We start from the raw sequence: 57671 nt of genomic DNA, 5'->3' as shown, positions 1-57671 counted from the left end.
GAGATAAGCTTTTTTACCTTAAAATAACGAAAAGTCCAGGTACAACAACCTGGACTTTTTTATATTTTTAGCCCATGACAGTAGACCAGTTATACCCCTATTTTTTGGCCCATCCCCAAATCTGTACCGACACGAGAAAAATCACTGAAGACTGTATCTTTTTTGCGCTGAAAGGTGAAAATTTTAACGGAAACGAATATGCTTCAGAAGCATTGGAAAAAGGGGCCGCCTACGCAATTGTGGACGAGCAGGAGTATGCCTCCTCAAATCGGCACTTTCTGGTCAAAAACGTATTGAAATGTCTTCAAGATCTAGCCACCTTTCATAGAAATAATTCAAAAGCTAAGGTAATTGCCCTGACAGGTAGTAATGGTAAAACCACCACCAAAGAGTTGATATATGCCGTACTTTCCAAAAAATACAATACCACTGCGACCGCAGGAAACCTCAATAACCATATCGGGGTTCCGCTGACCTTACTTTCAATCAAGGAAAATGACGAAATGGCCATCATCGAAATGGGGGCCAATCACAAAAAGGAAATCGAGTTTTTAAGCGCACTGGCCAGACCTGATTTTGGTTATATAACAAATTTTGGAAAGGCCCATCTCGAAGGTTTTGGAGGAGTGCAGGGGGTTATTAAGGGTAAAAGCGAACTCTACGATTACCTAATGGCCAATGACAAGGTTATCTTTATGAATGCCGATGATGAAATACAACAAATGAAGCTAGGCCTTTATGTCAAGAAATTTGGGTTCAGTGTAAAGAAAGATCAATATTATAAAATCAACCTTTTGGACGCCGACCCTTTTGTGAAAATTGAAGTTGAAAACCAAACCATACAGACCAAGTTGATAGGACGCTATAACTTTACCAATTGTGCGGCTGCCATACTTATTGGAAAGTATTTCAACGTCTCAGCGGATGCAATAAAAGATGCTATAGAGGCGTATACCCCTGCAAACAATCGTTCTCAAATTTTATCCAAAAACGGTCATCATATTATTCTGGACGCCTATAACGCCAATCCCACCAGTATGAAAGCGGCTCTTGAAAACTTTCAACAGCTAAAAGCTCATCAAAAAATTGTCTTTTTAGGAGATATGTTCGAGTTAGGGGAAACTGCCGCCGAGGAGCATCAGCAAATAGCCGATATGGTAACTAAAATGGAGTTGGACAAGGCTTTTTTGATCGGTAACAACTTTAATAGAACCTCAACTAAAACAGCCTCCTTTGATTCATTCGAACGGATGAAGGATTATCTATCGCAAAATCCTATAGCGAAAAAAGCGACTATTCTTATCAAGGGTTCCAGAGGTATGGCCATGGAAAGACTTATCGATTTGCTTTGAAAGAGAATTCAGAGAAAGGTCATGGAAGTGTTTTAACCGTACTTCCACAATTTAACATTTTAGTTCCAAAATAAGGGTTTAATATTTCAGAATCATAACTAAGCCAATGGGCACCTTTGTTCTCATCGGCCATAGGGCAGAACTGTATATAGATGGTTTGATTGATATTTTTGAAAGCAGAAACTATGTGTACCATTTTTTCAGAAAGCGATGTAAAGATTGTTCTTTGCTGTTCAATATTACGGATTTCCGATATAGTTCGGGCACCCGTCTTTATTGATTTTATAAGTTCACCAATCACATTGCCCTGTATTTCTATCTCCATGTTATTTATAGACTCCAATAACTCATTTGCTGCTTGAGAAGCGCTGGTGGCCTCAGAAGCTACCAAAGCATCTTTTAGTTCTATGTATTTTCGAATTACAGCCGCGAAGGCGAATTCGAAATCTTGATTAAAATCAATTACTTTTCGGGCACCTTCAAGCGGTTCTATGGCTACTTCCTTCGGTTTATGGGTGTTCATCATCGATTTTTTACCCTGTAATTGAGCTGCAGCATCGACAGTAAATGTACCGTTGGTAACCACCTCATCGCCCGGGTTTAGACCTTCCAACACTACATAAGACTTTCCAACGACACTACCTAATATTACCTCGACCATTTCAAAGTCAGGTCGATCATCATCAGGCTTCAGATACACCAGAGAACGCTTACCCGTCCACATCACGGCAGATTTTGGAACCGTGAGCACCCTATCGTCACCAGCAACCCCAACTGTTCCGTCAACGAACATACCCGGTTTCAATAGTCCGTTTTCGTTTATCAAGGTGGCCCTAACTGAAACCGTTCGTTTACTAAGACTCAAGATAGGTTCTATAAAAGATATTTTGGACTTATATTTCTTATTGGGCTGTGCTATGGAGGTAATTGTGATCTCTTGCCCTACTTTTAACATAGGTAGCTGGTTTTCATAAGCTTCAAAAGCCGCCCATACGGTATAAAAATTTGAAACCTTGAACAGGGGGTCGCCCTCTTTATACCACTTGCCCTCAGAGGCTAGTACTTCGGTCACCGTTCCTGAAACATCTGCCACTATAGGAAATATTTTAATTGGTTTTTGTGTTTTGATAAGTTCTTCGATTTGGTCATCGCTCATTTTCCATAAACCATAGGTGTTTCTTGCTGCATCATATAGTTTCTGATGGGTATTCTTATAGGTAGCTGAAGTCAATAGCTTATCTTGAGCAGCATACATTTCAGGTGAATATATCTGCCCTACCTGCGTACCCTTCTTTATATAATCCCCTACCGAATGAATGTTTAAGTTTTCGATACGCCCCTCAAAAGTTGTGGTTTGAACAGCGTTTGTTTTTTCATTGGCCATAATTATACCCGAAAGTTTCAAGGTACTTCCTCCTAAGTCTTGTAAACCGATCTTTGAGGTTTCAACATTCGCCAGTGCAAGCGCATTTTCCGTCATCTGAAAGGTATTCCCATCCATTTCCCTCTTCTGTGTTTCATGAGAAGTTAACTCCATGCCACATAAGGGACAATTACCCCCATTTTCACGGCGAATCTCGGGATGCATGGCACAGGAAAAATAGGAGGATGATTGATCTACAAAATTCTCCGGACTCTTCGATTGCGTTGATTCACGGCTTCCTGAAAAAAGGTATCCGATGACCAGCCCAACTACTAAAATAACTACATAAGAACTTGATTTTTTAAGCATTATCACTGACTTTTATTTGTCCGTCGCACTCCTCAGGGCAAGTTCCTTATTCCAACTGAACAATACTGGAACCACGAACAAAGATGTCAAGGCCACAAACATACCCCCAAAACAGGGGATTGCAATAGGTATCATTATATCACTACCACGGCCCTTCGACATTAAAATAGGAAGAAGTGCCAAAATTGTGGTTGCAGTTGTCATTAAACAAGGTCTTATCCTTCTTCGACCGGCTTCTAAAACTGCCGCATGGATACCTTTAATATCTTGCGGTCGATTCTGATTGAAACGTTGTTTTAAATAGGTAGCCATAATAACGCCATCATCGGTTGCAATTCCAAAAAGTGCGATGAAGCCTACCCAAACCGCAACACTTAAATTCACGGTCTCTATGTTGAAAAGCTCCCTTAAATTTATGTCGCCCAAGTTAAAATCCAAAAACCAAGACTGGCCATAAAGCCAAAGCAAAATAAATCCACCTGCAAAGGCAACGGCAACGGCACTGAAAATCATCAACGAAACAATCACCGATCGAAATTGAAAAAATAAAATCAACACTATGATCAATAGCACTAAAGGTACTACAAATGACAAGGTTTTTTTGGCATGCTGATGATTTTCAAAAGTGCCGGTAAAAGAATACGAAACGCCCTGGGGTATTGCAAGCTCTCCACTATCCATATGGTGTTGAAGCATTTTTTCAGCATTTTCGACAACATCTACTTCCGCAAAACCATGTTCTTTATCGAATAACACATAACCCACCAAAAAACCATCTTCGCTTTTTATTACTTGGGCGCCCGGCTCATATTTAATTGATATAAGTTCCATTAGGGGTATAGTAGCACCTTCTTTTGACCGAATAAATATTTTTTCAAAATCTTCTGGGGCTTCGCGTAGCTCCCTAGGATACTGAACCTTAATACCGTACCTTTCTCGTCCTTCAACCGTCTCTGAAAGGATTTTACCTCCTGTAGCAACTTCAAGGGTCTCTAGCAATTCGGCAACGGAAATGCCATAGCGTGAAATTCGGTCACGCCGAATATCGATGAGCAAATATGGTTTTGCAATAATCCGTTCCGCAAAAACAGTTTCCGCGCTAATTCCCTCAAGTTTTTTCAAAACTGACTCAAGTTTAACTCCGAAAGCCTCAATTGATTTTAAATCGATCCCCTTAATCTTGATACCCATAGGCGATCGCATGCCTGTTTGGAGCATTATAAGACGTGTCTCGATAGGTTGTAACTTTGGAGCCCCGGTTACTCCTGGAAATTGAGTCGCCCGGGAAATGGCCTCCCAAATATCATTTTCGTTCTTAATTTCCGACCGCCAATTTCTATAGAAAGATCCATCTTCATCTTTTACAAGATCTTCCCTATTATACCCACTCCCTGAAGTCACAAAAGTTCCCTCTTTAGTTTCGAAAAGTCCGTCCCTATTTGTTTTAAATTCCACGGGTTTTCCATTCCCGTCTAGAATATACTCGGGTTTATAACGAATATGACTCTCAAACATGGATAGTGGAGCGGGATCCAATGCAGAATTTACCCTGCCCGCTTTACCGACTACGGTTTCAACTTCCGGAAGCTGTGCCACGGCCATATCAATTTGAGTCAGCACCCGTTTATTTTCACTTATCCCTGAATGAGGCATTGAGGTAGGCATCAACAAGAAAGAACCTTCATTTAAAGATGGCATAAATTCCCTGCCTGAACCGGCCATAATCAAAATACCGATTATTATCAAAATCAAAGGGATGCTCAAAAAAACTAATTTGTTCTTTAGGGCCCAGTATAAAATGTTTTCATACGACCTTTTAAAAAATAAAATAGCTCCCAAAACAAGCGTACATAATACCCCTACCAATACCAGACTATAAAAAATGGGAACACCATATCCTAGAGGTCTCCAGTAATAACCCAATAGTACAACTATAGATAATGCGATCCAACCCAAACGAAACTGCCTTTGTCGTTCTTTTGACATCTTTTTTCCGCTTCGAAAAGCACCGATACTGCCGTAGCATACTAAAAGAAGACCCAACCATTGCCCTAAAATCACAAAGACCAAACCTAGAATTCCAACAATTAAATCAACAAAGCCCCTAATTTTCAACTTTGACCAAAATGGCCTGAAAATTAATGCGGCAAAAGGTGGAATAATAAAAAGGGCGACTGCCATTGAGGCAAGCAGAGCAAATGTCTTTGTAAAAGCGAGCGGCGTGAAAAGTTTACCCTCCGGCCCGGAAAGGATGAAGACCGGGATAAAACTGACGATCGTTGTGAAACCCGCAGTCAAGATGGCCCCTGAGACTTCCGTTGTTGCCCTATACACGACCTCATCTATTTTTTCCGACTCCAACCGCCTATCTAAATGTGCAACTATATTCTCGGTTAAAATAATACCAATATCAACCATGGTTCCAATAGCTATAGCTATACCCGATAAGGCCACAATATTAGCATCTACATGCAACGTTTTCATCGCAATAAATACGATTAATACAGCAACTGGCATCAGACCAGATATCAAGAAGGAAGCCCTTAGGTCGAAAAGCATTATTACAATTACCAAGATGGTAATAAGCACTTCGAAACTCAAAGCACTGCTCAAAGTTTCTAGCGTTTCTTCGATTAATTGTGATCGATCATAAAAGGGAACTATAGTAAGCTGTGACCTACGGCCGTCTTTAAGCACTTTTGAAGGCAGCCCCGTACTAATTTCACGGACTCTTTCCTTTAAATTTTTAATGGTATTCATCGGGTTCGCCCCAAAACGGGAAACCACGACTCCTCCAACAACCTCAGCTCCCTCTTTATCTAAAATGCCCCTCCTCTCAGCGGGGCCTAATGAAACCTTTGCTATATCCTTAATTTTTATTGGAGTATAATCTGCAACCTTAACCGACGTATTTTCTATGTCTTCGATGTGTTCAATATATCCTAAACCGCGAACAAAGTACTCAGCATTATTAATTTCCAGCGTTTTGGCTCCTACGCTCTGATTACTTTCACGAACTGCTCTTACAACTTCGGAAAGTGATACATCGTATCGGCGCATTATTTCAGGATTCACATCTATCTGGTATTCCTTCACATATCCACCGATGGAGGAAACCTCAGAGACTCCACTAACAGATGAAAGAGAATTTTTGACATAGAAATCCTGGATGGCTCGAATCTCATGTAGGTCCCATCCCCCCGTAACTTTCCCTTCCTCATCCCTTCCCTCGATAGTATACCAAAAAATTTGACCTAACGCAGTAGCATCAGGACCTAATTTGGTTGTGGCTCCTATGGGCAAGAAGTTCTTCGGAAGTGTATTGAGCTTTTCCATTAATCTGCTTCTTGCCCAATAGAATTCTATATCATCCTCAAAAATCACATAAATGTTGGAAAGGCCGAACATCGAAGAGCTTCTGATACTCTTTACCCCTGGAACTCCTAAAAGATTAGAAGTTAATGGATATGTAATTTGATCTTCAACATCTTGAGGAGATTGTCCAGGCCATTCTACAAAGACGATTTGCTGGTTTTCCCCTAAGTCAGGTATGGCGTCTACCGTCACTGGATTATTGGGCAAATAATTGAGATTCAAGTCAAAAGGAACAAGAATAATTCCCCAAGCAAAAAAGAACACCAGAACTACCAGCGCAATTAGCTTGTTCTCAATTAAATATTTAATGCTCCTATTAAGCATTTGGCTGTTGTAAAAATTTTACCGTTGGTCGAGAAACTCCCGTATCACCTAACGCTCAAAAGTAACAAATGATTGTAGACAAAGTAAGAATGTTTGAAACCCTGAACAAAATAAATTTAAAATAGTACATCAAAGAACAAAATCGAAGAGGCGAAAAAAGAAATTCAAAATTATAGTAAAAGGCTGGTCATAAATTGACGTAAAAACCTTGCCTAATGCTCTATCCACTTTGTAGTCAAGTAACATCTGGTTTATTTAGAAGTACTTAATGGTCTAACTCTCGCCATTTTCTATACTTCTTATTACGAAAAGTATTCCCATAAAAAGTCACCAACAAAATAAAGGCCACTGCAATGAAAGAAAATACAATACTCAATACGGAAAAAATGTGCACATAATCGTTCATAAATCTGTACTTTAAAAAAGACTGTACTATAAGTTTAGACCCATATTTACAGTAAAAGTCACATATTATTTTAACGGAACTTGTATGGCTAAGGCTGAATAAAAACCTATTTTGTTGACAAGGGAAAAAATTGTAGTGGAGGGCGAACCTGAAAAATACGGGCAGTAATAAAAGCCCGCTCTATTTTTACAATTCACCGTTTTAATTCGGCTAAAATATCACGTTCTACTTTTAAAAAGCCTCGGATGGAATACCAATAAATTGAAGTGTGGGTTATACTGGATTCGAACCAGTGACCTCTGCCCTGTCAAGGCAGCGCTCTAAACCAACTGAGCTAATAACCCATAAAGTTGGGCAAAGGTAAAACTTATTTTGAATTCATAAAACATAATTGTATTGGATTGAAAAACCTTTTGCACTAGTAAATTATTTAAAAAAACGTATTTTTAGAAAAGGCTAGAGACCAAAAATGCAATTGACGAAAATTTTCTTTTTTTTTACAGCACTATTGATGCTATCATGCGCTTTAGAGGTGCCTGCAGACATCGAAGCCGCTTATCAGGAACTTCCCGAGAACATTGATTTCAACTTTCATGTAAAACCGATTCTATCGGACCGTTGCTTTTCCTGTCACGGACCCGATGCCAATACTCGAAAAGCAAATTTGCGATTGGATAGAGAAGAGGAAGCTTTCGCCAAGTTAAGCAATGGAAAACATGCGTTTGTATCCGGAAATCCAAAGGAAAGTGAAGGGGTATTACGTATTCTAAGCGATGATCCGGAAATCATGATGCCACCTTTAGAAAGCAACCTTAAGCTGACCGCCATTGAAAAAGCAACAGTACTCAAGTGGATCGAACAGGGTGCCCCGTGGAAAAAACACTGGGCTTTTGCTAGTCCAGAAAAAACAAAAGTACCTGACCCATCGGATACAAATTGGGTTTCAAATAACGAAATTGACCATTTTATTCAATACGCGCTTAAACGCAAAGATCTCTCACCCTCTCCCTTGACAAATAAGGCACTGCTATTGCGCCGTGTAACTATGGATTTGACAGGCCTTCCCCCTACTATAGATGAATTAAATTCATTTTTAAAAGATGATAGTCCGAATGCTTATGAAAAAGTGGTCGACAGACTTTTGGCGACGGACGCTAACGCGGAACGCTTGGCACTCGATTGGATGGACTTATCGCGATATGCCGATTCACATGGCCTTCATGCAGATGGCTGGCGATCGATGTGGCCATGGCGAGATTGGGTCATTGAGTCCTTTAAAGAAAATATGCCCTACGACCAGTTCGTCAAATGGCAATTGGCCGGTGATCTTATGCCCGATGCGACTAAAGAGCAAAAACTAGCCACTGCATTTAATCGAAATCACCCCATGACGGCTGAGGGAGGGGCCATAGAAGAAGAATTTCGTTTGAACTATGTATGGGACCGGGCCGAAACGGTCGGCACTGCCTTTATGGGCCTGACCGTCGCCTGTGCGCGATGCCATGATCATAAATTTGACCCCATTTCGCAAAAAGACTATTTTCAGCTCACCGCATTTTTCAATAATGTAAAAGAGCTTGGCATGACCGGAGACGATGGAAATTATGGTCCGATGCTTGCCTTGCCCGATGCCCTAACAGAATCAAAACTAAAAACTGTCAAAGCAAATATTGAGCGAAAGGAAAAAGAGTTGCAGCTGACCATAAAAGAACTTGAAGACCTGAATACTTATATTGACCGACTGCCATCAGGTTTCGCCAAGAAAGGATTGTTGGGCCACTATGCCTTGGACCATATCAGCAAAAAAGGGGATGTATACATAGCCGACCAAGTAGAGAATGCTACTGCCTCAAGGGCTCCAAAAATCGTGAAAGGCAAAATAGGAAATGCTTTCGAATTCACGGGTGAATATGATGACCTCAACTTGAAAGGCATTCCTAATTTCGAACTGACCGATGAGTTTTCCGCTGCGCTTTGGATAAATACTTCAAAACGCGAAAAAGATAAAACCCAACAACTCTTGGGCACTTCAGGACTAAAAAACAATTTTTGGAGCGGGTGGGATTTTTATCTGGATAGCCAGAACCACCTTAATGCGCGTTTAATACATTCCCTTCCCCACAATTATATCCATGTGCGTACACAAGATTCCCTAAAAACCAATATTTGGAAACATGTCGCTTTTACCTATGATGGTTCAGGAAAGGCAGAGGGGCTGCAACTGTTCATAGATGGGAGAAAAGAAAAGATAGAAATACCCTACGACCGACTCTATAAATCAATCAAAACGGTACGTTCTTCTGTACACACAGTACAGGATAGACCTGTAAAAGTTGCTAAAAGCTATAGGGCTTTCACGGGGGAAGATGGTATTTTCAAGGGCTATATCGATGATATTTACCTGTATTCAAAACAATTGACCCCTTTGGAAATACTCGGAATTTACGGGCAGGAAGATGAAGATAGTCAGTTAACCTCGAGCGATACCTCCCAGATAAAAGAACATTGGATCAATCAATCACCAGAAGTTAGTTCCTTGAAGAAAGAACTTAAGATATTGAGAAATAAGTGGTTAGAACTGATGATGCCGGTCATGGAAATAATGGTCATGGAAGAGATGCCGGAAAAAAGGACCGCTTACGCCTATAATCGGGGGAATTACGAAGAACCTATCTACCCCGTAGAGGCAAAAACACCGGAAGTACTTCCTAAATTTCCGGAAACATACCCAAAAAACAGATTGGGGCTTGCCCAGTGGCTTTTCTCCAAAGAAAATCCCTTAACCGCAAGGGTCACGGTCAATAGGTACTGGCAAATGCTTTTTGGAAAAGGATTGGTCTCGACCCCACAAGATTTTGGGGTACAGGGTGCTCTTCCTTCACACCCCGAGCTTTTAGACTGGTTAGCCGTTGATTTTATGGAAAGCGGATGGGATGTAAAAGCATTACTCAAGACCATGGTTTTGTCGCACACCTACAAGCAATCGTCCCGTACAAGTGAGGAAATGCGGCAAACTGACCCTACCAATGTTTATTTGTCAAGAAGCAACAGTTATCGGCTCCCGGCCGAACTTATTCGCGACAATGCACTCGCTGCCAGTGGGCTTTTGGTACACCATGTTGGTGGAAAAAGTGTCAAGCCCTATCAACCCGAAGGCTTGTGGATTGAAAAAAACAGTTTTTCACATATTCTATTGAACTATAAGGCATCGGAGGGTGACAGCTTGTACCGGAGGGGATTGTATACATTTATTCGACGTACATCGCCGCATCCTGCCATGACCGCTTTCGATGCTCCGTCCCGTGAGGTATGTACGGTCAAACGGGAAAACACGAATACGCCCTTGCAGGCCCTAGTGCTTATGAACGATCCCGAATTCGTAGAAGCTTCAAAAGTACTGGCACAGCGTATGCAAAAAGAAGGCGGCAACGCACTAGACGAGCAAATTGCTTTCGGCTTTAGGCTAGCCGTGAGCAGATTCCCTAAAGAAGAGGAAATCAAGATATTCAAAGATTTTTTCAACGCACAATCGGAAAGATTTGCGAAAAATCCAGAGGAAGCGGCAAAACTTTTGTCGGTAGGCAAAAAAGAGCTCGACCAATCGTTGGATAAAAATAAGACCGCTGCCTTGACTATGGTAGCGAATACCATCCTGAACCACGATGAAACCTATATGAAGCGCTAATGTAATCATGAATGTCGACCGTAATAATATCATTAATATAACCTAAGGTATGTGTACGCACCACGAAAACAAAAACTACAGCCGTCGTGATTTTTTAACTAAAACTTCGCTGGGCATGGGTGCACTCTCCATGGCTACAATTTTAGGCCCCAATAGTCTTTTGGGCAAGGAAAGTTCCTCGGCAAGCGGCCTCGGAAATGGGGGTAGCTTGGGCAGTTCGCATTTTCCTCCAAAGGTCAAAAGGGTCATCTATCTTTTTCAAAGCGGTGCCCCCTCTCAATTAGACCTTTTCGATTACAAGCCTTTGCTAAAAAAAATGCAGGGTCAAAATCTCCCAGAAAGTATTAGGGGCGAACAGCGGCTTACCGGAATGTCTTCTGGCCAAGCCAGTTTGCCAATTGCCGGCACCATATTTGATTTTAAACAACATGGGGACAGTGGTGCCTGGATGAGCGACCTCATGCCGCATACTTCTAAAATCGTTGATGAACTTTGCTTCATCAAATCAATGTACACAGAGGCCATCAACCATGATCCGGCAATCACCTTCATTCAGACCGGATCTCAATTACCCGGTAGACCGTCCATAGGATCTTGGGTGAGCTACGGGCTGGGCTCGGACAACAAAAATCTCCCTGAATTCGTAGTCTTGGTAACCAAAGACAAATATGGGCAACCGCTGTATTCTCGTCTTTGGGGCAATGGTTTTCTTCCTTCCCAACACCAAGGCGTTCAATTCAGGGCGGGAAAAGATCCCGTACTGTACTTGAACAATCCCCCCGGCATTTCGGAAAAAAGTCGTCGAGAACAACTTGACCAATTACAAAAGCTCGAAAAGTTGAACCATGACGATATCGGCGATCCCGAGATTCTGGCACGAATGGCCCAATACGAAATGGCATTTAGAATGCAGACCTCAGTTCCAGAAATCATGGACACAAAAGACGAGCCCGACTATATCTACGATATGTATGGTGAAGATAGTCGAAAGCCCGGTACCTTTGCGGCCAATTGTATTTTGGCCCGTAGGTTGGCAGAACGTGATGTGAAATTCATTCAACTTTACCATCAGGGTTGGGATCAACATGGCAATCTTCCGAATGCCATAAAAGTGCAGTGCAAAGATACCGATCAAGCCACAGCGGCTTTGATTACAGATCTTAAGCAGCGTGGAATGTTGGAGGACACCCTGGTTATTTGGGGCGGTGAATTCGGCCGTACCAATTACTCACAAGGGAAATTAACGGCCGACAACTTCGGCCGTGACCACCATCCTAAATGCTTCACTATTTTTATGGCCGGGGCGGGTATTAAAAAAGGGATTACGCTAGGGGCAACGGATGAATTTGGGTACAATGTGGTTCAGCGACCGGTACATGTGCACGATTTTCAAGCTACCTTGATGCACTTGTTAGGGGTTGACCACGAGCGCCTTACTTTTAAATTTCAGGGAAGAAGATACAGACTGACCGACGTACACGGAAGCTTGGTAAAAGAAATTCTAGCTTAGTATACAAGCTACACCTTAGAACGGCATAAAGAAGTTATTGGCTTCTTCTCTGCAGGACAGATATCTACGATACTAAAGGACAAAATAAAAAATCCTCGAACATATCTGCTCAAGGATTTTTAGGTGGGCGCGAAGGGATTCGAACCCCTGACCCCTTGGGTGTAAACCAAGTGCTCTGAACCAACTGAGCTACGCGCCCTTTATAGTTAAATCATTATTAATGATTACTTGAAGCTTCCTCAAATAAATCGATATTACTTTAAAAAGGATTCATCCAAGCGGGTGCAAATATAGAACTCTTTTACATACTCCAAAAGAAAAATTTGCAAAAAAAATCATACGACCTCGGCGACCACAAATGTGCTACCTCCTATAAAGACGAAATCGTCTATACTCGCTCTATTTAAAGCAGCGTCGTACGCTTCCGCTACCGAATCATAGACGTTTCCCGAAAGTCCAAAAGATGCAGCCTTCTTTTGAAGCATCAATACATCCAAACCCCGTTCAATATGAGGCCGGCAAAAATAATAAATGGCGTGTGCAGGAAATAAGGGAAGAATACGGTCGATATCCTTTTCCCGTACAAACCCTAAAACTATATGTAATCTTTCAAATTTTTGCTGTGCTATTTGTTGCAGTACCATTTCTAGCCCTTCACGATTATGGGCCGTATCGCAGATTACGGTCGGCTTTTCTCCTAGAAGTTGCCACCTACCCATTAATCCGGTATTGGAAGCAACGTTTTGAAGTCCTTTCTCGATATGCTCCCTCGTGATTTCAAAACCTTTCAACTCTTTAACAACGGCCAAGACTCCTCGTAAATTTTTTCTTTGGTATGTCCCGAGCAACGCCGTTTTGATATTTTCGTCATCGTGTTGGTCCGCAAAAACAATCTTTGAATTTTTATTTTTTGCCTCAGCCCTAAAGACCTGTTCGATTTCTTCTTGCAATTCACTGATGACTACAGGAATATTTTCTTTGATTATGCCCGCCTTTTCCTTCGCAATCTTTTGCAAAGTGTCTCCCAACATATCGGTATGGTCCATACCAATATTCGTGATTAGGGCTACTTCGGGCACTACAATATTCGTGGAATCCAATCTGCCTCCTAACCCCACCTCAACAATCGCGATATCGACTTTGCTTTTGGCGAAATAGTCGAACGCCATACCTACCGACATTTCAAAAAAAGATAAGTTATGCGTGCTAAAAAAGGTTTTATTGTCCTGAATAAAGTCTACGACAAATGCTTTATCAACCAGCGATCCATTGATACGGATACGTTCTCGGAAGTCTTTCAGATGCGGGGAAGTATAGAGTCCGGTTGTATAACCCGCCTCCTGTAATATGGAGGCCAACATATGACTACTTGACCCTTTACCATTGGTACCGGCCACGTGTATGACCTTAAACTCTCTCTCTGGGTGATGCAGATAGGCGGCAAAACTTTGAATACCCTCAAGTTTTGCATTATAGGCAGTTTTTCCTTTTTGTTGGTACATTGGAAGTTGGGCGAACATCCAATTCAGGGTTTGTTCGTAGGTCACTCTCCTAACTTAAAATTGACCACCACAAACCCTACTTGTTGGCTAGGTGCATTGGCATCTAAGTTCCATTTATGCTTGAATGCGGTTTTTTTCGCCGGATCTAACAAACAAGGGCTGTTGTTCGTTGTACCTTTAACTCCAGGGGTCGCACTTATCACATTGCCGTTTCGATCTACTACGATTCTCACGACCACCCGGCCTTCTTCGTTACATTCTTGCTTGACCTTCCCCTTACTGACCAATGAGCGTCCATTGAGACCATATCCCCCGGTACCACTTCCGGAACCAGGACTACCATAGTAACTGGTAGCGTATGGGTCACCATCCGGACTCCCCTTATCACCTGCCCTGTCATCGTCACCTTCCGAACCTGATGCGGTTCCATCCGATTTGTTGAGCCCTCCCATGAGCTCGTCTAGCTTTTTCTTTTTGGCTTCTTGTTCCCTACGCGCTTGTTCTTCGGCAGCCTTTTTCTGCTGTGCTATGCGTGCTGCCTCTGCCTTAGCTTTTCGTTCAGCCTCTTCGGCTTTACGCTGGGCTTCCCGCTCAATTTCTTCGGCCTTTCGCTTGGCCTCTTCTGCTTTCTTTATTTTTACGGATTCTTCGTCTTCTCGAGTGAGTACCTTTTCGGCAGCAGTAGTTTCAGGAACTATCTCTTCCGGTTGTTCTTCAACAACCTCCTCTTCCACTTGCTCCTCTACTACTTCCTCTTGCTTTACCGGTTCAACCGGGGGTGTATCCATGGGTTCGGACCTGATCTTTTCTTTAGGTTGTACGTTGCCACTACCAAAATCCATAGTACCGAAGTTTACGGAAATCCCATTTTCTATTGGGGGATCCATATAGGTCAGTCCAATATAAAATAGTACAAGTAGGAGCGCACTTAACAGAAAAGTGGTAAGTGTGAAAGATTTTTTCTTGTGTCTCGTGTCTAAAAATGACATTAGTTGGGTCGCACGGCCAAGATAACCTTATAATTATTTCTATTGGCTATATCCATAACGTTTACCGCTTCCTTTATGGCAACGCTCTCTTCCGCCCTAAGAATAATTGTCGGTTTATCTTGACCTTCAAGTGCCTTTTTTAATTCAATTTCAATGTATTCTCCGTTAATCCGTTCATTGTTTACAAAGTACTGTAAATTCTTATCGATGCTTACTGAAACATTCTGTGTATTCGTAGATTTACCTTTGGCCTTTGGAAGTAATAAATCTAAGGCATTAGGCGAGTTGGCGGTCAACATGAAAAAAATCAACAGTAAAAAGACGATGTCAGTCATAGACGACATGCTAAAATCGGGACTTACTTTATTTCTCCCCTTTAATTTCATGGTTACGGATTATAAAGGTTCGTTCAAGAGGTCCAAAAATTCAACGGCGTTCGCTTCCATCTTATGTACCACTTTGTCAGTTCTGTTCACCAAATGGTTATAGCCTATATAGGCTATAATACCCACAATGAGACCTGCTACCGTTGTTGTCATCGCGGTATAGATACCCGACGCCAAAGATCCCATTTCTGCTTGCCCACCACTAGTCGCCATTTCATGGAACGCTAAGATCATACCAATAACTGTTCCCAAGAATCCGATCATGGGTGCCGCCCCTGCTACTGTGGCAAGTATACTCACGTTCTTTTCCAATTTATAGACCTCCAAGGTTCCCGCATTTTCGATGGCCGTATTGATATCGTCCAACGGTTTACCGATTCTTGAAACTCCTTTTTCGGTCAGGCGGGCTACTGGAGAATCGGTCTGGGCGCATAGTAATTTCGCCGCTTCCAATTTGCCATTAGTGATATGGTCTCGAATCTGGTTCATGAAGTTTTTATCGATTTTTGAAGCCGCCTTTATCGCAAAGAGTCGCTCAAAATAGATGTAAAGGGCTACAAAAAGCAGAATGAACAAGACCGAAATGATCAATACGCTACCGGTTCCCCCGTTAAAAATAAGATCAATAACGGAAAGCGTCTTCTCTTCTGACATAACCTCCCCCATTTCAGGGTCTTGTGCCAAAGTTAGAAATAATGCCATAAAATTCTTAGGTATTAGAGTTGCCTCTATAACGGTATTTTATCGATTAAATTATACATCTAGTATAAAATTTCTCATTACCACGAAAGCGATCGCTCCACCGATGAATCCAAGAAATGCCAACCAAGCTATTTTCTTCAAATACCAGAAGAAATCGATTTTTTCCATACCCATGGCTACCACACCGGCCGCGGAACCAATTATCAACATACTACCGCCCGTTCCGGCCGAATACGCAATAAAATGCCAGACGGGGTCATCGATCGGTACGGAAAACATACCCATGCTGGCCGCAACCAAAGGCACATTATCAATAACCGCCGAACCGACACCCAAAATCATCACCACCAAATCAGAAACCAATTCTCCTTTGGATTCGGTACCCAGCATTGGCAAATTGCTCTCTAAACTTTCTGCGAAATGAAAAAGCATCCCTAGGGATTCCAAGGCGGCGACCGCTAGTAAAATACCAAGGAAAAACAGAATACTGGGCAATTCAATTTTAGATAGCGAGGCGTGCACCGGACTATGATGACCGACCGTATCGTCTCCCTCTCCGTCAACATTGGAAATACTAAATTTTGTACTACTATAAATTTCAGCAAATGTGGCCACAACCGCCAACGATAACATCATACCCACATATGGTGGTAGATGGGTGATTGTCTTAAAGAATGGCACAAAAACTATGGCTCCTAGACCCAGGTATAACATAGTCGAACCAAATTTTGATTTAGGCTGCTCCAAAGCATCTACATCATCCTGTATTTTTCCACTAAAAGCCTTGTAACGGCTCGCAAAAAGAACGGGCACGACCATACATACGATAGATGGCAAGAGTACATGCTCAATCAAAACGGGAGCCGTAACCTTATTTCCTATCCAAAGCATCGTGGTCGTTACATCACCGATCGGAGACCAAGCCCCCCCTGCATTTGCAGCAATAATAATCAATCCTGCAAACCAGAGTCTTGTGTCCCTTTCCTTAATCACTTTTTGCAATATGGTCACCAGTACTATCGTAGCTGTCAGGTTATCGATGATAGCGGATAAAATAAACGCCAAGATGGAAAACAACCAAAGTAATTTTCTTTTGCTCTTCGTTTTTATATACCCTTTTATGGTAGCAAAACCATCGAAATAATCAATGATTTCAACGATAGTCATTGCACCTAGCAAGAAAACCAATATTTCGGCTGTTTTTCCCAGATGGTGCAACAAAATCTCATCGATATGGGTGGGCTCTAATTCCTTTAGTACCGTATTTACTTCAAAAACATCCATATGGGCCAAAGCTATTATCGCCCAGAGTAAGGCCATCATGGCCAAGGCAGGTATTAGCTTGTCGATTTTAAGGTTGTGTTCCATGGTTATCGCCAGATAACCCACAATAAATACAATGATAATAATGGTCTCCATATTAGATCGGTTTTTATATTAATTGTTTCAATGCGATTTCAAAAGCTGTTCGACTTATATTGAGTTTTGAAGTATTTTGCTTAAAGATATTCAAAATTGCTTTTCTAATGGTATCGGAAGTATCATTAAATATGAATTCGTCATCTATAGCGACACGCTTCTCCATAAAATAGGCAAATGCACGGGCCATTCCACAATTGGAAATAAAGTCCGGTATTAAGCTCACCTGTCCATCTGTATATTCCATAATCGGCCCGAAAAAAATTTCCTTATCGGCAAAAGGCACATTGGCTCCGCAAGAAATCACTTCCAGACCTGATTCCATCATCGTGCCGATTTGATTTTTGGTCACGAGCCTTGAGGCAGCACAGGGAGCAAATATTTCAGTGGGCGTAGACCAAATACGGCCATTGATTTCGTCAAATGGAATTATCTCATCGGTAGAGGCCATAAGGTTATTGCCCTGCTTATGAAGGAAAAAGGATTTTATTTCTTCGAAAGTGTACCCCTCTTCTTTTATAATTCCGCCTACACTATCAAAGATCCCCACTATTTTCACGCCCATTTGAGCCAAATAATAGGCTGCCGCGCCTCCTACGTTTCCGAAGCCTTGAATGACGGCTCTTTTTCCCATTATATGGCCCCCGTAAATATCGTAATAATGACGAATTGCCTCAGCGACCCCAAAACCCGTAATCATGTCTGCCACAGTATACTTTCTTGAGCTTTTAGGCGTGTATTTCGGGTTTTCCAAGGCCTTCATTACACCCAACCTCAATTGACCTATTCTGTTAATCTTATCGGCTTCAGTGGGTTTGAAGTGGCCGTTAAAGACACCTTCTTGCGGGTGCCAAACCCCCATATCTTCAGTTATCGGTATGACCTCATGTATTTCGTCGACATTGAGATCGCCACCCGTACCATAATAGCTTTTCAGTAGTGGTGCAATGGCGTGATACCAACGCTCCAACACTCCTTTTTTTCTAGGGTCGTTCGGATTGAAATTGATTCCCGATTTAGCGCCCCCGATAGGCGGTCCCGAAACGGTGAACTTTACTTCCATGGTTTTAGCCAAGGAAATCACTTCGTCCATATCCAACCCTTCGCGCATACGCGTTCCACCACCAGCAGCACCGCCACGCAACGAATTTATGACCGCCCACCCTTCCGCTTCTGTCTCGGGATCTTTCCAATTAAAAACAATTTCGGGTGGCCTATTCTGGTAAGTATTTAAAAGTTCTTTCATTCAAATTGATTTAAAAATTATGTGACTTGTACTGCTTTTGCCCTGTATAGAGTAGTTACTTTTTCCGCCTATGGCGGGTTAGTGTTGTCTCATAATTTTAAGCTTTAATCAATTTTAAGAATGTCATTGGACAAATATAAAAATTTGCGGTTTGAATTGAACCGTTCTGGCACTCAATTCAAAAAAACCCTGGGATCGGTATATTTTTTAAACCTGAAGGGTTTTCTTCCATACCTTTATATTTGCACTGAACATAACACTGGATTACTATGGATTTATCATTATCGGAAGAACATTTGATGATACGGCAAGCGGCACGTGATTTCGCTCAGACGGAATTACTTCCAGGGGTGATTGAGAGGGATGAAAAGCAGAGCTTTCCTGGCGAGCAAATAAAAAAAATGGGGGAATTGGGTTTTCTGGGGATGATGACCGACCCTAAATATAATGGTAGCGGCATGGATACCCTGTCGTATGTAATTGCCATGGAAGAATTCTCAAAAGTCGATGCATCGGCTTCGGTAATTGTATCGGTCAACAATTCTTTGGTCTGCTGGGGCATTGAAACTTTCGGCTCCGACATGCAAAAACAAAAGTATTTGACCCGTTTGGCCTCTGGAGAAATCATCGGGGCCTTTTGCCTATCAGAGCCCGAGGCGGGCAGTGATGCCACATCACAGAAAACAACGGCCATAGACAATGGAGACCACTATGTGCTGAACGGGACCAAGAACTGGATTACCAACGGCGGTTCGGCAGAAGTATACTTAGTCATTGCCCAAACGGATAAAGAGAAGGGGCACAAAGGTATCAACGCCCTCATTGTGGAAAAAGATACGCCCGGTTTTGAAATAGGGCCCAAGGAAAATAAACTGGGCATCCGCGGAAGTGACACCCATTCCTTGAACTTTAACGATGTCAAGGTACCTAAAGAAAATAGAATTGGTGAGAACGGTTTTGGATTTAAATTTGCAATGAAAACTCTTGCAGGGGGGCGTATCGGTATTGCGGCACAAGCCTTGGGCATCGCAGCAGGGGCATATGAACTTGCACTAAAATATGCTAAGGAACGTAAAGCTTTCGGCACCGAAATCGCCAATCACCAAGCCATCGCATTTAAATTAGCCGATATGCATACCCAGATCGAGGCAGCACGTCATTTAGTTTACAAAGCGGCTTGGGATAAGGACAATGGGCACAATTACGATCTTTCAGGAGCCATGGCCAAGCTTTATGCTTCACAGGTAGCCATGGACACCACGGTCGAAGCCGTGCAGATACATGGGGGCAATGGCTATGTTAAAGACTATCACGTCGAACGTTTAATGCGTGATGCCAAAATCACACAAATCTATGAGGGCACTTCAGAAATTCAGAAAATCGTAATTTCAAGGGAGATTTTAAGAAAGTCATAAGTTCATTTAATAAACAAAGTACCTACCCCCTCTATTTTAACAGGGGTAAACGAAGTACTTAGCCCCTTTACATCAATTTTTAATTGAAAAATAAGGGCTGTTTTGTTATAAAGTGGCACTTATTCCGAATCACCCCCCTTAAAACCTTTTATAAGATTAAGAAATGGATTAATTTTATCATTCTGTTAAATTAAACAACCAGATAATCCATTATTACATATTTTTTAACGTTTAATTAAAAACGTTGGATTTCTATTCGATAATATCCAAAATGCTGTAAAAAATTCATCAAAAAAGCTATTTTTGAGGAAATACCATAATCTATGACGCTGAAGAAACAAGGGTTATACCTACCAGAATTTGAACATGACAACTGCGGAGCAGGATTCATTTGTAGCCTTAAGGGAAAAAAGTCCAATGACATTATCCATAAGGCACTTGAAATCCTTGTGAAATTACAGCACCGAGGTGCCGTAAGTGCCGACGGAAAAACAGGCGATGGCGCCGGTATATTGATTGATATCCCCCATGATTTTTTCAAGGCCGTGTGCAACTTCGAACTTCCGGAACCAGGTGGTTACGCAGTAAGCAACGTTTTTCTACCACAAAAGGAAAATCAGCGTGAATTCTGCACCTCTGTATTGGAAGAGAATATCAAAAAACAAGGGTTGAAGCTTTTAGGTTGGCGCGATGTTCCGGTCAACCGGTCGATACCTGGTAGAATTGCAATGGAAACCGAGCCCTTCGTGAAACAGATTTTCGTGGGCAAAGAAAACGATGAACAAGAAGATTTCGATTTCAACCTTAAATTATATATCGCCAGAAAAGTATCAGAGCACGCGGTCATTAAATCAAAGTTATCCGAAAGCAAATTCTTTTATTTGCCCAGCCTTTCTACTAAAATTATCATCTTCAAAGGCCTTTTGATGCCCAAAGACATCAGTCTTTACTATAAAGACTTGATGGACCCTCGGGTGGTTACACGATTAGCTTTGGTTCACCAGCGGTTTTCGACAAATACATTCCCTACCTGGGATCTTGCGCAACCTTTTCGATACATGTGCCACAATGGTGAAATAAACACGCTTCGGGGCAATGTTTCCCGTATGCGTTCGCGGGAAGAATTGTTGCAAAGCGATCTTTTCAACGACGAAATAAAAAATATTCTCCCCATTATACTTCCAGGCAAATCGGATTCGGCCACAATGGATATGGTCGTCGAACTTTTGTTAATGACGGGGCGTTCATTGCCCGAAGTCATGATGATTCTCGTTCCCGAGGCATGGGAGAAAAATCTGGACATGTCAGAAGCAAAAAGGGCTTTCTATGAGTACCATTCATGTATGATGGAGCCCTGGGACGGTCCTGCCTCGATACCTTTTACCGATGGCAATTACATCGGTGCCGTTCTAGACCGAAATGGCTTAAGACCTTCGCGCTATTCAGTGACCAAAGACGGATATGTAGTAATGTCTTCGGAGACGGGCGTATTGGAGATCGCTCCTGAAAATATTGAATTTCATGGTCGTCTCGAACCCGGAAAAATGTTTTTGGTCAATATGGAGGAAGGCCGTATTGTAAACGACGAGGAAATCAAGGAAAAAATCGCAAAAGCACGCCCTTATAAAAAATGGCTTGACGATAATTTGGTGCACCTAAAAGATATACCCTATAACGATTGTCCACTCTTCTTGGGGGAGGCCTCTTTGGAAAAAAGAAAATCAGTTTTCGGGTATACCTTGGAGGACATCAACACGATTATTCTCCCTATGGGGAAAAATGCCAAAGAGCCCATCGGTTCAATGGGATCGGATACCCCGATTGCAGTGTTATCCGAAAGGCCACAACTGATCTATAACTACTTCAAACAATTGTTCGCCCAAGTGACTAATCCACCATTGGACGGCATCCGTGAAGAACTAATAACCGATATCAGTCTAACCTTGGGAAGTGACCATAACATATTTGATTTTTCGGAGCTTCATTGTCGTAAGCTCAAAATTCAAAATCCGGTGATTTCAAAAGAGGATTTGGATAAAATCAAAAATTATGATGCAAGCCCAGATTACAAAGTAGTTTCCATTCCCACCCTATATGAGATAGAAAGAGGTCTAAACGGTCTTGAAGACGCATTGCAATCTGTTCTGGATCAAGCTTCTGCGGCTATTAATGAAGGAGCTAATATTATTATCCTGTCGGATAGGAACGTCAACCAAGCAGAAGCACCGATACCGGCCCTCTTAGCTTGCTCCTATGTGAATAGTGGATTGCAGCGATTGGGCAGAAGAAACAAACTCAGTATCATTATTGAATCTGCAGAACCTAGGGAGGTACATCACTTCTGTCTTCTTTTTGGTTTCGGCGCGAGTGCGATCAACCCTTATCTGGTCAATGAAATTATCGGCGAGCAGATACAAGAACATGACATCACCGATTTCACCTTTGAGGAGGCCGTAAAGAACTACAACAAAGCGATTGGAAAAGGCATTCTTAAGGTCATGAACAAAATTGGTATTTCGACCTTGAATTCGTACCGTGGCTCACAACTTTTCGAATGTATCGGAATCAACACTAAGGTGGTGGAGAAATATTTCCCCAATACACCGACAAGAATACAAGGTATCGGCCTGTACGAGATTGAAAAAGAAATTGCCAAACGTCACCGCAACGCCTTTGGTAAAAAAGAAGTTGCCGGGGCGCTCGATCTAGAAATAGGAGGTGAATACCGTTGGAGACGTCACGGCGAAAAACATATGTTCAACCCATTATCCATAGCTAAATTACAGAAGGCCGTAAGGGGCAACGAGCCCGATACCTATAAGGAATTCTCCGAAATGGTCAACGAGCAATCAAAAAGTCTCATGACTATTCGTGGTCTTTTCGAGTTTTCGAACTATGACCCCATTCCTATCGAAGAAGTAGAGCCATGGACAGAAATCGTAAAGCGATTCAAAACCGGGGCCATGTCGTATGGTTCGATAAGTAAAGAGGCCCATGAAAACTTGGCTATTGCCATGAACCGAATCGGCGGCAAGAGCAACTCGGGCGAAGGCGGGGAAGATGAAGAACGCTTTTACAGAAATGCTACGGGTGATTGGCGCAATAGTGCCATTAAGCAGGTTGCTTCCGGTAGGTTTGGTGTAACCTCGAACTATCTTACCAATGCATCGGAAATTCAGATTAAAATGGCACAGGGTGCCAAGCCAGGGGAAGGAGGGCAATTACCCGGGCCTAAAGTAAACCCTTCGATTGCCAAAACCAGGAATTCTACGCCCTATGTAGGACTGATTTCGCCCCCACCCCACCACGATATCTATTCTATTGAAGATTTGTCGCAACTGATTTATGATCTTAAATCAGCCAACCGCAAGGCAAGAATCAATGTGAAATTAGTTTCTGAGGTAGGTGTGGGAACGGTAGCCGCCGGGGTTTCCAAGGCAAAGGCCGACGTAATACTGATTTCCGGATTTGATGGAGGAACCGGGGCTTCACCCCTTACTTCCTTAAAACATGCCGGCCTCCCTTGGGAACTAGGGATCGCAGAGGCACAACAGACCTTGGTATTGAACGATCTTCGCAACCGGATCGTACTGGAATGCGACGGTCAGTTGAAAACAGGTCGCGACGTTGCAGTCGCCTGTTTATTAGGGGCCGAAGAGTTCGGCTTTGCTACCGCTCCCTTAGTAGCTTCTGGCTGTATTATGATGCGTGTCTGCCATTTAAATACATGTCCCGTTGGTATCGCCACCCAAAATCCCGAACTACGTAAAAAGTTTGAGGGCAAACCTGAACATGTAGTCAATTACATGTACTTCGTGGCACAAGAACTCCGCGAGATTATGGCACAACTAGGCTTTAGGACCGTGAACGAAATGGTCGGCCAAGTTCAAAAACTAGACCGCAAAAAGGCCATAGAACATTACAAGGCGGCAGGTATAGATCTAACCCCTATTTTATATCAAGTAGATGTACCAGCAGGAACCAAATTTTACAACACTCAGAAACAGAAACATAATGTTGACAAGTCGATAGAATTCGATATCATCGACAAAGCCAATCCTTCATTGTTCCGTAAAGAAAAATTGACCCTTGAGTTTCCGATTAAGAATACGGATAGAGCCGTTGGTGCAATCATTAGTAATGAGATTTCCAAAGTGTATGGAGCCCAAGGTCTACCAATAAATACCCTAAGATTGAATTTTACCGGTTCGGCAGGTCAAAGTTTTGGCGCTTTTGCCACCCGTGGTCTCACGATGACCGTAAACGGTACAACAAACGATTATTTGGGCAAAGGGCTTTCAGGGGCAAAATTGGTCATCAAGGTGCCTGAAGGTTCGACTATTATTCCCGAGGAGAACGTGATTACCGGGAATGTAACCCTTTATGGGGCGACCGCCGGGCGAGCCTATATCAATGGTAAGGCAGGCGAGCGCTTTTGCGTTCGTAATTCGGGTGCCAAAGCGGTGGTCGAAGGAATAGGAGACCACGGTTGCGAATACATGACCGGCGGTGTGGCCGTAATTCTTGGTGAAGTTGGACGAAATTTCGGCGCTGGTATGAGCGGTGGTATTGCCTATGTATTCGATGAGAAGAAAAACTTCCGAAAAAAATGCAATAACGACGACTTGAACTTACTTGAGGTGACCGAAGATAATGACATTAAAGAATTGAAAGACCTTATAGAAAGTCACTATAATGCCACGCTAAGTCCATTAGCACAACGCATTCTAGAAAAGTGGGAAATTTGCCTCCCCAAGTTCGTCAAGGTATTACCTGAAGAGTACAGACAAGCATTGCTTCGTCTTGAAAGAGAAAAATTAGAAACGATATAAATCGAGAAATGGGAAAGATTACAGGATTTCTGGAATTCGATAGAAAAGTGGAGCCCTATGCTCCAGTAGATGAGCGCGTTAAAAATTATAAGGAATTTACGAAGCCCTTGAAGGAAAAAGAGCTTAAAAATCAGGGAGCCCGATGTATGGATTGCGGTATTCCTTTTTGTCATAGCGGGTGTCCGTTAGGAAACCTCATTCCTGATTTTAACGATGCGGTTTACAAGGGCAAATGGGAAAAGGCCGCAGAGGTCTTGCACGCCACCAACAACTTTCCAGAATTTACCGGAAGATTATGTCCTGCACCTTGTGAGGAAGCCTGTGTGCTGGGAATCAACGAAGACCCTGTTACCATCGAAAATATCGAGAAGAACATTGTAGAGACTGCATTTAAGAAAGGATGGGTCGTTCCGTGTCCACCAGAAAATAGGACGGGGAAAAAGGTGGCCGTAGTAGGTTCTGGTCCTGCAGGCCTTGCAGCCGCCCAACAGTTGAATCGGGCCGGTCATTTTGTGACCGTTTTTGAACGGGACGAAAAACCGGGCGGACTTCTTCGCTATGGAATTCCAGATTTTAAAATGGAAAAACATATTATCGACAGACGCCTTGAGGTAATGGAAGCGGAAGGCATTGAATTTAAATGTGGAGTTCATATTGGCAAGGATATCAAAGCCGATCAACTACAGGAAGAGTTTGATGCAATTGTACTTTGCGGTGGTGCCACCGTTCGCAGAAACCTGCCTATTGAAGGTTCCGATTTGAATGGTGTTGTTCAGGCGATGGATTTTCTACCTCAAAACAATAGGCGCGTTGATGGCGTAAAGCAGTTCGATAATGAAATTTTGGCTACCGATAAAGATGTTATTGTAATCGGTGGAGGCGATACAGGATCGGATTGTATCGGCACTTCTTTCAGACAAGGTGCCAAGTCGGTCTCGAACTTCGAGATCATGCCTATGGCCACCAAAGATCGGCCCGAAGGACAACCTTGGCCGTTTTGGCCTATGAGGCTACGTACCAGTTCTTCCCATAAAGAAGGTGCAGAGCGTTTTTTCAGTATTTCGACCAAGAAATTTGTAGGAGACAAAGACGGTAACCTGACCGGCTTGATTACTTCAAAGGTCGAATGGATAAAGGAACCTGGTAAGTCTATGGTCTTAAAGGAAGTCGAAGGAACAGAAAAAGAATGGAAATGTGAACTTGCATTGTTGGCGCTTGGTTTTACGGGTTCAGAAATGACGATTGCCGAACAACTTGGCCTTAAAGCCGATGCAAGAACAAATATTAAGGCCACCGAAGAAAACTATATGACCAATGTTCCTGGAGTTTTCGTTGCTGGTGATCAGCGTAGGGGACAATCATTGATCGTATGGGCCATTTCCGAAGGAAGGGAGGCCGCATATCATGTGGACACATACCTTATGGGAGAATCGGAATTACCTCTTAAGGGTGAAGGGGATTTGCCTAGGGTGTAACTGAGTACCAAGATAAAATTGAGATACAATCCGATCTAATTTCAGGTCGGATTTTTTTATTTAGACCTTTTCAAGACATAAAATTTCGCCAAAGATTTTCAATAGGAACTCCCCTAGCTTTTCCATTCTTGACTTTCAGCGGTTATCTCTACGTCCCATGCTTGTGGAGGGTTCGGAATGTATTTCGGGTCGTTATCCTTTTCTGGAAACTTTGAAACTACGCGCATCAATCGATCAAAATTCGTTTTATACGGGGCCGAACCTATACTATCAATAAGGTTATAGGCTTCGAAGGGGTCGTTCTTCATATCAAAGAACTTAACCGGTATCCTGTTTGTATCGATGTACAGCTTATATCTTTCATTTCGAAGTACCCTATCCCTGAAATTATATTGATTTTCAACTCCGTTTTCCGTGAGACGGGCATAATTACCACCCCCCATCCCGAGAATCCAATCTCTTTGTGAGGTATCGGTACCATTGAACAACACCTCCTTAAAGGATTTTCCGTCTATGGTATGGTTGGCATTTTCAGCACTCCAGAAGTCTTTGGAAGCAACTCCTGCCACATCTAAAAAAGTGGGAAGCACATCTGTGAAATCGACCAATGCCTCCGTTTGTTGATTGGCTTGAATACGGTTCGGCCAGCTCGCGATAAAGGGTTCGCTAATACCGGTCTCCATCGTGCTTGATTTTCCTCCTCTCACCGTTTTTCCCTTATAGGTCCCTGATATTCCCGTTGTAGTTCCATTATCCGTAGTAAAAACCACCAAGGTGTTGTTCAACAGACCGTTCGCCCGTAGCGCCTCGATAAGATCACCGACAATCTTGTCAGTATACCTGACCATGGCTTTGTGTTTGCCCAATTTGTCATCTGAAGTTTCATCTGGTGTATTCACCAATGGCGTATGTGTAAGTACCATAGGATAATATACAAACATGGGGTCATCTTTGTTTTCCTTCAAAAAATCAATAATAAAGTCACGGAAAATATCAGGACCAAAAGCACCGGTATACGTTTTGCTTCCTTCCTTGGTATATATATAAGGGTTCCAATAACGTTCGGCACTAGGTTCTACCCCGGACTCGAATCCCGTCCACATACAGAATTCATCAAATCCATTTTTGGTCAGTGCATTGGGCTCCACTCTAAAATCATCTATCTGCCATTTCCCGGCAATACAGGTTCTATAGCCAGCCCTTTTGAGTTCTTGTACGAGTGAGGGGTTCTTTCTTTCGTCGAAATGGGCGCCCCCGCCCCAGCGAGGAACATCCCAATGATTTACCCAACCATGTCTAAAGGGGTATTGTCCGGTTAAAAAGGTTACCCTTGAAGGCGTGCACTGTGGCATGGAATACGCATTATGGAACATCATGCCCGAATTGGCCAATTTGTCGATATTGGGGGTTTCAATATTTTCGGCACCATATGCACTTATCCATTCTTTGCCCAAGTCGTCCACAAGGATAAATAAAATATTCGGACGAGTTTCAATATCTGCCTTGGTTTTGACCTCGCTATTACAACCCATCAGGCCTACTGAAATAAATAGCAGAAAAGTTTTGAAAATATTAAATCTCTGGGCGTTAAATGATAAATTTTCAGGTTGCATACCCCCTTATTTTATTTTTTAAACAGCTCTGCCGCCCATGTCTGGATGGCCACATTTCACTTACTGCTCAACGATGTTCATTAATCAGTTCGGTAGAGTTTTCACGCTCCTTAGAAAAACAATGCTTTGCCACAGATGTGGGCAAGGTCGTTTGAAAGGCCTCGATTTTGTTCAAAAGATCATCTACCTTTTCTCGATACCGACCCGAAACATCGTTTTGCTCCAACCAATCCACTTTGATATGGTATAATTCGGTGCGGCCCGACCTTTGATCGACCAACAGTTTCCAATTATTTTCTTTGATGGCGGCCGAGGGCCAAAAATCGGGTCTGTTCGATGAAAATCTCCAATCCCATAAAATAGGTACGGTTCTTTCAAAGGATTTTCCTTTTAACGCTTTCACAAAACTTTGACCATCGGGTTTATACCCCGTGGGTAAATTCCTCCCCGTTAGCTCCAAAAAAGTAGGCAATAAGTCTACGGCGGCCAACTCGGTTATTTTATCGATGCTTCCTGCAGTAATGGTTCCAGGCCATCTGGCGATGAAGGGTACCCGAACCCCCCCAGCAAATAATGAGCGTTTCCGTCCTTTTAATCCAGCGGTTTCACCCACCGAATAAAACGTGCCCAGTCCAGGACCGGTAGAAGCGTCTTCCAGAATTTTCGCATCTGGATTTCCAGTAGTCTCCGGACCATTGTCGGATGAAAAGACAACTAACGTATTCTTATCTATTCCCAATTGCTTTAAAGTTTGAAATACATCTCCAATACGTGCATCATATTCAGCAATTATCGAGGCATATACCTGCTTTTGTTCATCTAAATGTTCGAATTTTTTTAAATACTTCTCCTTTGGATAATGCGGGGTATGGGTGGCATGTATCCATGCATTTATAAAAAAAGGGCCCTCTTTATGCCGCTTCACAAAATCAATTGTTTTCAATAATGTCGAATCCGCATTCATTTGATGAAACCTACCAGGTAGATTGAAAGCGCCATATTCATCATAACCATAGTCGATAGGAGACGGTGCGTCCGGCACATGGGTATTGGAAAGATGCCATTTTCCGAAATGGGCAGTTGCATACCCTGCGCTTTTCAACATTCTAGGAAGCATAGGTGCCTGAGGATCGAGCCAATCGGGCATATGACGCTCAATATGTGATGCCACCGAAGCGAAATGCCCGTGCACCGAATGTCTCGCCGGAAATTGCCCGGTCATTACCCCTACCCGGCTCGGAGAGCAAACCGGATTAACCACGGAAAAATTCTGAAAATCAATACCTTCGGAAGCCATTTTATCAAGGTTTGGAGTCTCACAAAATGTGCTGCCATGTATTCCTAGATCTCCGTATCCCCAATCGTCGGCATAAATGAAAATGATATTTGTGGGTGTATTTGCGATGCCGGTCAAGCCTTTAACCGGATTCTTTGAATCGAAATATCGTGCATTCCCCTGTAGCGACACCAAAGAAAGAACAAATAAGAAAACTGTGCTTCTTCTTATGTTAGTTTTTAGGTTCATGAATCTTACCTTTTTTTATAAACAGATTCGATCGCAAGTTTTTATACCGCACCCAAATGGATGAAAATGTTTGATCAAATAGCAATAGCTTCATTAGCCTTTAACCGGAGTTGTCAAAACTTTCTCGTAAATCTTCTGTAACGATAATTTATCGTTCATTTTTTTCTGAAGTTCCAAAAGATCGGTGAAAAGTGTTTTGACCTTTTCGGAGTATTCGGGATTTTCGGACAAATCGTTCATTTCATTGGGATCGTTCTCCAAATCGAACAAAAGTACCTTCTCTATTTTCGGATAGACCAAAAGTTTGAACCCGTCTTTTCGAATCATTCGTTGTACGTTCATATAAGCTCCGTAGATTCCATCGTAATGGCTTTCCTCCCGGTTCCCTTTAATAATATCCAAAAAGCTATTGAATTGTACATAATCGGGTTTTTGAACGTCGGCCAATTCCAAAGAGGTAGCCATAATATCCTGCAAATAGACATCTTGGTCTAAACGCTTTCCCTTGGGTATACCCGGACCGACCACCATCATAGGGATACGCACACTGTGGTCGAACATGCTCTGTTTTCCAATCAGACCATGGTGACCCACTGAAAGTCCGTGATCTGCACCGAAGAAGATATAGGTATTGTCCATTTTACCACTGGTTCCCAAGGCATCTAGAATAGCACCGATCTGTTCGTCCATATGGCTTAACAGGGCATAATACTCTTGTCGGTGTACCTTGACCGCATACTCTGTTCTCGGAAAAGGAGCCAAAGCTTCGTCCCTTAATCCGGGAGGGTTCCCCATATCATCTTTATACGGGTATTGGGGTAAAAAGTTTTCAGGAACTTTTATGTCTTCCAAAGGATACATATCTAAAAACCGTTGGGGTGCTTGTCTTGGATCGTGAGTCGCATTGAAAGCTAAATACATAAAGAATGGATTGTCTTTAGTCTTTGCCGTATCTATGAAGGATAAAGCGTCGTCGCGCACTACCTCGCTCCAATGCTTACCTCCTTCCCAAAAACCACCTTGTAACGTGTCGGTAGGCGACCATTCAGTGTCCTCAGGACCCGTAGGCCGGCCATAACCGAGTGGCATATAGTCGTTCCAATCTTTCATATCGCCCGATTCTTTTCTCCATTTATTTTGGGCTTCGGCCAATTCTCCTCCTCTATCTCTAGGCATACCAGGTCGAATATGCTCAGCACGGGAAAAAATTTCATCGGCAGGTGCTTGTACATGCCATTTTCCAGTCATATAGGTATCATATCCCTTATTCTCAAGCAATTTACTCCATGTTTGGGTCAAGGCCGTTGAATCACCCTTTCGCCATTCCTGACTCTTTTCCTGAGCATTCCAAATATAGGATCCCGATATAATCATAGCTCTTGAAGCGACACAAATGGCACCGTTCCATCCTCCCATATTGTATGCATGGGTAAAAGAGGTTCCCCCATTGACCAATCGATCGAGATTCGGAGTATACACTTCATCGAACCCCAAGGCCCGAACACTCTCAAAAGTCTGGTCATCCGCAAATAGAAAAACGATATTAGGTTTTTTGTGCTCCGTCTCGTTCTTTTTCTCACTCGATTGCTGGCAAGACCCTAACCATAAAACTAGTAGTACTAAGGGTAAAGATGTATTTTTCATTGGTAGTAATTATAAAGTTTAATTTAAAATAAGCACCTATCAAAATAGAATATGTAGTTTGAACTATTTTCTATGGGTACGTAACGTTTTATACTTTTTTAATAATCGTTTCCTTGGGCGCTGTTCTCTTGAGATATTTTCCATTTGCGCCATATGGAAACCATTTTATCGAGCCTACCCGAATCTTTTGTAGCCAAATTTATCATTTCGCCCGAATCAAATGCAAGATTATATAATTCAAAACTCTCACCCCCATCTCTACTATAAATTTTGTAGTTATTGTCAATTAACGCCAATTGGTCTTGGAACTCAAATGCCAAAGGTTTGAACCGTTGCTTTACTTCTCCCTGTGCTATCGGCAGTAAATCGGTACCGTCGAACGGGCGTTTGTATTCTTTCAAATCCAATCCCAAGATATGGGCTACGGTCGGAAAATAGTCTGAAGTGAAACAAGGGATTTTTACCCGTGTGCCAGGTTTTACCTTTCCGGGCCATTCCATAATACCCGGAACACGTATGCCTCCTTCATTCAGACTCCTTTTTCTTCCTTTTAATCCTCTTGTACTACCTTGGGTGCGGCCTTTGGCCGACTTTCCTTCGGGCCCGTTGTCACTCGTGTAGAACACTACGGTTTTCTCCGAAATACCAAGAGATTTTAACTTTTTTCGAAGTCGTCCTACCTGTTGGTCCATGGCAGTAATGACTCCGTAATAATGCTGCTGATCTTCTGATAGGTGATTATAAGGTTTTCTATACACTTCTCCGGTCAATACTGGCAAATGCGGCGTATGAAACCAGATAATGCTTAGAAATGGTTTCTTTTCGTTTACGGCATTTTCGATGAATGGAATCACACGATCCATAATCACTCTAGAATCGTCGCCCTCCAAGTTTTCCGTTGCCATTTGACGGGGACCCGTCCAGTAGGCCGTATTGAAGGGTTCACCCTCCTTTAACGATTTGTTGACATCACCCGAACTTCTTGGTGGCGTAATCATAGGGTTCCATGTGGGCACTTTCGATTCGGTGACAAAACTTACGTCAAAACCATGATCCCATGGTGGGGCATAATCGGCATCGAACTTGGGCCGTCCTCCCCGATTGGCTTCTACGGTATCCTTAGTAAGTGTGCCCAAATGCCATTTGCCGAAGTGGCCCGTCACATAGCCTGTTTTTCTGGCCATTTCGCCCAGTGTGATTTCCTCGGCCTTTATATGGCCACAATTGGCATGGCATATGCCGTATCGTAAGGGATGCCGGCCTGTCATCACACTTCCCCTTGTAGGCGAACATACCGCAGATGCCGCATAGAAACGTTCGAAGACCGCACCATTCGCAGCCATGCTATCAAGATTCGGGGTTCGTAGATGGGGGTGGCCGTTGTATGCTGTATCGCCCCAGCCTTGATCATCAGCCATGAGTAGGATGATATTTGGCATTCCCTCATTCTTAATAGCGGCCTTCGATGTATTAGATCGTTGCGAACAGCCCATAAACATTAACATGACTAAAAGCCAGCAAGTACTTAAATTCATTCCTTTGCTCGTATTTACATAACGAAGTTTAATAAAACCTTACATTACTTTCTTAAGGGCCGCCAACAACATATTTACATGGTTGGCGTCAGAGCTTTCACCCATTAGCCCGATACGCCATATTTTACCGGCATAAGGGCCGAGACCTCCGCCAATCTCGATATTGTAATCGTCTAAAAGACGTTTCCTTACCTTGACATCGTCAACACCCTCAGGAATTCGTACGGCGTTCAACATTGGCAGGCGGTACTGCCTCTCCACTAAAAATTCAAACCCCATACTCTCGAGCCCGTCGCGTAACAGTTCATGATTTTTTTGGTGCCTTTTAAAACGATTTTCCAGTCCTTCTTCAAGGACGATACGAAGTGCCTCGCGCATGGCGTACATGGCGGATATAGGAGCTGTATGGTGGTAGGCCCTTTTAGCCCCTGTCCAGTAATTTTTGACCAGCGATAAATCTAAAAACCAGCTCTGAACTTTGGTTTTTCTATTATCAAGTACGTCTATCGCAGCCTGGCTAAAGGTGACAGGCGAAAGCCCCGGAGGTGCACTTAGGCATTTCTGGCTGCCCGCGTATAAGGCGTCGATGCCCCATTCATCAACTTTTAGTTCCGTTCCGCAATACGAGGTTACAGCGTCCACCACAAAAAGCGCTCCTGCCGCTTTTGTCAACTTGCTGATTTCTTCCAAAGGTTGCAATACCCCGGTAGAAGTCTCTGCATGTACAATGGCCAATAATTTGGGACTACCATTCTCCAAAACCTTTTTAATATCCTCAACTTTTATCGGAGTGCCCCACTCGGCCTCTACTTTGGTTACCTTTGCTCCACAGCGTTCCGCAATATCTGCCATACGGTTTCCGAAAACACCATGTATGCAGATTACCGCCTCGTCACCAGGCTCTAACAAATTTACAAGACACGTCTCCATGCCGGCGCTACCTGGTGCGGAAACTACGAAGGTTAGCGGATTTTTGGTTTGCAACGATTCTTGTGTCATGGTTTTGATATCGTCCATGACCTCTAGAAACTCTGGGTCTAAATGACCTATCAATGGCGTGGCCATAGCTCTTAATACCCGTGGATGAACCTCACTGGGGCCTGGACCCAATAGCACCCTTGTACTGGTTTTCATTTCATCTATTTCTCCCATCTTCTTTATTTTTATTGATTTGGATTTTTTAGATATTTTAAGATATTAATTATTTTTTACTGCCCTTATAACTTCTACAAAATGCTTTGGCCTTGCTTTTGTAAAATGGTGTATCTGGTGACGGCAACTAAAGCCACAAGCTACAATTTCATAGTTTTTTTGCAACTTCTCTACCGCAGGAAACAGAATTTCCGCTCCGATTTTTTCCGATAGATCGTAATGCTCCTTTTCGTACCCAAAAGATCCCGCCATACCACAACATCCCGAGGGAATTTCGGCAACATCCTTTTTTGAATTCTTTAGCAACGATTTCATATTATTCGTTCCATATAGTGCTTTTTGATGGCAATGCCCATGAATGGCCAAGGCTTCGGATACCAATTCAAAATGGACATCTAACCGTCCATTTTCAAATTCATTGGCCAAGAAGGCATCAATCATCATTACACCATTTTTTAATTGTCGAGCCGTTTTCTGGTCGGCAATCATATCGGGCAAGTCGTCGTTCAATGCCGAAGCGCAACTAGGCTCACAGACCAAGACTTTTAATCCTTTATCCAGATATTTTTTGAGCTCCCTAATTGTGTTGCCGCCATCTTTTTTTGCATCCCTTAAAAAGCCATGTGAAATTTTAGGCCTTTGACAACAGCCGACATTGGCTAAAATGACCTCATAACCGCAGGAATTCAGCAAATCCATGGCGGAAATACCGATTTGGGGTTCGTGATAGTTTAAATAAGTATCTGCGAACAAAACTACTTTTTTAACGCCCTTATTGGTTTTATGTGCATTTTCAGCAAACCATTTGTAGAAGGGTTCTTTAGCAAAATCGGGCAATATTCTACGTTTATCGAATCTTGCGGTGTGTTCTAAAACAGACCGAAACAAGTGGCTTTTTTGAATACTGTTTACCATACCCGCCTTCCATCCGGATAAATTTGCTGCCAGCTTTGCCGAATCGCGAATCAGTCGATCCCTTAAGGTAGTGCCGTTTTCGTCATAGTACATTTGAAGCGTATCGCTTTTCATTTTGGCCATATCCACATTACTGGGGCATTCCGATTTGCAGGCCTTACATGAAAGGCAAAGATCCATGACCTCGTGCAACCGATGGCTTGAAAGCCCCTTAGCACCAAATTGGCCTGACATTGCCATGCGAAGTGCATTGGCCCTACCCCTTGTGGAATGTTCCTCGTCTCTTGTAGCCTTAAAACTGGGGCACATGGTTCCGCCCAACACTTTGCGGCATTCACCAACACCCGTACACATATGCACGGAAGCCGCAAACCCTTCCTCCACTTCATATTTATATTCCGTTTTTACCTTTTGATCCCTATATGCTACGCCATAACGTAAATTGTGTTCTATAGTCTGGGCTTCAACAATCTTACCAGGATTCATCAAGTTATCAGGGTCAAAAAGACGCTTTACTTCCAAAAATACCCCATAGAGGATATCACCAAAAAAACGTTTATTGTAAGCACTACGTACTAGCCCGTCACCATGTTCCCCGCTCCAGGAACCTTTGTATTTCATCACAAGTTTAAAAGTATCCTCGGTGATTCTTTTTAATCTTTCGATATCTTCCGCCAACCTCAGATCCAGTATCGGACGCACATGGATTACACCTACACTGGCATGGGCATACATGGCCGCTTCCGTGCCGTGTTTTCGACATACCTTCAATACCTCATCGATATACTTTGGCAAGTGTTGCGAGGGTATTCCGGCATCTTCTATAAAGGCCAGAGGCTTTTTATTGCCTTTCAAACCCAACATCAGCCCAAGCCCCTTTTTTCTTATAACCCACACATCTTCATACGCTTGCCCTTCAAGAAACAACGGATAAGCATACCCGAAATTATTCGCCTTTAATTGCGCGATCATCTGTTTAGGTCGATCCAACACGTCCTCGGGAGTATCCCCATAAAATTCCACGACCATAATCGCAGCTGGAGCACCTTCAATAAAATGACAGTGGTGTTTTGTGGTCAAGTTTTCCTTACTTAACTGCACTACGGTACTGTCCAAAATTTCAACAGCGGACGGTTTGTATCCGAGCATGGTCTCTACCGATGAAATCGCCTCGAGAACTTTCGAAAAATGTACTACACAGACCGATTTATACGAGGGTAGATCGACCAGATTTAGCTTTAGCTCCATGGTAATGGCCAATGTTCCTTCACTACCACACACCAATTTGCTGAGATTCCATTGATTGGTATCTATAAATTCATCCAAATTGTAGCCCCCTACCCTTCGCATAACCTTGGGAAAACGGTCTTTAATCTCCTGAACGTTGTCTTCTATCAGTTTCTTGAATGCCGCATGAATCTCTCCTTCCCGATTCGGTTGTGAAGCTTTTTTCCGATATTCTTCTGGGGAACAGTTCTTTAAATACATTTCGGTGCCATCCGCCAAAACAACCGAGGCCTGTAGCACATGGTCAACGGTCTTTCCATAGAGGATACTCTTTGTTCCAGAAGAATTATTGCCTACCATTCCTCCAATGGTCGCCCTACTACTTGTCGCCGGATCGGGCGCAAAATGAAGTCCGTAGGGCTTCAATGCGGCATTTAAATCGTCTCGGGCCAACCCGGGTTGTACCCGTACCCATTTTTCGGTCGCGTTAATTTCCAAGACGGCGTTCATGTACTTTGAGAAATCCAAGACCATTGATTTACCCACGGTCTGCCCAGCCAAACTAGTACCCGCTCCTCTAGGAAGAATGGTAATTTTATGGGCTCGTGCCACAGCAATGGCTTTCTTAACATCTTCGCCATCCCTAGGTAAAACGATAGCAACCGGAGTTATTTGGTAAATACTGGCATCGGTAGCGTACATGCCTAAGGAGTAGTCATCTACCAATACATCACCCTTTATGTCCTTTTTTAATCTATTGTAGAAATCTTCCATTCAGTTGTTAATTCATAAGGTGATACTAAGCCCCAGTAAGCCCACTACCAACAAATAATATAGGGTCGGGATAATCGTTTTTCGAAGAACCATACCTTCTTTTCCGAGAAAACCTACAGTAGCCGAAGCCGCCACCACATTATGTATGGCAATCATATTTCCAGCTGCCGCACCCACAGCCTGAAGTGCCACAATAACGAATGATGGCATCGCCAATTTTGTGGCGACCCCGAACTGGAACAAGGTAAACATGAGGTTGCTTATGGTATTACTACCGGCAATAAAGGCTCCAAGAGCACCGACGGCCGGGGCGAATAAGGGATATACATCGCCTACATTTCCGGCGACCCATGCGGCCATGGCTATCGGCATACCGGGCAAACCGGATGGATTGATGCCCGAATTGATATAAATGCGAACCATAGGAATCGTAAATACAAGGACAAATCCTGCACCAACGAGGATCTTAGCACTTTCGGAAAAGGCCATTTTCACTTCCCTTAAGCGCATCTTATGCATCATAATAGTAATGAAACCTACCAAAAGTAGAATGGTGCCCGGCAGATATAAAGGACTACTCGATGCAGATATAGAGGTTCCCAAGATTTCTTTCCACTCGATGGTGATTCCGGTCAACCAGGTTTTAATTGGTAATTGTCCCAATCTCGTCAGTACCAATATGACAGCGAGAAGCACATAAGGCAACCACGCTTTTACCAGAGGTATTTTTTTTTGCGTATCCTGTTGATCCAATTTTACGTTTAATGTGCCCATCCAATGGGAGGGCCAATTTTTTTCGTTATCAAAAGTCCACCTCCCTTTAGGCATTAAAAATCCCCGTTTGGCAGCAAAAACAACGATTGGAATTCCTACAAGAGCACCCAATAACGAGGGAAATTCAGGGCCTAGAAAAGTTCCGGTAAGCACATAGGGAACAATAAAGGCGAGTCCGCCAAAAAGGGTGAACGGCAAAACTTGCAGCCCTTCTTTCCATGATTTGTCCTTACCAAAATAACGGGTCATCATGCAGACCATTAGGGTGGGTATAAACACCCCTGCCACAGCGTGCAATATGACCACTTGGGATGTTACCAATTGGATGTAGTCCGAAAATTCCAATCCAGAACTCGACAATTCAGCGGTAAATTCCGGGCTTTGTATACCGCCACTTACTCCTACTAATATCGGAGTGCCAACAGCTCCGAAAGTCACTGCCGTACTTTGTACCATCATCCCTAGCATAACCGCACAAAATGCCGGAAATCCGAGGCCCACCAATAATGGAGCCACTATCGCGGCAGGCGTACCAAAACCCGCGGCACCTTCTATAAAAGATCCGAATAGCCAGGCGATAATCACCACTTGTATTCTACGGTCTTCTGTTATGCTGGTAAAGCCCTTGCGGATAGTATAGATAGCCTTCGAATATTTTAAGAGGTTTAAAAGAACGATAGCACCGAAAATGATATATAAAATATCGAAGGTGATGAATAGACCTTGAATGCCCGATGCAAGAATATACCTGGGCGAATTGTGCCAAACCGAGAAGGCTATGATAACGGTTGCCAGAAGCGCAAGAGGCATTACCTGTTTAGCGGGAATCCTGAAACCTACAAGAAGTACTGTCGCCAAAAGAATGGGTGCAAAAGCCAAAAAGGTGAGCAGTGTTGGAGACATTTGAACGGACTTTAATTAGACGATGGAAATCCTTTTCCCAAGATACTGAACAAATTACCATCTTATATTTTGGAACTTATTCCTCTCATTAAAATGCACTTATATTAATCAACTATGGACACTCAGCGCTATTTCTTGCACTTAGCCATCAAACATTGTCTGAATTAGTCTTTTGTCAGTTTACTACCCCACCAATCTGGGTTAGGCTGAAAATCCTCGGAAAGAAATTCCATCCGTTGGGCCTCTAGGGCCGGCAACCTCTTGGTGACCATGTCTTCATGGCGCTTTTGGGCCAATTCGGCATTAAACTCAATATCTTTTTCGGGCATATTCGCCTCTACCTCTTTGAGCCACCCTAAAAGCGTATCGCTCATTGACTTTGCGATTTCCGGATGTTGATCCAAAACATTCGACTGTTCGCCGATATCGGTATCTAAGTTATAGAGTTCTTCGCTTCCATCTTCCCAATAATGAATGAGTTTCCAGTTCTTCTGACGAATTACCGAAGAAGGGTTTCCACCTTGGTTTCCGTAATGAGGATAATGCCAGAATAAGGGCCTATCCACATCGATTTCCTCGCCTTCCAAAATTGGTTTAAGACTGATTCCATCCTGATGTTGCTCTGGCAAAAGCTCGATTCCGGCCAAATCCAATAACGTGGGGTAAAAATCGGCCCCCGTTACCGGAAAATCATTTTCAGCCCCATTATTTTTCAACCAAGGAACCTTTATAAAATAGGGCTCACGAATACCTCCTTCCCATTGATACCCCTTTCCGCCACGTAAGGGCAGGTTCGAGGTAGAAAAAGCGTCTCCCGAGGCCACTCCCCCATTATCAGAAGTAAAGACCACTATGGTATTTTCTTCAAGGCCGGCATCACTCAATGCTTTTAACACCAAACCCACCGCTTCATCCATGGCTTCGACCAACCCTCCATAAATGGGATTGTCTTGTACGATACGTATGGGAAGCACCCGCTCCATTTCATAGCCCCTTTCAGCTATGCCTTGTGCCTCGGCCTTATCTCTATATTTCTGCCATTTCGGTTCTGATGTCTGTATTGGACCATGCACAGCATAAAAAGATAAAAATGCAAAAAAAGTACTGTCTTTCTGCTGTTTGATAAAATTGGCAGTTTCTTTCGCCAAACGCATCGACAGGTTTTCACCGTCTGTCTTATTCGGTAATTTAGGGTTCTCCCAAGGGGAAAAGTATCCTCCTATGGGACTTCCTTTTTCCCAACCACCTCGGTTTATGGTAAACCCATGCTCCTCGGGGTACGAACCTTCATTACCCAGATGCCATTTACCGGCAAAAAAAGTTTGGTATCCCTCCGCCCTCAAAGCTTCGGCCAATGAAACGTCACCTGCAGGCAACGAGTGATTATATTCTGCCGGCAAGAGTTTATCGTGGCGCCCATGCTTGCGCCAATCCGTTCCGGAGGCAGCACCGATCCAGTCGGTAATACCGTGCCTTGCCGTGAATTTCCCTAGCATTATGCTCGCCCGCGAAGGACTACAAACCCTACTGGCGGCATATCCTTGAGTGAATATCATACCTTCTTTCGCTATACGATCGACATTAGGAGTTTCGTAAAAGGTACTTCCCGTCACACTCAAATCGTGAAGACCTAAATCATCGACGAGAATAAAGACAATGTTCGGTTTTTTATACCTATCACTTTTTTCACTTTCGTTATTCTTACATCCTTGTATTCCTAGACAAAGAACTGCAAAAAAACTAAACTTTAGCAAGTGGAGGATCGCCTTCATTGTAGGTAAGAATAGTAGGTTATCTCAAACTCTCGATAACCATGTTTCTCTCCGGCCAATAGGCTTCTTCCCTAAATTCAAATTTGGTGGGATGGTAATCACCGACCAAGCTCACATCGGCCTTTTCAGGAATTGTCATATCAAGTGCCCAGTACACCCCGTTGACCAGCAACCTTCGTGTACCCTCTATTAGCATATCGTTCGCCGCACCGACAGTGGTGGTAAAGGCCTTCCCCTTTTTTCCTCCTGGTATCTGATAACTTTTAATCCATGTTACCGGCATCATGGGATCATTCAGCTTAACTCCCTTGTCATTTACTGTCGCAGGCTCATCGTCATCAGGGCTCATACCGAAAAAGATATCGCTCTCGTCATAGTCCCCTTTTCGGTTCGTCACCTGACCTAAAATTATGGGCTGGGCATCACCGGAAAGAGGCAACCGAACCCCGTATACATCGCTGGCGCCCCATACATCACCATCCTTTATACCGTTGGTAATTCCTGTTTCGGCAGCACCTTCGACTATGATACCCTTAGTACTCTGATGTTTATGGTGACCGTGATGATTGATCCATTTTTCACCTAAAACCAATCGACCAAAACCGCCTTCCCATTCCGTTTTATCACCTTCATAGTAGTTCCCGTAATGACGGAAGTTGGAAAGGGAATCTTTCGCAAAGTTGAACGCATGGGTAGCTGTACGAATGCCCATTACCGGTTTTCCAGACCTCAGGTAATCATCGATATATTTCATCTGCTCATCGGGCAAAGCCCGGAAGCGCGTGAAAATAACCATCATGTCCGCGGTCTCCAGTGCCTCCAATCCAGGAATATTATTTAAGTAGTTCGCATTTACAATTCCAGGTTTTGACTCTTCCTGCGCAAATAGCACGGTACAATGAAAGCCGTGGTGCTTCGATAAAATCTTGGCCAATTGCGGAAGGGCTTCTTCCGAACGATACTCTTCGTCACCCGAAATCAAAACAATCTGTTTCGCATTCGTACCGGAACCCTCAAAAGTCAACCATTGTTCCGGTGTATCTTTTATATTTTTAGTATCGGCTTGTTCGCTATCGGACTTCTTTTTTTGACCACAGGCCAACAAGACAAGACAAAGTAGCAGTGGTACAATATTTCTCATAGTTTTGTACATAATTATTTATTGTCAATTTTCATTCCCTCCCTTATAAGCTTAAGCCCTTTGGTATAGATTTCTTCCGATGGCGAATAATCTCGCCATACGTTTATGGCATTGGCAAATTCAGGTATAATGGTACTAAAAGCTTCTATCGTCAACCAGCCGTCATATTCTATTTCCCTTAGGGCACGAAAGGCATCTGACCAGTTTACCTGCCCACTTCCGGGGGTACCTCTATCGTTCTCGCTGATATGCACATGCTTTAAATAGGGCGCAATGGTCTTAATGGCTTCGTACTGGCTCTTTTCTTCAATATTGCTGTGATGGGTATCGTACATTGCCCCCAAATTTGGATGATCAACACGTTCGACCATCGTTTTTAGGTCGGCCATCGTATTGTATAGATAACATTCAAATCGATTTACGGCCTCAGGGGCAAGAACAATGTTGGCTGCCTTAGCATATTCGGCAGCTTTGTAAAGTACCTCGGCACTTCTGGCCTTTTCAACTTCTGTTGGCGGCTGACGCGTAAAAAAAGCAAAAGTGGAATGAAAAGGCCCACAAATCACCTCAACATTTGCCGCTTCGGCCACATCGATCGACCACTTCAGTTTCCGGAGCCCCGCTTCCCTAATTTTTTGATCTGGACTCGCAATATTCTCTTCGGGCGCTAGCGCAGCTACGGCGGTGACCCCCATTTCAATGTCGGAGAAATGGTTCCCCAATTTTGTATAATGCTTTACATCACCTTCTCCCAGAAACAATTCGATACCGTCATAGCCGGTCTTTTTCAAAGTATTAATAATGTCAAAATGACTTTCTGTTACATGGTTGGTCCATAATAACATATTCATTCCTATTTTCATGCAAATAACAATTTAGGTTGGTTCTAAGATTAATCAGGCCTTCTTTTAAGACCTATGGTCATTTATTGCTTATTTATTAAGCCGAATACAATCGAATTCAACAAATCTAAAGCTAAAAGAGGTTTTATAATTCCTTTATCTTAAAAAAAATCAGCATTTTCTTTTCTCCTTTAGGCGCATTTTCTCATTCTGAACATTTTAGTCTATCCCACATTGGTCTGAATATCGAGAAACAGTTTTCGATATTCGAGAGGGCTTAAACCCGTGATGGCCTTAAACTGCCTATTAAAATTTGAAAGCGCATTGAAACCACATTCGTAACTGATTTGTGAAATATTGAAATTGTCTTCCAGCAATAGCTTTCGTGCGTGCCCTATTCTAATTTCGTTCACAAATCTGGTAAAGGTCTTATTCGCTCTTGGTTTGAAATATCTACAAAAAGACGTCGTGGTCATATTCAACATTTCCGCCACTTCTTCCAAGGTTATTCTGGTTTTAAAATTTGTCATCACATAGTCGTAAACTTGACTCATTTTTTCCGAATCATTCCCTTTGAAAGAATTCACGTAACTCGGACTCGTCAAGAGTGCAAAGTCTTTCGTATTAGCAAGTATCTCCAAGATTTCCAATAATTTTATAATTCTTCGAAAACCTTTTTCATCGGACATTTCCAAAAGTAAACGACGTATTTGGTAGCGCACCTCCCCATAAAACTCCACACCTCGTAAAGAATTTTCCACCAACTTTCTAATAATATAAAACTCCTCTCTGCGCAATAATGATTTACTAAGAAGGTCGTGGTCAAAATAAATAACCAGGCCTCTAGTGACCAAGTTACTATCCTTTTCAAAGTAGGCATCGTCGCTGCGCCATAAATGAGGTAGGTTCGGACCGGTGAGAACGAGATCACCCTTCTTAAAGATCTGAACATTATCCCCTACAAATCTCGTTCCTTCGCCTTCCATGATATAAGAAATTTGAAACTCAGGATGAAAGTGCCAGATAGGGTTGAAGTGAGGGCCCACCAAATCCTTAAAGATAAAAGTCTCTTTCGGCGTAAGTGTCTTTTCGATACTAGGAGCACTCATAAATTTCGGTTTTAATTGATTTTTTGTTAAATATAGGACAAAAAAGTACCAACCTTTACTAAAAAACAGGAAATATAAATTATTAATGTGCCTTAATTTTGTATTTATAAATTGCGATTACGTGGCTTCAGCTGATACATTTTATAGAAAAATTAAAAAAATAGCCCTAAAATTGTAAGATTCACATCTGTGTTTTTGTGAAAGGAAAATTAAAGACTAGATATTCAGGGGTAGCCTTCTTCTTGAGAAGTAACTGCAATATTAGATGTAATTTGCTCCCGAATAGTCCGTACCTTAGGGAGTGCTATTCGATGGCAACATAAACGAATCATAAATTAAATTAAAAAGGCGATAATTGCTTTTTACATAAATTTTCAATTCCAGTAAAGAATGAACATTAAATTACGTTTGCCCCACAAGATGATCCTGCGCTCAGCACAAAGAAAATTATGGAAGTTCCAAACCTTAAAACTGGCTTTATTGCTGCTTGGGACGGTGGGATTTCAAAGTTGTGCGGACAAGCAAGAAAACCGATTGGAAATAGAAGATAATGCGCATATCGTGCTTATCGGCAACAATTTGTGCTCTCGTATGATCAATTTCGGACATTTTGAAACCGAAATGCAGCTCCGTTATCCGAATGACTCCTTGTTCATACGAAATATGTGCGACGGTGGCAACACTCCAGGATTTCGGCCGCACTCCGCCAGAAATTCCCCTTGGGCTTTTCCCGGGGCAGAAAAATTCCATCAAGATGAGCTTTCCAATAATTCGGGAAGTATCGGACACTTTCCGACAGAAGACGAATGGTTGACCGAACTAAAAGCGGATATCATTATCGCCTTTTTTGGTTATAATGAATCTTTTCAAGGTGAAGAGGGATTAGAAAATTATAAAAACGAGCTACACGCGTTCATCGAACATACCAAAAAGCAGAAATACAACGGCAACCATGCGCCCCAACTGGCCCTTGTTTCCCCCATTGCATTTGAGGATCTATCCTCAAAAATGGACTTGCCCAACGGGGTCGAAGAAAACAAAAACCTAAAAATGTATACCGAGGCCATGAAAGAGGTCGCTTCAAAAGATAGTGTGCTTTTCGTAAATGCCTTTGAACCCAGCAAAAATTGGATGGATACCGAAAGTGAAGACATCACGGCCGACGGATTTCAGCTGAACGACAGGGGTTACAAAAAATTGGCCACCTTATTGGCCGACAAGGTATTCGGGAAAGAAGAAAGGAAAGCCGAATCGAATAGAACACTGGTACACAATGCCGTCAACGAGAAAAATTGGTTTTGGCATAACGACTTTAAAATTCCTAACGGGGTGCACGCTTACGGAAGAAGATATGATCCTTTCGGTCCGGATAACTATCCTTACGAAATTGAAAAGCTGAAACAGATGACCGCAATTCGCGATACCGCTATATGGGAGGCCAATGAGGGTGTTCGAAAAGATTTGGCATCGGCCGATGCGAAAACCCGCACTTTACCACCGGTTCAGACCAATTACAAGCCAAGCGAAAAGAACGGTACTCCCGAATATCTTTATGGAGAAGAAGCCCTATCCCAGATCAAAACTGCGCCGGGCTATAAAATTGAACTTTTCGCCTCTGAGGAAGAATTTCCGGATCTGGCCAATCCTGTTCAAATTTCCTTCGACAATAAAGGAAGGCTTTGGGTCGCCGTTATGCCCAGCTACCCCCATTATAAACCAGGAGACAGTAAACCCAATGATAAGTTGCTCATCTTTGAAGATACCGATGGAGACCACAAAGCTGACAAACAAACAGTTTTTGCAGATAGTCTCCACCTAACCATTGGATTTGAATTCGCTCCGGAAGGCGTTTATCTCTCACAAGGAACAAACCTTGTACTTCTGAAGGATAATGACGGGGATGACAAGGCCGATGAAAAAGAAATTATTCTCAGCGGATTCGACGATCACGATACCCACCATGCCATCAGTGCGTTTACTGCCGATCCCTCGGGAGCCCTTTATATGGGAGAAGGTGTGTTCTTACATACCAACGTGGAAACCGCATATGGCACCGTACGTGCCACCAATGGTGGTTTCTATCGGTACAGCCCTCAAAAACACCATCTAGAGCGCACTGCGCAACTATCGATTCCCAATCCGTGGGGTATTGCATTTGATGATTGGGGACAGAACTTCTTCGCCCATACCTCCGGTCCGGATATGACCTGGATGATGCCCGGCACTATAAAACCACGTTACGGAGAGGCATCACCGCTTCCCGAAAATCTAATTGAAAACGAACATCGGGTACGGCCAACCTCAGGCCTCGAGTTTGTATCAAGTAGGCATTTCCCTGACAATATTCAAGGAGACATTATCATCAACAATACCATAGGGTTCTTAGGAACAAAGGAGCACACCATGGTCGATGACCCCAATAGCTCGGGATACCTTAGTAAACACCGACAAGACCTGATCTATTCCAGTGATAAAAATTTCAGGCCCGTTGATATGGAGTTCGCTCCCGATGGTTCGCTTTATCTTATCGATTGGAGCAATGTGCTCATCGGTCATATGCAGCATAACGCAAGGGATCCCTTGAGAGATCACGTGCATGGAAGGATCTACCGTATTACTTACCCATCGAGACCACTGGTCGAGCCTGCCAAGGTAGCCGATGCCAGTATCGAAACGTTATTGGACAATTTAAAATTACCCGAATACAGAACAAGGTACCGTACCCGTAGGGAGTTACGCGGCAGGGACAAGGATGCGGTATTGACTCAATTGAAAGACTGGGTCATGAACCTCGACCAAAGCGACGCGCGTTACGAACACCATCTTTTGGAAGCGTTATGGGTCACTTGGGGGTTAAACGATGTCGATGAGGACCTTTTGAAAAAGGTATTGAATGCCAAGGATTTCAGGGCTCGAACGGCTGCCGTTAGAGTGCTTCGATTTATCGGGGATCAAGTCGAGGATAAAGCAGAACTGCTCATGCAAGCCGCTAAAGACGATAATCCTCGGGTCAGGCTCGAGGCCTTGGTCGCCGCATCTTGGATGGACAAAGAAACTGGCATTCCTATTGTTACCGAAGCTGGCAAAAAAGGTCTTGACAAATGGATGGAAGAACCCTATGAGGCAGCCCTCGCTCACTTGAACAATCACAATATAGGTGAAAAGCCCAAAGAAGTTTTGGACAGTGACTTAAAAGGGAGCGATTTGGAATTGTTAATGGCCGGCCAAGAAATATATGAGCGTGACGGGTATTGTGCGACATGCCATCAAACTGATGGAAAAGGACTGCAAGCTTCAGGATTTCCTCCATTGGCAGCATCAAAATGGGTAACTGGCAACGAAGAGCGACTCATTAAATTAACGACAAAAGGACTTATGGGACCGATAAACGTAAATGGTATCGATTATCCAGGACAGGTACCCATGACTCCCTTTGGCCAATTGCTCAACACAGAGGAAATGGCGGCCGTGCTTACCTATGTCAGGAATTCCTTTGGCAACAAGGCACCCGCCATTACTCCTGAAAGAGTAAAAGAAGTACAAGAAAAAATCAGGAATAAAACTGGTTTCTATAGTCCGGAAGAACTACTTAAAGAGCATCCTCTTCAGTGATTGATTCCTAAAAAAGTATAGCAAGAATTAGCATTTCACCTATTTATTGACTATTATTTTTTCATATTCTTATAATTGAGGATAAAAAAATAGTACTTTTTGTAAACTAAGAGGTAGACAAGGATGGATCTTTCAGCTACTTTTGATACAGTTTCTTTATTAAGTTAAAGAGTTTTCCTAAAAAACCAATTCAATAGATCATGAATAATATACAATTACTAGTACGTAATGCTTTTAAGTGCTGTATTGGCATCTTTTCCTTAATTCTCTCTTGCGGTTTATATGCAAGTCCACCCGATAATTCATTGGAGGCCCCTAAGAATACCTCTAATACCACCCTGTCGATACAAGATTTTTCCGTAAAAGGTACGGTCTTGGATAATAATGGTCAACCACTGCCTGGCGCAAGTATCGTAGAAAAAGGAACGACAAATGGTACCCAAACAGATTTTGATGGTAATTACGAAATAGAGGTCTCTAATGGTAATGCCGTTTTGATCATTTCGTATGTCGGTTTCGCAACCCAGGAAATACCCGTCGAAAATCGAAATAGCATTAATATCGTACTGGAAGAAGATGCCGCAAGTTTAGAGGAGGTCGTCGTCGTAGGTTATGGAACACAAAAAGAAGCTTTATTGACGGGTTCGGTAGGTCTTGTCAATAAGGAGGAAATTACCAAAGTGTCGTATGCTAACAGTGCTTCGGTACTACAAGGCAGGGTGCCAGGGGTTCGTGTAGAGGCAAATGGAGGTGCTCCCGGAGCGGGCGTTAACGTAGTCATCAGAGGAACTGGGTCATTTGGTAACGATCAACCATTATATGTGGTCGACGGGAACATTGTAGGGTCTATGTCATTTTTAAATCCGAACGATATTGAATCCGTTAGTGTTTTAAAAGATGCTTCTTCGGCAGCTATCTATGGAAGTCGTGCCTCGAATGGGGTCGTATTGATTACGACTAAAAAAGGTAGTGTAGGCGATGTAAAAATCAATTTTGAATCAAAAATTGGATATCAGACCCCGACGAGTTACTTGGATTTGCTCAATGCCCGCGAATTTGCAGACTGGCATAATATGGCTAGAGATAACGATGGTGATGCTCGAGCAATTCCGAACGATACGGGTTTTGACCCAAGTATTGATACAGACTGGCAAGATGTACAGCTTAATCCCGCGTTATATCAAGAATACAGCGTAAATATCTCTGGGGGATCTGAGAATGCCCGATTTTATGTATCTGGTCAGCTTCTCGATCAAGAGGGTGTGGTCGTAGACTCCGATTTTAGACGGTATAACTTTACCGTGAATACCAGTTTCAATAAAGGAATTTTCTCGATGAACCAGAGTCTATTGCTATCACGCGAAGAAGACAATCCTAACAATTTTTTCTCTCGGGAAGGTGAAGTTCCGCCAACAATTCCAATATATAATGAAAATAATGAAGGAGGGTTTGCAGGCCTAGATCCTAATTTCTATGGTATGGCCAGAGGAATCAATTGGTATGGTAGGGCCATTTTGCATGACAATCTGTATACCACTGACCGAGTGGTAGGTTCAATTCAACCCAAACTGCAATTGACAAAAAATCTAGTGTATAAGTTGAACTTGGGTATCGACTATTCCGTTCAACATAATTATGCCTTTCAACCGACCTTCTTTCAAAGTACTTCACAAGAGGCCTCGGAGGTAATCGCCTCGCTAAACGAGAATTATGTTAGGTCATTGAGTTCGCTAATGGAAAATACGCTTGAATATTCGAATACTTTTGGTAAGCATGGGCTTACTCTTTTGGCTGGGTTTACGACCCAAGCGATTAAAGCCCGTTCTGCAGGAGGTGTGGGTACTAATTTCATTTTTAATGATTTTAGGGTACTTGATGCCGCCGATGACAATACCGACAATACTACCGGTAATTTGCAAGAAAATGCATTGACTTCGTATCTCGGGCGTATCGACTATGATTATGATGGTAGGTATATCTTAAGTGGCACTATTCGTCGTGACGGATCATCTAGGTTTAAAGAAGATAATCGTTACGGCTTTTTTCCTTCGGGTTCGCTAGGTTGGCGAATTAGCAAAGAAAGTTTCTTCCCGGATGAAGGCTTCGTCAGTAATTTGAAGCTACGCGGAAGTTATGGCTTGCTGGGTTCTCAAAACGTAGGGAATTATGTAACTTCAAGTGTTTTGAATGTAAGTAACTTCTATAATCTAGGCGGTTTTGTTCAAGGAGGATCTACCGTGGCGCAATTGGCAAACCCCAACTTAAAATGGGAAACTACGACCATTCAGAATTACGGTATCGATGCTGAATTTTTAGCCGGTAAAATCAGTTTTTCAGCGGAATATTACAAAAAGCGATCAGAAGATATATTGGTAAACGTACCTATTCCACTTAGTGGAGGTTTAGGAAATGTTTTGTCTAACAATGCGGCGACCATTGACAATCAAGGATTTGAGTTTGGAGGGTCGTATCGCCATTTTTCACTCAATGACGGACTGAATTTCGATATAACGGCAAATTTCAATACGGTTAACAATGAAGTAATCGCCCTTGGAGAAGGGGTAAACCCAATAATAGGAGGTGGGTATACCCAAGGGGGCTATTCGGCCACAAGAACAGATGTAGGTCAGCCGGTGGCTAGTTTTTATGGTCTGTTGACCGAAGGAGTATATCAGACCCAAGCAGAAATAGATGCAGATGGTAGAACCAATGCGGTATTGGGCGATATGAACTTTGTCGATCTTAATGGTGATGGCATTATTAATGACGATGACCAGACCTATCTGGGGAGTGCCATTCCTGATTTTGAATACAGCTTGGCCATTAACATGGACTATAAAGATTTCGACCTTTCAATTTTTATACAAGGAGTTGAAGGAAATGAGCTATGGAACGGTAAAAGATATCATCAAGTGCTCGATGGTACTAGAGGATTGAAAAGAAGGGAAGCCTTAGATGCATGGACCCCGCAAAATACAAATACCACAGTTCCAAGAGCTACGATTCGAGATTTGGCCCTGAACAAAAGACCTTCGGATTATTTGGTAGAAGATGGGTCTTACTTAAGGCTAAAAACGGTTCAGCTTGGTTACACGTTGCCGAATGAGATTACGAGTAAATTTTATGTGTCTAACCTAAGACTCTATATTGCGGGTCAAAACCTGTTAACACTCACTGATTATCAAGGGTATGACCCTGAATTAGGTAGGCCCTTAAATGGCCAAGGCAGCCTCTTCGATAGCGGGGTTAATCGTCGGGCATATCCGAATAACAAAAACTTGCTATTTGGAGTTCAAGTTGGATTTTAAAAAGAAAATTAAAAAATATAAAGATGAAAAGTAAAATAAAGATTTATATCGTTTTAGCTTTCAGTAGCTTCTTTACGCTAAATAATTGTTCGGATGAACTTGAATTAACGAATCCGAATAGTCCTACTCCGGAAAGCTTTTGGAAAACCGCCGAGCATGCCGAAGGCGGATTGACAGCCGTCTATGCGCCACTTCCAACAATTCCAATGTTTGGAAGGATATTGGTAGGATTGCATTTGATTCATAGGTCTGATATTGCAAACCCCTTTCCGCAATCGAACGTTAACGATGCGGGAGCTTTGCAGGTTAGACCTGAAAACCCAAGACTTATTGAAATTTACAGCGAATGGTATAAAATGGTTGCCCGTGCCAATCAGGTTATCAACAGGGTACCCGATATTGAGATGGATGAGGCAAGGAAGCAAGAGATTTTGGGAGAGGCCCATTTTTTAAGAGGTTTCGCGTACTTCTATATCGTAAATCTTTGGGGTACTTCGCCATTAAGCTTGGAGGAATCTCAAGGTTTGGAAGATCTTTTCTTGCCCAATTCAACGGTAGAGCAGACCTACGCGGCCATAATCAATGATTTTTCCATTGCACAGTCTAATTTACCCTCAGACGGAAGTTTGCCTAAAGGGGAAATCGGTAGGGCTACTTGGGGTGCCGCCACGGCTTTTCTTGGCAGATCCTATTTGTATACCGGAGATTTTTCAAGCGCCGCAGCAGAATTTAAAAAAGTCATTGACTCTGGTATATACAGCCTTAACGAAAACTACAACGATAATTTTACGGAGGAGATATCCAATACCCCAGAGTCGATCTTTGAGATTCAATACGACGGTAACGAAACCGGAGGTTGGGGTGGATCAGGCGGAAATGTTTGGCGTGCCCAGGCTTGGGAGGCCGATATTGCCCCTCGCAATTACAGTAGCCAACAGAGCATGAGCGTCAATGATTGGGTACTCGATTTGTTTTTGAGCGAGCAAACCGTTGATGGAGAAGAAGATCCAAGGGCCAAAGCTACCTTATTATGGAATTATCCTGGAGCTAAGATTTACCAAGATGATTTTGCCGAAACCATGCTAGGCGATGATTTGGATCGGGTCTGGGTTAGAAAATACCTTAACTTCAGAAGAGAAAACTCGCTAACACCAGGTGCTTGGCAAGGAGCTACGAACAACTGGAAAATATTTCGTTATGCCGACTTATTGTTAATGTACGCCGAAGCAGAAAACGAAATAAACGGTGGTTCGCAAGATGCACATGACGCCCTCAATGAAGTGCGTGACCGGGTAAACATGCCCAATGCAGTAGGGCTTAACCAGACTCAACTACGACAGGCCATTAGAGATGAAAGAGTAAAAGAATTGGCGATAGAAGGTAATCGTTTCTTTGATTTAAATCGATGGGGCATTGCGGCGGACAGGTTCGAACAACATCCTGAATTTAGGTCAAATAGCCAAGGTGTATTCATTCGTGGACAACATGAGTACCTGCCTATACCTGCGCAAGATGTAAATTCAAACCCGAACCTAAATCAGAATCCGGGTTACTAGTAAAAAAATAGCAGTTTTGAGTTAGTTGAGAATAATCCTCGGTGCTTGTCGCCGGGGATTGTTTTATTGTGCCTTTATAAAAACCGTCGAACGCGTTTTGAAAGTGGCTCAAAATCCTTATTCATTGAAATCTCCCTTTCCCTGTTGAAAGGTTTTGCCTATTATCTAATAGTATAAGTGTAACTACTTCTTCTTTTTGAGGTTTAAAAAAAGTCTTTTTCTTCCGTAGCCCTTTCACATTAAAACTGCCTACCATAATATCAATATCACCATCGCCGTCATAATCTCCCTTTGCCATGGTGAGCCATCCACTCGAGAATTCATCCTTAAAGGTATACGACTTAAATTCATAATTCATCGAAGCTTTGTTTTCTAGGTATACAAAGCTCTCTCGGGGAGTATTTTCCCTGTCATTGAACAAAGCTGAAATTGCAAAATCGTAATCCCCATCTAAATCATAATCATCGGCCAACACCCTAGTCGCTCCATATAAAGGGTAAAACCATTTTTGGTTGAACATGTTCGACCCATTGTTCAGAAATAATCGGATACCGTGATAAGGTTTGAGAAAAATCGAGTAATCTGCATTATCGCCGTTTGTCATTACAATATCGAGGTCCCCGTCGGAGTCGTAATCTATAAGTTCGAACCAGCTTGAACCAAATTCTGGCGGTAACCGGATAACTTGTTCACTGCTAAATTGCAGGTTTGATTTCTGGTAAAAGATAAAAACACCTTCATTACCCTGGGCAAACAGTGCGACGATGTCTTTTTTTCCATCGCCATCCATATCGGCTATTTCAAGCTTTACTGCCCCTGGTAATGTAGACAATGCCCTTTTGTCATATCCATTTTCTCCTACTTCCAAAAGGGATAACTGACCAGTCAAATTGCCGAATTCACAAATTAGAAATTCATCTTCCCCATCATCGTTCAAATCGACAATTTCGAGAAAAACCGGCCGGTGCAACTCTTTGGCGATGGTATCGGAAATGCCCATTCTAATTTTTGAAAATAATCCCAATGGGATTTCACTAGGGTTTAATATTCCGACTTCGGTCACGAAGAAATTATTTTCCTTTGGATTATATGAAGTTACCGCCGACTTAAATCTCTCGGTAATATCTATTTTTTGATTGGGCCATTGATGTAAATCGCCATTTGCATCTGCAATTGAAAACAAATGATGGACACTATCGAACTGTATGGATGTTATAACAGGATCGGAACGTTTTGGTAATTCTATTTTCCGAAGTGAAAATTGAGCGAGATCAGAGTTTCTTTTTTTTCTGGTCATATCGATTGGAATCGAATCTGGTGCAAGACCGACTATATAGTCATGTATGCCCCACCATGTAGCACTATCAATCATTCGTTCATCGGGATATTTGTTGCTCCGATTGATATATAAGCTCTCTTTAGCGGTTTGATACCGGTAAGGATCAAAATCATTATACCGATACCCCATTCTTGCGGCCATTTCGGGCAAGACAGAATTCTTCCAAATGGTCTTCGGAATACTTGTTGGGTCCGGGGCCATATGACAACTACCACAATGATGATCGAATTGGGTCTTGCTTGACCGTTGATTTTCACTTTCGCAAGACAAAAAGAGCAAGCTAATGACATGGAGGAAAAATACCTGCTCCTTTAGCATCTTTCTAATCATAATGGCTTCTTAAGTTGATGGCAATAAAATAATTGAAAATCATCGTAACCTTTTAAACTCAAACTAGTTTTTAATCGTCTATAAAGTGAATTTTAAAGGAATTTGAAGTTGTTCGCGATAAATCTGTTCAACCCATTCTACGAAATCATTCTGGCCTAAAATCCATCACAAAAATGGAATGAACATATTGGAACCCTTGGTAATTATCGCTAAATTACAGTTTCTAAACGAAAAATTATTTCTTTCATAAAATTTCTACCAAAAGCAAACTTATCATTAATCCCTTTTTAATTTTTCTGTGTCTTTTGATCTTTTTTAATCCTGTAAACTTAAATATTTCAGTAGTGATTTATAGGGTCATGATAAAGTTATGACTACTATACAGAGTAAGCCTAACATTCTTATGAAAGGATTTCCAATGAAAGCTAAACCCAAAAACACCGCGGTAAATTATATGCGAAAAACAATGAAATTTTTAATGGTTCTTCTTTTAGGGGGGTTCCTTGGGTGCTCAAAAGGGGATGAAAATAAGAAGCTTCAAAATAAAGGTTTCAAGAATATAAAATCAGAAAAATCAGGAATAGCATTTAGTAATGATATAATTACATCCGATACCTTTAATTATAATACTTTTCCTTATATCTATTTGGGAGGTGGAGTTGCATTGGGTGACATAAACAACGATGGGCTAACCGATATTTATCTTACGGGTAACATGGTACCCAATAAGCTTTATCTTAATTTGGGTAATTTACAATTTAAAGATATAAGTGTAAACGCTTCGGTAGCCGGTGATTCAAGATGGTATACGGGGGTCACTATGGTCGATATCAATTCAGATGGTTGGTTAGACATCTATGTAAGTGTATCTGGTCTAGGTGATAATACCCAGAACCAACTTTTCGTAAACAATGGCGACCTTACCTTTACCGAAAGGGCGGCGGAATTTGGTATCGCAGATCCAGGGAATTCCATACAATCTACTTTTTTTGATTACGATAATGATGGTGATCTCGATGCCTATGTGGCCAATTACCCCATTATACCTTTGACAATGCCCAATTACTTCTATCATGATAAGATGGAGGCCAAAGATATAGAAGAATCTGGCCATCTCTTTAGAAATGAGGGGAACGGTACATTTGAAGATGTCACGATCGAGTCAGGAGTTTTGAATTTTGGACTTTCGTTGGGCATAGCTGTAAGTGACTTCAATAACGACGGATGGCAAGACCTTTACGTATCAAACGACTTCAACGTACCTGATTATTTCTATCTGAACAATGCTGATGGTACCTTCAGTGAAAAACTTCAAAAAAGCACCCGACAAATTTCAATGTTCGGTATGGGGGTCGATGCTGCTGATTTTAACAATGATGGTTTAATGGATTTGTTCCAAGTCGATATGACACCCGCTGATCATTATCGTTCAAAAACCAATATGGCAAGTATGGATCCATCGTCCTTTTATTCAGGAGTTGCCCTAGGCTTTCATTATCAGTATATGCAAAATAGTTTTCAAGTGAACAATGGTATTAATAATGAAGGAGTTCCGATTTTCAGCAACGTGGCCAGGCTGTCGGGCGTGGCAACAACCGATTGGAGCTGGGCACCCCTTTTTGCAGATTTCGACAATGACGGATTGAAGGATATTATGATTACCAATGGGATGCGCCTTGATGTCAATAATAATGATCTATTAAGCAGGGAGAACAACACCTCCATTATTCCCGAAAAAATAGATATGAACAAAGCTCCATCAACTCCGATTGCCAATTACCTCTTCAAAAATATGGGCAACTACGAATTTGAAAATGTTTCCGAAAATTGGAATATAGACTTCAAAGGTTTTTCGAATGGATTAGCCTATGGCGATCTCGACAATGACGGAGATTTAGACATGGTGCTTAACAATATCGACGATAAAGCAAGTCTTTTAGAAAATAACAACACGGGCTCGAACTACATAAGGGTCGCACTCAAAGGGGATACTGAAAATCCACTGGGAATCGGTACAAAAGTTAAAGTAACTATTGATGGAACTGTGCAGTGGTTAGAACAACATCTAAGCAGAGGTTTTCAATCAAGTATCGAGCCCATATTACATTTCGGCCTCGGAACCTCCGAAAATATAGATGAGTTAAAGGTCATATGGCCTGATGGAAGTACAGAAACCTTATCAAATATTGCCGCTGATCAAACCCTGAAATTGTTATACGAGAACGCAAATAAAACCGACGTCCCGCAGAAACCCAAAAAGGCTTTTTTTAAAGATATAACTTCAGCCACCCAATTGAAGTTCAGGCATATCGAGGACGCCTATAACGACTATTTTATAGAGCCATTACTTCCACATAGAAACTCAAGGCTTGGTCCCGCATTATCGGTTAAAGATATTAACAATGACGGATTAGACGACATTTTTATCGGCAATGCCACAGGAAGTCAAGGAAAACTGTTTGTGCAGAATGACGAAGGTACATTTACGGAACTATCCGGACCGTGGACCGATGATAGTTCTTATGAGGACACAGGGGCGACTTTCTTCGATGCCGACAACGATGGAGATCAAGACCTATATGTTGTTAGTGGTGGAAATAATTATGGAGTTGATGAAAAATTTTATCAAGATCGCCTGTACATGAACACCCCTGAGGGTTTTATACGAAATAAGACCGCTTTGCCTGAAATTGTTTCCAGTGGACAAAAAGTAATCCCTGCAGATTATGATGGAGATGGCGATTTAGACTTGTTCGTTGGGGGTCGCATCGTACCCGGACATTATTTACAACCCCCAAAAAGTTATCTTCTACGAAATAACGGCGGAACCGATGATGCTATATCATTCGACGACATCACTTTGGAAAAGGCTCCCGAACTCAGAAATATAGGTATGGTAACAAGTGCGTTATGGCATGATTTTAATATGGACGGTTATATAGACCTCATTCTCGCCGGAGAGTGGATGCCCCTCACCTTTTTTGAAAATAAAAATTCGGCCTTAACCAATGTTACAGAAAAATTACACCTATCGGAAACGGTAGGTTGGTGGAATAGTTTGGCAGTTAAAGATTTAGACAATGACGGAGATATGGACATCGTTGCAGGAAATTTGGGCCTAAACTCCAAATATAAAAGCACTAAAAAATCACCATTTGAAATCTATGTAAATGATTTTGATGGTAATAATAGGCCCGATATCGTACTGAGCGTAACTAAAAAAGGAGTCAAACTTCCTTTACGGGGAAGAGAATGTTCTTCACAACAAATTCCTTCGATAAAAGGAAAATTCGAAAGCTTTGATGCATTTGCATCTGCCAATTTAAATGAAATATATGGCGAGCAAAAGCTAAAAGATGCCACTCATTTTGCCATAGATACTTTTGCCCATCAATGGCTTGAAAATACAGGAAATGGAACGTACCAGATGCACGAGCTACCTGTTGAATCACAACTTTCCTCCATCAATGATATTGTCTTTTTTGATTATAACAACGACAGCTTCACCGATATACTAATCGCCGGAAATCTATATGATACTGAGGTTGAAACACCGAGGTCCGATGCGGGAATCGGCCTTGTTCTCCAGAATATGCTAGGCAAAGGTTTTAAAGCAATATCCATGTCCGAAAGCGGATTATTGTTGAATTATCAAGTGAAAAATATTGCTCCGATAAAGCTGTCCCCAAAAGGTACCAAAGGGTTTGTCATCGCAACTAATAACGATAGCCTAAGAATTATATCGCAGAAACCCTATGACAATGCATTTAAAAATGGGTCTTAAATGACAAGTACTAAACATTTCAAATTTAGAAAAGTACTTTACTTTTTCTAGTGTCCTTTTGAAAGCACGACTAAAAACCCGTACTATTTATCGAATAACCCGACTAGAAGCTATCTATTATCTGGGATTTTGATTTGCCACCGAGTTACCGATTGCGATGGCCATGATTAGTTTTGAAAGGAGTTGTATTTGAAGACCAAGAAAACGGAAAAACCGATTCAATAGAAAAGACGCTGCGGTTATTCTAAGTGCTATGTAAAAAATTGGTTGTAGCTCTAAATTCTAAATCAATTATCTGATAAAAATGGTACGTCGATTTAATCGCCGAATATTCTTCTTAGTATTAAGATTCTCAAATTAAGAAAATAAAAAAACCCGATACTTTTCAGTATCGGGTTTTTCGAAGAAAGGCGGCATCCTACTCTCCCACCTGGTGTGGCAGTACCATCGGCGCTGGCGGGCTTAA

The 57671-nt window shown here is 42.4% G+C and carries 31 protein-coding genes and 2 tRNA genes (1 of these 33 running past the window's edge); 11 read left to right on the top strand and 22 right to left on the bottom strand.

Translation table 11 applies throughout. The features are described 5' to 3' along the window. Both gldJ and F2B13_RS16385 read left to right on the top strand, forming a co-directional pair. Positions 1-7: the final stretch of a gliding motility lipoprotein GldJ gene (gene gldJ, locus F2B13_RS16390; protein ID WP_149277202.1), read on the top strand. 1658 nt of this gene lie to the left of the window's left edge; the window shows 7 of its 1665 coding nt (coding positions 1659-1665); the start codon falls outside the window, past its left edge; its stop codon occupies positions 5-7. A 67-nt stretch (positions 8-74) separates the two neighbouring features. Beyond that, the gene (locus F2B13_RS16385; protein WP_149304678.1) at positions 75-1352 is read left to right on the top strand and encodes a UDP-N-acetylmuramoyl-tripeptide--D-alanyl-D-alanine ligase; all 1278 of its coding nucleotides are present in this window, start codon (positions 75-77) and stop codon (positions 1350-1352) included. A gap of 19 nt (positions 1353-1371) precedes the next feature. Here the strand turns inward: F2B13_RS16385 and F2B13_RS16380 are convergent, their stop codons facing one another. The 3 genes from F2B13_RS16380 to F2B13_RS16370 form a co-directional block, all read right to left on the bottom strand. Then, on the bottom strand, positions 1372-3084 hold the full coding sequence (locus F2B13_RS16380) for an efflux RND transporter periplasmic adaptor subunit (RefSeq protein ID WP_149277200.1): 1713 nt from the start codon (positions 3082-3084) through the stop codon (positions 1372-1374). A 12-nt stretch (positions 3085-3096) separates the two neighbouring features. Beyond that, a complete protein-coding gene (locus F2B13_RS16375) occupies positions 3097-6783 on the bottom strand; it encodes an efflux RND transporter permease subunit (protein ID WP_149304677.1) in 3687 nt (1228 codons plus the stop codon). A 675-nt stretch (positions 6784-7458) separates the two neighbouring features. Continuing rightward, a tRNA-Val gene (locus F2B13_RS16370) sits at positions 7459-7533 on the bottom strand. A gap of 125 nt (positions 7534-7658) precedes the next feature. On the opposite strand from F2B13_RS16370, the gene F2B13_RS16365 reads away from it, so the two are divergent. Together F2B13_RS16365 and F2B13_RS16360 are read left to right on the top strand one after the other, a co-directional pair. Further along, positions 7659-10874, top strand: a complete 3216-nt coding sequence (locus tag F2B13_RS16365) for a DUF1553 domain-containing protein (RefSeq protein ID WP_232623066.1) — start codon at positions 7659-7661, stop codon at positions 10872-10874. Positions 10875-10923: 49 nt separating this feature from the next. Then, positions 10924-12384, top strand: coding sequence for a DUF1501 domain-containing protein (locus tag F2B13_RS16360; RefSeq protein WP_232623065.1), 1461 nt, complete (start codon positions 10924-10926; stop codon positions 12382-12384). Between the two features lie 124 nt (positions 12385-12508). Here the strand turns inward: F2B13_RS16360 and F2B13_RS16355 are convergent. From F2B13_RS16355 to F2B13_RS16325, 7 genes are all read right to left on the bottom strand, one after another. After that, positions 12509-12583: transfer RNA gene (locus tag F2B13_RS16355), tRNA-Val, on the bottom strand. Positions 12584-12719: 136 nt separating this feature from the next. Further along, positions 12720-13931 (bottom strand): bifunctional folylpolyglutamate synthase/dihydrofolate synthase, encoded by a 1212-nt coding sequence (locus F2B13_RS16350; RefSeq protein WP_149277197.1) that lies wholly within the window; start codon positions 13929-13931, stop codon positions 12720-12722. Beyond that, the gene (locus F2B13_RS16345) at positions 13928-14875 is read right to left on the bottom strand and encodes an energy transducer TonB (protein ID WP_149277196.1); all 948 of its coding nucleotides are present in this window, start codon (positions 14873-14875) and stop codon (positions 13928-13930) included. The genes F2B13_RS16350 and F2B13_RS16345 overlap by 4 nt, the downstream gene beginning before the upstream one ends. Beyond that, a complete protein-coding gene (locus tag F2B13_RS16340; protein ID WP_013992279.1) occupies positions 14875-15261 on the bottom strand; it encodes an ExbD/TolR family protein in 387 nt (128 codons plus the stop codon). The genes F2B13_RS16345 and F2B13_RS16340 overlap by 1 nt, the downstream gene beginning before the upstream one ends. A gap of 9 nt (positions 15262-15270) precedes the next feature. Continuing rightward, a complete protein-coding gene (locus tag F2B13_RS16335) occupies positions 15271-15963 on the bottom strand; it encodes a MotA/TolQ/ExbB proton channel family protein (RefSeq protein WP_149277195.1) in 693 nt (230 codons plus the stop codon). 51 nt (positions 15964-16014) lie between these two features. Next, a complete protein-coding gene (gene nhaD, locus F2B13_RS16330; RefSeq protein ID WP_149277194.1) occupies positions 16015-17382 on the bottom strand; it encodes a sodium:proton antiporter NhaD in 1368 nt (455 codons plus the stop codon). Positions 17383-17395: 13 nt separating this feature from the next. Further along, positions 17396-18628, bottom strand: coding sequence for a Glu/Leu/Phe/Val dehydrogenase dimerization domain-containing protein (locus tag F2B13_RS16325; protein WP_149304676.1), 1233 nt, complete (start codon positions 18626-18628; stop codon positions 17396-17398). A gap of 269 nt (positions 18629-18897) precedes the next feature. Between F2B13_RS16325 and F2B13_RS16320 the strand changes: the two genes are divergently transcribed. The 3 genes from F2B13_RS16320 (at position 18898) to F2B13_RS16310 (ending at position 26350) form a co-directional block, all read left to right on the top strand. After that, positions 18898-20043: an acyl-CoA dehydrogenase gene (locus tag F2B13_RS16320; protein WP_149277192.1), complete on the top strand. Its 1146-nt coding sequence runs from the start codon at positions 18898-18900 to the stop codon at positions 20041-20043. A gap of 323 nt (positions 20044-20366) precedes the next feature. Further along, positions 20367-24875 carry a glutamate synthase large subunit gene (gltB, locus tag F2B13_RS16315; RefSeq protein ID WP_149304675.1) on the top strand — a complete coding sequence of 1503 codons (4509 nt, stop codon included), beginning with the start codon at positions 20367-20369 and terminating at the stop codon, positions 24873-24875. Between the two features lie 8 nt (positions 24876-24883). Further along, complete coding sequence (locus F2B13_RS16310) at positions 24884-26350, top strand: glutamate synthase subunit beta (RefSeq protein WP_149277190.1); 1467 nt, start codon at positions 24884-24886, stop codon at positions 26348-26350. A gap of 113 nt (positions 26351-26463) precedes the next feature. On the opposite strand, the gene F2B13_RS16305 is transcribed toward F2B13_RS16310, so the two are convergent. From F2B13_RS16305 to F2B13_RS16255, 11 genes are all read right to left on the bottom strand, one after another. Beyond that, positions 26464-27963 (bottom strand): sulfatase-like hydrolase/transferase, encoded by a 1500-nt coding sequence (locus F2B13_RS16305; protein ID WP_149304674.1) that lies wholly within the window; start codon positions 27961-27963, stop codon positions 26464-26466. A gap of 67 nt (positions 27964-28030) precedes the next feature. Further along, positions 28031-29488, bottom strand: coding sequence for a sulfatase-like hydrolase/transferase (locus tag F2B13_RS16300; RefSeq protein WP_149304673.1), 1458 nt, complete (start codon positions 29486-29488; stop codon positions 28031-28033). A 93-nt stretch (positions 29489-29581) separates the two neighbouring features. Beyond that, positions 29582-31132 carry a sulfatase-like hydrolase/transferase gene (locus F2B13_RS16295; RefSeq protein ID WP_149304672.1) on the bottom strand — a complete coding sequence of 517 codons (1551 nt, stop codon included), beginning with the start codon at positions 31130-31132 and terminating at the stop codon, positions 29582-29584. 98 nt (positions 31133-31230) lie between these two features. Continuing rightward, positions 31231-32571, bottom strand: a complete 1341-nt coding sequence (locus F2B13_RS16290) for a sulfatase family protein (protein WP_198440151.1) — start codon at positions 32569-32571, stop codon at positions 31231-31233. A gap of 135 nt (positions 32572-32706) precedes the next feature. After that, positions 32707-33819: a pyridoxal-phosphate-dependent aminotransferase family protein gene (locus F2B13_RS16285; RefSeq protein ID WP_198440150.1), complete on the bottom strand. Its 1113-nt coding sequence runs from the start codon at positions 33817-33819 to the stop codon at positions 32707-32709. A 45-nt stretch (positions 33820-33864) separates the two neighbouring features. Further along, complete coding sequence (locus F2B13_RS16280) at positions 33865-36735, bottom strand: FAD-binding and (Fe-S)-binding domain-containing protein (RefSeq protein WP_149304671.1); 2871 nt, start codon at positions 36733-36735, stop codon at positions 33865-33867. 12 nt (positions 36736-36747) lie between these two features. Continuing rightward, a complete protein-coding gene (locus tag F2B13_RS16275; protein ID WP_149304670.1) occupies positions 36748-38412 on the bottom strand; it encodes an L-lactate permease in 1665 nt (554 codons plus the stop codon). A 164-nt stretch (positions 38413-38576) separates the two neighbouring features. Next, positions 38577-40184, bottom strand: a complete 1608-nt coding sequence (locus tag F2B13_RS16270) for a sulfatase (protein WP_149304669.1) — start codon at positions 40182-40184, stop codon at positions 38577-38579. 19 nt (positions 40185-40203) lie between these two features. Next, on the bottom strand, positions 40204-41325 hold the full coding sequence (locus tag F2B13_RS16265; RefSeq protein ID WP_149304668.1) for a ThuA domain-containing protein: 1122 nt from the start codon (positions 41323-41325) through the stop codon (positions 40204-40206). 14 nt (positions 41326-41339) lie between these two features. Further along, positions 41340-42188 (bottom strand): sugar phosphate isomerase/epimerase family protein, encoded by an 849-nt coding sequence (locus F2B13_RS16260; RefSeq protein ID WP_149304667.1) that lies wholly within the window; start codon positions 42186-42188, stop codon positions 41340-41342. Between the two features lie 203 nt (positions 42189-42391). Next, positions 42392-43276 (bottom strand): AraC family transcriptional regulator, encoded by an 885-nt coding sequence (locus F2B13_RS16255; protein ID WP_149277181.1) that lies wholly within the window; start codon positions 43274-43276, stop codon positions 42392-42394. 390 nt (positions 43277-43666) lie between these two features. On the opposite strand from F2B13_RS16255, the gene F2B13_RS16250 reads away from it, so the two are divergent. The 3 genes from F2B13_RS16250 to F2B13_RS16240 all read left to right on the top strand — a co-directional run bounded on the left by F2B13_RS16250 (position 43667) and on the right by F2B13_RS16240 (position 51752). Further along, complete coding sequence (locus F2B13_RS16250; protein WP_232625256.1) at positions 43667-46888, top strand: PVC-type heme-binding CxxCH protein; 3222 nt, start codon at positions 43667-43669, stop codon at positions 46886-46888. A gap of 200 nt (positions 46889-47088) precedes the next feature. Then, positions 47089-50196: a SusC/RagA family TonB-linked outer membrane protein gene (locus F2B13_RS16245; protein WP_149304666.1), complete on the top strand. Its 3108-nt coding sequence runs from the start codon at positions 47089-47091 to the stop codon at positions 50194-50196. 23 nt (positions 50197-50219) lie between these two features. Then, positions 50220-51752, top strand: a complete 1533-nt coding sequence (locus F2B13_RS16240) for a RagB/SusD family nutrient uptake outer membrane protein (RefSeq protein ID WP_149277178.1) — start codon at positions 50220-50222, stop codon at positions 51750-51752. A 121-nt stretch (positions 51753-51873) separates the two neighbouring features. Here the strand turns inward: F2B13_RS16240 and F2B13_RS16235 are convergent, their stop codons facing one another. Then, a complete protein-coding gene (locus tag F2B13_RS16235; protein ID WP_149304665.1) occupies positions 51874-53421 on the bottom strand; it encodes an FG-GAP repeat domain-containing protein in 1548 nt (515 codons plus the stop codon). 418 nt (positions 53422-53839) lie between these two features. On the opposite strand from F2B13_RS16235, the gene F2B13_RS16230 reads away from it, so the two are divergent. Beyond that, a complete protein-coding gene (locus tag F2B13_RS16230; protein ID WP_198440149.1) occupies positions 53840-57205 on the top strand; it encodes a VCBS repeat-containing protein in 3366 nt (1121 codons plus the stop codon). The last annotated feature ends 466 nt before the right edge of the window (positions 57206-57671 follow it).

It is taken from the genome of Pareuzebyella sediminis (assembly GCF_008367235.1).
Lineage (GTDB): Bacteria > Bacteroidota > Bacteroidia > Flavobacteriales > Flavobacteriaceae > Pareuzebyella > Pareuzebyella sediminis.
This window is presented reverse-complemented; position numbering and strand designations above follow the sequence as displayed.

Coding starts and splice junctions, on each gene's coding strand:
- F2B13_RS16360 (WP_232623065.1), top strand. CDS start 10,924: ATGTGTACGCACCACGAAAACAAAAACTACAGCCGTCGTGATTTTTTA.
- F2B13_RS16385 (WP_149304678.1), top strand. CDS start 75: ATGACAGTAGACCAGTTATACCCCTATTTTTTGGCCCATCCCCAAATC.
- F2B13_RS16275 (WP_149304670.1), bottom strand. CDS start 38,412: ATGTCTCCAACACTGCTCACCTTTTTGGCTTTTGCACCCATTCTTTTG.
- F2B13_RS16335 (WP_149277195.1), bottom strand. CDS start 15,963: ATGGCATTATTTCTAACTTTGGCACAAGACCCTGAAATGGGGGAGGTT.
- F2B13_RS16255 (WP_149277181.1), bottom strand. CDS start 43,276: ATGAGTGCTCCTAGTATCGAAAAGACACTTACGCCGAAAGAGACTTTT.
- F2B13_RS16240 (WP_149277178.1), top strand. CDS start 50,220: ATGAAAAGTAAAATAAAGATTTATATCGTTTTAGCTTTCAGTAGCTTC.
- F2B13_RS16290 (WP_198440151.1), bottom strand. CDS start 32,571: ATGCCAAATATCATCCTACTCATGGCTGATGATCAAGGCTGGGGCGAT.
- F2B13_RS16305 (WP_149304674.1), bottom strand. CDS start 27,963: ATGCAACCTGAAAATTTATCATTTAACGCCCAGAGATTTAATATTTTC.
- F2B13_RS16295 (WP_149304672.1), bottom strand. CDS start 31,132: ATGAAAAATACATCTTTACCCTTAGTACTACTAGTTTTATGGTTAGGG.
- F2B13_RS16280 (WP_149304671.1), bottom strand. CDS start 36,735: ATGGAAGATTTCTACAATAGATTAAAAAAGGACATAAAGGGTGATGTA.
- F2B13_RS16270 (WP_149304669.1), bottom strand. CDS start 40,184: ATGAAGGCGATCCTCCACTTGCTAAAGTTTAGTTTTTTTGCAGTTCTT.
- F2B13_RS16300 (WP_149304673.1), bottom strand. CDS start 29,488: ATGAACCTAAAAACTAACATAAGAAGAAGCACAGTTTTCTTATTTGTT.
- F2B13_RS16260 (WP_149304667.1), bottom strand. CDS start 42,188: ATGAAAATAGGAATGAATATGTTATTATGGACCAACCATGTAACAGAA.
- F2B13_RS16250 (WP_232625256.1), top strand. CDS start 43,667: ATGAACATTAAATTACGTTTGCCCCACAAGATGATCCTGCGCTCAGCA.
- F2B13_RS16365 (WP_232623066.1), top strand. CDS start 7,659: ATGCAATTGACGAAAATTTTCTTTTTTTTTACAGCACTATTGATGCTA.
- F2B13_RS16230 (WP_198440149.1), top strand. CDS start 53,840: ATGAAAGCTAAACCCAAAAACACCGCGGTAAATTATATGCGAAAAACA.
- F2B13_RS16340 (WP_013992279.1), bottom strand. CDS start 15,261: ATGAAATTAAAGGGGAGAAATAAAGTAAGTCCCGATTTTAGCATGTCG.
- F2B13_RS16345 (WP_149277196.1), bottom strand. CDS start 14,875: ATGTCATTTTTAGACACGAGACACAAGAAAAAATCTTTCACACTTACC.
- F2B13_RS16310 (WP_149277190.1), top strand. CDS start 24,884: ATGGGAAAGATTACAGGATTTCTGGAATTCGATAGAAAAGTGGAGCCC.
- F2B13_RS16375 (WP_149304677.1), bottom strand. CDS start 6,783: ATGCTTAATAGGAGCATTAAATATTTAATTGAGAACAAGCTAATTGCG.
- F2B13_RS16245 (WP_149304666.1), top strand. CDS start 47,089: ATGAATAATATACAATTACTAGTACGTAATGCTTTTAAGTGCTGTATT.
- F2B13_RS16235 (WP_149304665.1), bottom strand. CDS start 53,421: ATGATTAGAAAGATGCTAAAGGAGCAGGTATTTTTCCTCCATGTCATT.
- F2B13_RS16285 (WP_198440150.1), bottom strand. CDS start 33,819: ATGGGAGAAATAGATGAAATGAAAACCAGTACAAGGGTGCTATTGGGT.
- F2B13_RS16265 (WP_149304668.1), bottom strand. CDS start 41,325: ATGAGAAATATTGTACCACTGCTACTTTGTCTTGTCTTGTTGGCCTGT.
- F2B13_RS16320 (WP_149277192.1), top strand. CDS start 18,898: ATGGATTTATCATTATCGGAAGAACATTTGATGATACGGCAAGCGGCA.
- gltB (WP_149304675.1), top strand. CDS start 20,367: ATGACGCTGAAGAAACAAGGGTTATACCTACCAGAATTTGAACATGAC.
- F2B13_RS16380 (WP_149277200.1), bottom strand. CDS start 3,084: ATGCTTAAAAAATCAAGTTCTTATGTAGTTATTTTAGTAGTTGGGCTG.
- nhaD (WP_149277194.1), bottom strand. CDS start 17,382: ATGGAGACCATTATTATCATTGTATTTATTGTGGGTTATCTGGCGATA.
- F2B13_RS16325 (WP_149304676.1), bottom strand. CDS start 18,628: ATGAAAGAACTTTTAAATACTTACCAGAATAGGCCACCCGAAATTGTT.